At 63.0% G+C, this 56425-nt stretch carries 61 protein-coding genes (2 of these 61 running past the window's edge); 60 read left to right on the top strand and 1 reads right to left on the bottom strand.

Features of this window, described 5'->3' with window-relative positions; translation table 11 throughout:
- From smc to NYE40_RS13610, 14 genes are all read left to right on the top strand, one after another.
- Positions 1-1150, top strand: partial view of a chromosome segregation protein SMC gene (gene smc, locus NYE40_RS13675; RefSeq protein ID WP_101809243.1) — the final stretch only. 2435 nt of this gene lie to the left of the window's left edge; only the last 1150 of its 3585 coding nucleotides appear in the window; its start codon lies off the left edge, out of view; the stop codon is at positions 1148-1150.
- Positions 1151-1190: 40 nt separating this feature from the next.
- Entirely contained in the window at positions 1191-2198 is a 1008-nt protein-coding gene (gene ftsY, locus NYE40_RS13670; protein WP_028597459.1) for a signal recognition particle-docking protein FtsY, read from the top strand.
- 84 nt (positions 2199-2282) lie between these two features.
- Positions 2283-2663, top strand: coding sequence for a YlxM family DNA-binding protein (gene ylxM, locus NYE40_RS13665; RefSeq protein ID WP_028597458.1), 381 nt, complete (start codon positions 2283-2285; stop codon positions 2661-2663).
- Between the two features lie 25 nt (positions 2664-2688).
- Complete coding sequence (gene ffh / locus NYE40_RS13660) at positions 2689-4101, top strand: signal recognition particle protein (protein ID WP_028597457.1); 1413 nt, start codon at positions 2689-2691, stop codon at positions 4099-4101.
- 44 nt (positions 4102-4145) lie between these two features.
- Positions 4146-4418, top strand: a complete 273-nt coding sequence (rpsP, locus tag NYE40_RS13655; protein WP_028597456.1) for a 30S ribosomal protein S16 — start codon at positions 4146-4148, stop codon at positions 4416-4418.
- Between the two features lie 93 nt (positions 4419-4511).
- Entirely contained in the window at positions 4512-5030 is a 519-nt protein-coding gene (gene rimM, locus NYE40_RS13650; protein WP_028597455.1) for a ribosome maturation factor RimM, read from the top strand.
- A gap of 4 nt (positions 5031-5034) precedes the next feature.
- The gene (gene trmD, locus NYE40_RS13645; RefSeq protein ID WP_028597454.1) at positions 5035-5805 is read left to right on the top strand and encodes a tRNA (guanosine(37)-N1)-methyltransferase TrmD; all 771 of its coding nucleotides are present in this window, start codon (positions 5035-5037) and stop codon (positions 5803-5805) included.
- A gap of 157 nt (positions 5806-5962) precedes the next feature.
- On the top strand, positions 5963-6307 hold the full coding sequence (gene rplS, locus NYE40_RS13640) for a 50S ribosomal protein L19 (RefSeq protein ID WP_028597453.1): 345 nt from the start codon (positions 5963-5965) through the stop codon (positions 6305-6307).
- A 148-nt stretch (positions 6308-6455) separates the two neighbouring features.
- Positions 6456-7070 carry a signal peptidase I gene (gene lepB, locus NYE40_RS13635; protein WP_043110854.1) on the top strand — a complete coding sequence of 205 codons (615 nt, stop codon included), beginning with the start codon at positions 6456-6458 and terminating at the stop codon, positions 7068-7070.
- A 41-nt stretch (positions 7071-7111) separates the two neighbouring features.
- Positions 7112-7990, top strand: a complete 879-nt coding sequence (ylqF, locus tag NYE40_RS13630; protein ID WP_028597452.1) for a ribosome biogenesis GTPase YlqF — start codon at positions 7112-7114, stop codon at positions 7988-7990.
- On the top strand, positions 7987-8742 hold the full coding sequence (locus NYE40_RS13625; RefSeq protein ID WP_240478922.1) for a ribonuclease HII: 756 nt from the start codon (positions 7987-7989) through the stop codon (positions 8740-8742). The genes ylqF and NYE40_RS13625 overlap by 4 nt, the downstream gene beginning before the upstream one ends.
- A 180-nt stretch (positions 8743-8922) precedes the next feature.
- A complete protein-coding gene (locus tag NYE40_RS13620) occupies positions 8923-11058 on the top strand; it encodes a flagellar hook-length control protein FliK (RefSeq protein ID WP_028597450.1) in 2136 nt (711 codons plus the stop codon).
- A gap of 47 nt (positions 11059-11105) precedes the next feature.
- A complete protein-coding gene (locus NYE40_RS13615; protein WP_052332926.1) occupies positions 11106-11459 on the top strand; it encodes an EscU/YscU/HrcU family type III secretion system export apparatus switch protein in 354 nt (117 codons plus the stop codon).
- The gene (locus NYE40_RS13610; protein WP_240478921.1) at positions 11456-11908 is read left to right on the top strand and encodes a YraN family protein; all 453 of its coding nucleotides are present in this window, start codon (positions 11456-11458) and stop codon (positions 11906-11908) included. Before NYE40_RS13615 ends, NYE40_RS13610 begins: the two co-directional genes overlap by 4 nt.
- Before the next feature lie 52 nt (positions 11909-11960).
- Here the strand turns inward: NYE40_RS13610 and NYE40_RS13605 are convergent, their stop codons facing one another.
- Positions 11961-13517 (bottom strand): YifB family Mg chelatase-like AAA ATPase, encoded by a 1557-nt coding sequence (locus tag NYE40_RS13605; protein ID WP_043110887.1) that lies wholly within the window; start codon positions 13515-13517, stop codon positions 11961-11963.
- Between the two features lie 266 nt (positions 13518-13783).
- On the opposite strand from NYE40_RS13605, the gene sucC reads away from it, so the two are divergent.
- The 46 genes from sucC to tsf form a co-directional block, all read left to right on the top strand.
- Entirely contained in the window at positions 13784-14944 is a 1161-nt protein-coding gene (gene sucC, locus NYE40_RS13600) for an ADP-forming succinate--CoA ligase subunit beta (RefSeq protein ID WP_028597447.1), read from the top strand.
- Between the two features lie 49 nt (positions 14945-14993).
- Positions 14994-15923, top strand: coding sequence for a succinate--CoA ligase subunit alpha (gene sucD / locus NYE40_RS13595; protein WP_028597446.1), 930 nt, complete (start codon positions 14994-14996; stop codon positions 15921-15923).
- 197 nt (positions 15924-16120) lie between these two features.
- Complete coding sequence (gene dprA / locus NYE40_RS13590; protein ID WP_228551533.1) at positions 16121-17248, top strand: DNA-processing protein DprA; 1128 nt, start codon at positions 16121-16123, stop codon at positions 17246-17248.
- A gap of 26 nt (positions 17249-17274) precedes the next feature.
- Positions 17275-19371, top strand: coding sequence for a type I DNA topoisomerase (gene topA, locus NYE40_RS13585; RefSeq protein ID WP_028597444.1), 2097 nt, complete (start codon positions 17275-17277; stop codon positions 19369-19371).
- 93 nt (positions 19372-19464) lie between these two features.
- The gene (gene trmFO / locus NYE40_RS13580; RefSeq protein WP_028597443.1) at positions 19465-20793 is read left to right on the top strand and encodes an FADH(2)-oxidizing methylenetetrahydrofolate--tRNA-(uracil(54)-C(5))-methyltransferase TrmFO; all 1329 of its coding nucleotides are present in this window, start codon (positions 19465-19467) and stop codon (positions 20791-20793) included.
- Positions 20794-20819: 26 nt separating this feature from the next.
- Positions 20820-21362 carry an ATP-dependent protease subunit HslV gene (gene hslV / locus NYE40_RS13575; RefSeq protein WP_028597442.1) on the top strand — a complete coding sequence of 181 codons (543 nt, stop codon included), beginning with the start codon at positions 20820-20822 and terminating at the stop codon, positions 21360-21362.
- 67 nt (positions 21363-21429) lie between these two features.
- Positions 21430-22809 carry an ATP-dependent protease ATPase subunit HslU gene (hslU, locus tag NYE40_RS13570; RefSeq protein WP_101809484.1) on the top strand — a complete coding sequence of 460 codons (1380 nt, stop codon included), beginning with the start codon at positions 21430-21432 and terminating at the stop codon, positions 22807-22809.
- Between the two features lie 33 nt (positions 22810-22842).
- The gene (gene codY / locus NYE40_RS13565) at positions 22843-23613 is read left to right on the top strand and encodes a GTP-sensing pleiotropic transcriptional regulator CodY (RefSeq protein WP_028597440.1); all 771 of its coding nucleotides are present in this window, start codon (positions 22843-22845) and stop codon (positions 23611-23613) included.
- A gap of 262 nt (positions 23614-23875) precedes the next feature.
- Positions 23876-24244 (top strand): flagellar basal body rod protein FlgB, encoded by a 369-nt coding sequence (flgB, locus tag NYE40_RS13560; protein WP_339280054.1) that lies wholly within the window; start codon positions 23876-23878, stop codon positions 24242-24244.
- Between the two features lie 3 nt (positions 24245-24247).
- Positions 24248-24694: a flagellar basal body rod protein FlgC gene (flgC, locus tag NYE40_RS13555; protein ID WP_028597439.1), complete on the top strand. Its 447-nt coding sequence runs from the start codon at positions 24248-24250 to the stop codon at positions 24692-24694.
- Positions 24695-24730: 36 nt separating this feature from the next.
- Complete coding sequence (gene fliE / locus NYE40_RS13550; RefSeq protein ID WP_228551531.1) at positions 24731-25042, top strand: flagellar hook-basal body complex protein FliE; 312 nt, start codon at positions 24731-24733, stop codon at positions 25040-25042.
- Positions 25043-25081: 39 nt separating this feature from the next.
- Positions 25082-26647 carry a flagellar basal-body MS-ring/collar protein FliF gene (fliF, locus tag NYE40_RS13545; RefSeq protein ID WP_101809241.1) on the top strand — a complete coding sequence of 522 codons (1566 nt, stop codon included), beginning with the start codon at positions 25082-25084 and terminating at the stop codon, positions 26645-26647.
- A gap of 13 nt (positions 26648-26660) precedes the next feature.
- Positions 26661-27674, top strand: a complete 1014-nt coding sequence (gene fliG, locus NYE40_RS13540; RefSeq protein ID WP_028597436.1) for a flagellar motor switch protein FliG — start codon at positions 26661-26663, stop codon at positions 27672-27674.
- Positions 27667-28509: a FliH/SctL family protein gene (locus NYE40_RS13535; protein ID WP_339278562.1), complete on the top strand. Its 843-nt coding sequence runs from the start codon at positions 27667-27669 to the stop codon at positions 28507-28509. Before fliG ends, NYE40_RS13535 begins: the two co-directional genes overlap by 8 nt.
- Entirely contained in the window at positions 28506-29822 is a 1317-nt protein-coding gene (gene fliI / locus NYE40_RS13530) for a flagellar protein export ATPase FliI (protein ID WP_339278561.1), read from the top strand. Before NYE40_RS13535 ends, fliI begins: the two co-directional genes overlap by 4 nt.
- A 15-nt stretch (positions 29823-29837) precedes the next feature.
- A complete protein-coding gene (fliJ, locus tag NYE40_RS13525) occupies positions 29838-30287 on the top strand; it encodes a flagellar export protein FliJ (protein WP_101809238.1) in 450 nt (149 codons plus the stop codon).
- A 65-nt stretch (positions 30288-30352) separates the two neighbouring features.
- Entirely contained in the window at positions 30353-31246 is an 894-nt protein-coding gene (locus NYE40_RS13520) for a hypothetical protein (protein WP_028597432.1), read from the top strand.
- A 17-nt stretch (positions 31247-31263) separates the two neighbouring features.
- On the top strand, positions 31264-32733 hold the full coding sequence (locus NYE40_RS13515) for a flagellar hook-length control protein FliK (RefSeq protein ID WP_339278560.1): 1470 nt from the start codon (positions 31264-31266) through the stop codon (positions 32731-32733).
- Positions 32734-32754: 21 nt separating this feature from the next.
- Entirely contained in the window at positions 32755-33234 is a 480-nt protein-coding gene (locus tag NYE40_RS13510) for a flagellar hook capping FlgD N-terminal domain-containing protein (RefSeq protein ID WP_339278559.1), read from the top strand.
- Positions 33235-33309: 75 nt separating this feature from the next.
- Positions 33310-34125: a flagellar hook-basal body complex protein gene (locus tag NYE40_RS13505; RefSeq protein ID WP_028597430.1), complete on the top strand. Its 816-nt coding sequence runs from the start codon at positions 33310-33312 to the stop codon at positions 34123-34125.
- A gap of 93 nt (positions 34126-34218) precedes the next feature.
- The gene (locus NYE40_RS13500) at positions 34219-34437 is read left to right on the top strand and encodes a flagellar FlbD family protein (RefSeq protein ID WP_028597429.1); all 219 of its coding nucleotides are present in this window, start codon (positions 34219-34221) and stop codon (positions 34435-34437) included.
- 5 nt (positions 34438-34442) lie between these two features.
- On the top strand, positions 34443-34916 hold the full coding sequence (locus NYE40_RS13495) for a flagellar basal body-associated FliL family protein (protein ID WP_028597428.1): 474 nt from the start codon (positions 34443-34445) through the stop codon (positions 34914-34916).
- A 30-nt stretch (positions 34917-34946) separates the two neighbouring features.
- On the top strand, positions 34947-35948 hold the full coding sequence (fliM, locus tag NYE40_RS13490; protein WP_028597427.1) for a flagellar motor switch protein FliM: 1002 nt from the start codon (positions 34947-34949) through the stop codon (positions 35946-35948).
- Positions 35938-37164, top strand: coding sequence for a flagellar motor switch phosphatase FliY (gene fliY / locus NYE40_RS13485; RefSeq protein ID WP_028597426.1), 1227 nt, complete (start codon positions 35938-35940; stop codon positions 37162-37164). The genes fliM and fliY overlap by 11 nt, the downstream gene beginning before the upstream one ends.
- A 24-nt stretch (positions 37165-37188) precedes the next feature.
- Entirely contained in the window at positions 37189-37551 is a 363-nt protein-coding gene (locus NYE40_RS13480) for a response regulator (RefSeq protein ID WP_028597425.1), read from the top strand.
- A gap of 2 nt (positions 37552-37553) precedes the next feature.
- Positions 37554-38186, top strand: coding sequence for a flagellar biosynthetic protein FliO (locus tag NYE40_RS13475; RefSeq protein WP_339278558.1), 633 nt, complete (start codon positions 37554-37556; stop codon positions 38184-38186).
- The gene (gene fliP, locus NYE40_RS13470) at positions 38183-38935 is read left to right on the top strand and encodes a flagellar type III secretion system pore protein FliP (RefSeq protein WP_028597423.1); all 753 of its coding nucleotides are present in this window, start codon (positions 38183-38185) and stop codon (positions 38933-38935) included. Before NYE40_RS13475 ends, fliP begins: the two co-directional genes overlap by 4 nt.
- A 22-nt stretch (positions 38936-38957) precedes the next feature.
- Positions 38958-39227: a flagellar biosynthesis protein FliQ gene (gene fliQ / locus NYE40_RS13465; protein WP_028597422.1), complete on the top strand. Its 270-nt coding sequence runs from the start codon at positions 38958-38960 to the stop codon at positions 39225-39227.
- 7 nt (positions 39228-39234) lie between these two features.
- The gene (gene fliR, locus NYE40_RS13460) at positions 39235-40023 is read left to right on the top strand and encodes a flagellar biosynthetic protein FliR (RefSeq protein WP_028597421.1); all 789 of its coding nucleotides are present in this window, start codon (positions 39235-39237) and stop codon (positions 40021-40023) included.
- Between the two features lie 20 nt (positions 40024-40043).
- A complete protein-coding gene (gene flhB / locus NYE40_RS13455; RefSeq protein ID WP_028597420.1) occupies positions 40044-41144 on the top strand; it encodes a flagellar biosynthesis protein FlhB in 1101 nt (366 codons plus the stop codon).
- Positions 41145-41169: 25 nt separating this feature from the next.
- On the top strand, positions 41170-43203 hold the full coding sequence (gene flhA, locus NYE40_RS13450; protein ID WP_028597419.1) for a flagellar biosynthesis protein FlhA: 2034 nt from the start codon (positions 41170-41172) through the stop codon (positions 43201-43203).
- Positions 43200-44504: a flagellar biosynthesis protein FlhF gene (flhF, locus tag NYE40_RS13445; protein ID WP_028597418.1), complete on the top strand. Its 1305-nt coding sequence runs from the start codon at positions 43200-43202 to the stop codon at positions 44502-44504. The genes flhA and flhF overlap by 4 nt, the downstream gene beginning before the upstream one ends.
- Entirely contained in the window at positions 44497-45378 is an 882-nt protein-coding gene (locus NYE40_RS13440; RefSeq protein WP_028597417.1) for a MinD/ParA family protein, read from the top strand. Before flhF ends, NYE40_RS13440 begins: the two co-directional genes overlap by 8 nt.
- Positions 45379-45403: 25 nt before the next feature.
- Positions 45404-46726 (top strand): chemotaxis response regulator protein-glutamate methylesterase, encoded by a 1323-nt coding sequence (locus NYE40_RS13435; RefSeq protein WP_101809236.1) that lies wholly within the window; start codon positions 45404-45406, stop codon positions 46724-46726.
- A gap of 36 nt (positions 46727-46762) precedes the next feature.
- Positions 46763-48805 carry a chemotaxis protein CheA gene (locus tag NYE40_RS13430; RefSeq protein WP_101809235.1) on the top strand — a complete coding sequence of 681 codons (2043 nt, stop codon included), beginning with the start codon at positions 46763-46765 and terminating at the stop codon, positions 48803-48805.
- Between the two features lie 19 nt (positions 48806-48824).
- Positions 48825-49286 carry a chemotaxis protein CheW gene (locus tag NYE40_RS13425; RefSeq protein WP_028597414.1) on the top strand — a complete coding sequence of 154 codons (462 nt, stop codon included), beginning with the start codon at positions 48825-48827 and terminating at the stop codon, positions 49284-49286.
- A complete protein-coding gene (locus NYE40_RS13420) occupies positions 49286-49912 on the top strand; it encodes a chemotaxis protein CheC (protein ID WP_043110885.1) in 627 nt (208 codons plus the stop codon). The genes NYE40_RS13425 and NYE40_RS13420 overlap by 1 nt, the downstream gene beginning before the upstream one ends.
- A complete protein-coding gene (locus NYE40_RS13415) occupies positions 49909-50403 on the top strand; it encodes a chemotaxis protein CheD (RefSeq protein WP_028597412.1) in 495 nt (164 codons plus the stop codon). The genes NYE40_RS13420 and NYE40_RS13415 overlap by 4 nt, the downstream gene beginning before the upstream one ends.
- 5 nt (positions 50404-50408) lie before the next feature.
- On the top strand, positions 50409-50867 hold the full coding sequence (locus tag NYE40_RS13410; protein ID WP_028597411.1) for a hypothetical protein: 459 nt from the start codon (positions 50409-50411) through the stop codon (positions 50865-50867).
- A gap of 93 nt (positions 50868-50960) precedes the next feature.
- Positions 50961-51749, top strand: a complete 789-nt coding sequence (locus NYE40_RS13405; protein WP_028597410.1) for a FliA/WhiG family RNA polymerase sigma factor — start codon at positions 50961-50963, stop codon at positions 51747-51749.
- A gap of 15 nt (positions 51750-51764) precedes the next feature.
- Positions 51765-53168: a FapA family protein gene (locus tag NYE40_RS13400; RefSeq protein ID WP_101809234.1), complete on the top strand. Its 1404-nt coding sequence runs from the start codon at positions 51765-51767 to the stop codon at positions 53166-53168.
- A gap of 60 nt (positions 53169-53228) precedes the next feature.
- On the top strand, positions 53229-53549 hold the full coding sequence (locus NYE40_RS13395) for a hypothetical protein (RefSeq protein ID WP_028597408.1): 321 nt from the start codon (positions 53229-53231) through the stop codon (positions 53547-53549).
- 43 nt (positions 53550-53592) lie between these two features.
- Complete coding sequence (locus NYE40_RS13390; RefSeq protein WP_101809233.1) at positions 53593-54201, top strand: hypothetical protein; 609 nt, start codon at positions 53593-53595, stop codon at positions 54199-54201.
- Positions 54188-54832, top strand: coding sequence for a hypothetical protein (locus tag NYE40_RS13385; protein WP_101809232.1), 645 nt, complete (start codon positions 54188-54190; stop codon positions 54830-54832). The genes NYE40_RS13390 and NYE40_RS13385 overlap by 14 nt, the downstream gene beginning before the upstream one ends.
- 206 nt (positions 54833-55038) lie before the next feature.
- A complete protein-coding gene (gene rpsB / locus NYE40_RS13380; RefSeq protein WP_028597406.1) occupies positions 55039-55737 on the top strand; it encodes a 30S ribosomal protein S2 in 699 nt (232 codons plus the stop codon).
- A 155-nt stretch (positions 55738-55892) separates the two neighbouring features.
- A protein-coding gene (gene tsf / locus NYE40_RS13375; protein WP_339278557.1) for a translation elongation factor Ts crosses the window boundary here: on the top strand, positions 55893-56425 show its 5' portion. 118 nt of this gene lie beyond the right edge of the window; the window shows 533 of its 651 coding nt (coding positions 1-533); it begins with the start codon at positions 55893-55895; the stop codon falls past the right edge of the window.

Genomic DNA, 56425 nt, shown 5'->3' with positions numbered 1-56425 from the left:
GCTGCAGGTGCAGCTCACCGACCTTAAGATCCACGTCGCCAAGGCGGACCAGGAGCGGCTCGCGCTGCAGGATACGCTGTCGCGACTCCGCTCGGAGAGCGCCCGCGCCCGTACCGAGGCGGCGTCGCTGGAGGCGCAGCAGCGGCAGCGCAGCGCCGAGCAGGAGGAGCTGGAGGCGGCGTCGGTCGCGCAGATCGAGGAGCTCAACCGGCTGCGCCTGCGCAAGCAGGAGACGGCCGAGCAGACCGAGCTCGCCCGCTCCGCGCGCGCGGACAAGAGCCGCGAGCTCGAGCAGATGGAAAGCGAGACGCGCGAGCAGCGCAGCGGCCTGAAGCGGGTGGAGGAGCAGCTACGGCAGACGGAGATCGCCGTAAACCGGCTCGACGTCGAGCTCGACAACCTGCTGCGCAAGCTGAGCGAGGAATACGGACTCAGCTACGAGCTGGCCAAAGCCCGCTACGCGCTCGAAGGCGATCCCGCCGAGGCGCAAGGCGCGGTGCGCGAGCTGAAGCGCCGCGTCGCCGGCCTCGGCGAGGTCAATCTCGGCGCGATCGAGGAGTATCAGCGGGTGCGCGAGCGCTTCGAGTTCCTCGACAGCCAGCGCCAGGATCTGATGGAGGCCAAGGCGACGCTGTACGAGGTCATCCGCGAGATGGAGGACGAGATGTCGAAGCGCTTCCGGCAGACGTTCGAGGAGATCCGCAGGCATTTTGTCGTCGTCTTCGCCAAGCTGTTCGGCGGCGGCCGCGCCGATCTGACGCTGGCCGATCCCGAGCGGATCCTCGATACGGGCATCGACATCCTCGCCCAGCCGCCGGGCAAGAAGCTGCAGAACCTGCAGCTGCTCTCGGGCGGCGAGCGGGCGCTGACGGCGATCGCGCTGCTGTTCGCGATCCTGCAGGTCAAGCCGGTGCCGTTCTGCGTGCTCGACGAGGTCGAGGCGGCGCTCGACGAGGCCAACGTCTCCCGCTTCGCACAGTATTTGCGCGAGTTTTCGGAGCTGACGCAGTTCATCGTCGTCACTCACCGCAAAGGAACGATGGAAGAAGCCGACGTGCTGTACGGCGTCACGATGGAGGAAGGCGGCGTGTCCAAGCTCGTCTCCGTCCGCCTCGAGGACGAGTTCGGCGGCGAGTCGGCGTCGGCTTGATAGAGGAATGAAGGGATAAGCTAGCTTCGGAGGGATAGCCATGGGCTTTTTCAAAAAGCTGAAGGAAAGCATCGCGAGCAAGACGGAATCGGTGACGAACGTCTTCAAGGAAGGACTCGCCAAGACGCGCACCGCGCTCGTCGAGCGCGTCGAGGAGCTGATCACGCGGCGCAAGAAGATCGACGAGGAGTTCTATGAGGAGCTCGAGGAGATCCTCATCAGCGCCGATGTCGGCGTCAATACGGTCATGGACCTGATCGACGACCTGCGCGCCGAGGTGAAGAAGCGGAAGATCGAGGACGCAGGGCAGCTGCAGCCGGTGCTGTCGGAGAAGCTCGTCGGGCTGCTCGGCGGCGATCAGGACAACGGACTGCGCATGGCGGAGGAGGGCATCACGGTCATCCTGTTCGTCGGCGTCAACGGCGTCGGCAAGACGACGACGATCGGCAAGCTGGCCCACCGCTTCAAGAGCGAGGGCAAGACGGTGTTGATGGCGGCGGGGGATACGTTCCGCGCAGGCGCGATCGAGCAGCTCGAGGTATGGGGGCAGCGCGTCGGCGTCGACGTCATCCGCCAGCAGTCCGGCTCCGATCCGGCGGCCGTCATGTTCGACGCGGTGCAGGCGGCCAAGCAGCGCAAGGTCGACGTGCTGCTGTGCGATACGGCGGGCCGGCTGCAGAACAAGAACAATCTGATGGAGGAGCTGAACAAGATCTTCCGCGTCATCCAGCGGGAGATTCCGGGCGCGCCGCATGAGGTGCTGCTCGTGCTCGACGCCAATACCGGCCAGAACGCGCTCAGCCAGGCGAAGCTGTTCGGCGAGAAGAGCGGCGTGACCGGGCTCGTGCTGACGAAGCTCGACAGCACGGCCAAGGGCGGCATCGTCATCGCGATCCGCCACGAGCTGAGCCTGCCGGTCAAGTTCGTCGGCCTCGGCGAGAAGATGGAAGATCTGCAGCAGTTCGACAGCGAGCAGTTCGTGCATGCTCTGTTCGCCGGCTTGATCCGCGATCAGGATGCGCAGGACGGATCCGATTCGTCCAGGTGACAAGGTTCATCCCTTGACACCTGCCGCGCCCCTGGGTTATGATAGGTCTCGCGAAGAAAAGCCTCGGATGAAGGAGCTGCTCGGATGGCGACGGAAAGCCGCGACGCGCTGGAGAAGACGACGCGGATCAACCTGCTGTTCGACCTGTACGGAGCGCTGCTCACGGACAAGCAGGTCGAGATCCTGACGTTTTACTTTCGGGAGGACTTTTCGCTCGGAGAGATCGCGGCGGAGCTCGGCGTCAGCCGGCAGGCCGTGTACGAGCATGTGAAGCGCGGCGGCCTGCTGCTGGAGGATTACGAGAGCAAGCTCGGCCTGCTCGCCCGGCTGGCGTCCGCGGGACGCCTTCTGGATGAGCTGGACGCCGCAGCGTCCGGCCTGGACGATCCGTCCGGACCCGGGGAGCGCATCCGCTCTCTGGGGCGGGAGCTGCGGGAGACGCTGCTGGACATAGACAAGCGATAGACATGAGGACGGGAGGTGGCGGCATATGGCATTTGAAGGATTGTCGAGCCGGCTGCAGAACGTGTTCGGCAAGCTGCGCGGCAAAGGCAAGGTGACCGAGGACGATCTGAACGACGCCATGCGCGAGGTCAGGCTGGCCCTGCTCGAAGCGGACGTCAACTTCAAGGTCGTCAAGGAGTTCATCGCCAAGGTCAAGGAAAAGGCGCTCGGCCAGGAGCTGCAGAAGAGCTTCACGCCGGGCATGGTCATCATCGACATCGTCAACAAAGAGCTGACGGAGCTGATGGGCGGGACGCAGAGCAAGCTGGCCAAGGCCGGCAAGCCTCCGACCGTCATCATGATGGCCGGCCTGCAAGGCGCGGGCAAGACGACGACGTCGGGCAAGCTCGCCCTCATGCTCAAGAAGTCGAGCCACAAGCCGCTGCTCGTCGCGGGCGACATCTATCGTCCTGCCGCGATCAAGCAGCTGCAGGTCGTCGGCAGCGGCATCGACGTGCCGGTATTCACGCTGGGCGACCAGACGTCGCCGGTCGAGATCGCCCGCCAAGGCGTGCAGCATGCCAAGGACAACGGCCTCGACTACGTCATCATCGATACGGCCGGACGGCTGCATATCGACGAGGCGCTCATGGAGGAGCTCAAGCAGATCCATGAAGTGACGCGGCCGGACGAGGTGCTGCTCGTCGTCGATGCGATGACCGGCCAGGAAGCGGTCAACGTCGCCCAGAGCTTCCACGACCAGCTGGCGCTGACCGGCGTCGTGCTCACCAAGCTCGACGGCGATACGCGCGGCGGCGCGGCGCTGTCCGTCAAGGCGGTCACCGGCTGTCCGATCAAGTTCGCCGCGACCGGCGAGAAGATCGAGCCGCTCGAGCCGTTCCATCCGGAGCGGATGGCATCGCGGATTCTCGGCATGGGCGACATGCTGTCGCTCATCGAAAAGGCGCAGGCCGGCATCGACGCCGACAAAGCGGCCGAGATGGAGCGCAAGATGCGCAACGCTGAGTTCACGTTCGAGGATTTCCTGGAGCAGATGGAGCAGGTCCGGAACATGGGGCCGCTCGATCAGATCCTGGAGATGATGCCCGGCATGAACAAGATGAAGGGCTTGAAGGACATGAAGGTCGACGACAAGCAGGTCGGCCGGATCGAGGCGATCGTGAAGTCGATGACGACCGAGGAGAAGCGCAAGCCGGAGCTGCTCAACCACAGCCGCCGGAGGCGCATCGCGGCCGGCAGCGGCACGTCGGTCGCAGAGGTCAACCGTCTGGTCAAGCAGTTCGACGACATGCGCAAGATGATGAAGCAGTTCAGCTCGATGATGGGCGGTCCCGGCGGCAAAGGGCCGAAGATGCCCAAGGGCGGCCTCAACATGAACAGCCTGAAGGGCATGTTCGGCGGAGGCGGCGGCAAGAAAGGCAAGTTCCCGTTCGGCTGAGCGCCGCGGGCACGGCCCTGATTCTTTCAAGGAGGTGAAGTATAATGGCAGTACGTATCCGTCTGAAACGCATCGGTGCGCACAAGGCTCCGTTCTACCGCGTCGTAGTATCGGATTCCCGTTCCCCGCGCGATGGCCGTTTCATCGAAGAAATCGGTACTTATAACCCGGTTGCTCAACCGGCTCAAGTGAATATCGACGAAGAAAAAGCCCTCAAGTGGCTGCAAACGGGAGCGCAAGCTTCCGACACCGTCCGCAACCTGCTTTCCAAAGCAGGCGTGCTCACGAAGTTCCACGAGCAAAAGCACCAGAAGTAAGGTTCTCCCGTTCGGGACGACCCGAATATAAGCATCGCAAAAGGGTTAGGATGATATCCTAGCCCCTTTTGCATCCAAGGCGAGGTGAGATGGATGGCGGATCAATGGTTCACGGTCGGCGAGATCGCCAACACGCACGGCATTCGCGGCGAGCTGAAGATCGTGCCGCATACGGACTTCGCGGAGCGCCGGTTCGCTCCCGGCAGCAAGCTCTCGATCCAAAAGGACGGGCAGCAAGGCGCCGTGCTGGTCGAGGTGCAGAATGCGCGATCCCATAAAAACGTGTATATCGTCAAGCTGAAGGGCTACGAGAACATCAATGACGTCGAGAAGTTCAAGGGCAGCCTGCTCAAGATCTCGGCGGAGCAGCGCGACGCGCTGGACGAGGGCGAGTTCTACTACTCGGACATCATCGGCAGCGAGGTCGTCACCGAGGACGGCGAGCGGCTCGGCGTCGTGACCGAGATTTTGCGTCCCGGAGCGAACGACGTCTGGGTCGTCGAGCTCGAGAGCGGCAAGGAGCTGCTGCTGCCGTATATCGACGATGTCGTGCGCAAGGTGAACGTCCGCGCCAAGCAGATTACGGTACGGCTGCTGGAAGGGTTGTTGTAGCGCCATGCGGATCGACGTGCTGACGCTGTTTCCCGAGATGTTCGACGGCGTCTTCGGCGCGAGCATCCTCGGCAAGGCGAGGGACAAGGGCATCGTCTCGCTGCAGGCGGTGAACTTCCGGGCCTACTCGGGCAACAAGCATAATACGGTGGACGACTATCCGTACGGCGGCGGGGGCGGCATGGTGCTCAAGGCCGAGCCGGTGTTCGCGGCGGTCGAGGACCTGCTTGGGAGCGGCGAGGAAGCCGGTTCCCCCCGCGTCATCCTGATGTGCCCGCAGGGACAGCCCTTCACCCAGGCCAAGGCGGAGGAGCTGTCGCAGGAAAAGCGCCTCGTCTTCATCTGCGGCCATTACGAAGGCTATGACGAGCGCATCCGCGAGCATCTCGTCACGGACGAGCTGTCGATCGGCGATTATGTCCTGACCGGCGGAGAGCTGCCTGCGATGGTCATGATCGACAGCATCGTCCGCCTGCTGCCGGGCGTGCTCGGCAACGAGTCGTCGGCGGTGACGGACTCCTACAGCACCGGGCTGCTGGAGCATCCGCACTACACGCGTCCGGCCAGCTTCCGGGGCTGGGAAGTGCCGGAGGTGCTGCTGTCCGGCCATCACAGCCGGATCGAGCAGTGGCGCCGCGAGCAGTCGATGCTGCGCACGCTGCAGCGGCGTCCGGATCTGCTGGAGGAGGCGCCGCTGAGCGACAAGGAGCGCCGCTGGCTGGAGCAGCGGCGGCTTGAGGAGCAGGCAAGCGCCGAGGATGCCGGAAAAAAATAGCCGATCTGCGCCGAGGCGCTTGTCAATCGGCCTAGAGTATGGTACGATTTGAAATGTTGTTTGCAGACTCGGACGGTCCTCTATCGGCGACGATCCGGCTCATAAGGCGAGCCCGGGTAGCTTATATGAACGTCTATGGTGGAAGGAGGCACTACTCATGAACATTGTACAAGCGATTACGCAAGAGCAGCTGCGCAAGGACATCCCGAGCTTCCGTCCAGGCGACACGCTTAAAGTGTACGTAAAGGTTATCGAGGGATCCCGCGAGCGGGTTCAGCTGTTCGAAGGCGTTGTCATCAAACGTCGCGGCGGCGGAATCAGCGAGACGTTCACCGTCCGCAAGATTTCTTACGGTGTTGGCGTGGAGCGTACGTTCCCGATCAACTCGCCGAAGATCGATCGCATCGAGGTTACCCGCCGCGGTAAAGTGCGCCGCGCGAAACTGTACTACCTGCGTGAACTGCGCGGCAAGGCAGCACGGATCAAAGAGATCCGCCGCTAGTCCGCCACATGATGAAATGCAAAGAGGGGCTTGCCGCAAACAAGCCCCTTTTCGTGTACAGATGAAGCCCGCTCTGCTTGCGGCGGGAGCCGAGAGCGCAGATAGAGAACGCACCCCTCGCGGGTCCGAGAAAGAAGGCGGAGCACAGATGGTGGACGAGCAGCTCCAGGAGCAGCAGCCGGAATCCGGCGGCAACAAAGCTCGGAAAGAGATATTTGAGTGGGTCAAGGCGCTTGCGATCGCGGCCCTGCTCGTGTGGATCATCCGCTGGTTCCTGTTCGCGCCGTTCGCGGTGGACGGTCCGTCCATGCAGCCGAACTTCCACACGGGAGAAAGGCTTATCGTCAACAAGATCCTGTACGAAATTCGCGAGCCGAAGCGCGGCGAGGTGGTCGTGTTCCACGTCCCGCAGGAGAATCGCGACTTCATCAAGCGTGTCATCGCGCTGCCGGGCGACACGGTCAGGGTCGAAGGCGACGAGGTGTACGTCAATGACGAGAAGCAGGACGAGCCCTATCTGAAGCAAGCGATCGCCGAGGCGCAAGCTAGAGGCGAGCTATGGAACCAGACCGGACCGAACTTCCCGAACGAGCTCGTCACGGAAGGCACGGTGCCGGCCGACTCGTTCCTGGCGATGGGCGACAACCGCAGCAATAGCGAGGACAGCCGCCGGATCGGCTACATTCCGTACGATCAGCTGATCGGACGGGCCGACGTCATTTTCTGGCCGCTGACCGATATCCAGATCATCAAGCATGGGTAGGCGAAAGCCTGCCCTACATTATTTTATAAAGAGGTGTCTGTATGACGATTCAGTGGTTCCCGGGACATATGACAAGAGCGCGCAGGCAGATCGAGGACAAGCTCAAGCTGATCGACATCGCGATCGAGCTGCTGGACGCGCGCGTGCCGATGTCCAGCCGCAACCCGATGGTCGACGACATCCTGAAAGGAAAGCCGCGGCTCATCCTGCTGAACAAGGCGGATCTGGCGGATCCGAAGGAGACCGAGCGCTGGATGGCCTACTTCGCCTCGCGCGGTTTTGCCAGCATCGCCGTCGATTCGTCCACGGGCTCGAGGGTGAACGAGATCCCTCATCGGGTGAGGGAGATCCTGCACGAAAAGATCCAGCGCATGCTTGACCGCGGCATGAATCCGCGCGCCATGAGGGCGCTCATCGTCGGCATCCCGAACGTCGGCAAGTCGACGCTGACGAACCGGCTCGCCGGGCGGTACATCGCCGCGACGGGCGACCGTCCGGGCGTGACCAAGGGCCAGCAATGGATCAAGGTCGGCAGCGAGATGGAGTTGCTCGATACGCCGGGCATCCTTTGGCCCAAGTTCGAGGATCAGCTCGTCGGCTACAAGCTGGCGATGACCGGAGCGATCAAGGAGCAGGTGCTCAACATCGAGGATGTCGCTTACTTCGCCGTTCGGGTGCTCGCGGAACGCTATTGGCCGGAGATGCGCGAGCGGTTCGGCCTCGATGAGCCGCCGACCGATCTCGACGACAACATGCAGATCGTGGCGGTCATGGAGCAGATCGGACGCAGCCGCGGCTGTCTCGTCAGCGGCGGGCGCGTCGATCTCGAAAAGGCGTCGGGCATCATCCTGCGCGAGCTGCGCGCCGGCAAGCTCGGCCGGCTCACGCTGGAGGCGGCTCCGCCGGCCGGCCGCGCATGAGCCGCCGCAAGCCTCGCGGCGGAGAGGCGCGAGAAGCGCAGCTGCCGTTTGAGCCGATGGCGAATGCCAGGCCGGAGGCCGTTCTCGACGGGCAAGCGGATCGGCTGCCGCAGCAGCAGCTCGCGGAGGCGGACGATCGGCTCGCTTTTGAAAAGGCGCTATGGGGGCAAGGGGCCGGACTCGTCTGCGGCGTCGATGAGGTCGGCCGCGGCTGCTTGTTCGGCGATGTGGTCGCCGCTGCAGTCGTGCTGCCGGCCGGCCTTGTGCTGGACGGCGTCCACGACTCCAAAAAGCTGAGCGAGAAAAAGCGCGAGCAGCTGTACGACGTCATCGCGGAGTCGGCCGTCGCCTGGGCGGTCGCCCGCATCGACGCGGCGGAGATCGACCGGATCAACATTCGCCAGGCCTCGCGCCTCGCGATGAAAAAAGCGGTCGAAGCGCTGGGAGTCACGCCGGACCATCTGCTCGTCGATGCGGAGACGGTTGAGATCGATCTGCCGCAGACGCGGATCATCCACGGCGATGCGCTCAGCCAGTCGATCGGGGCCGCCTCGATCATGGCCAAGGTGACGCGGGACCGGCTTTGCAAGGAGATCTGGGACCTGCACTACCCCGAGTACGGCATCGCGGTACATAAAGGCTACGCCACAGCCCGCCATCGCGAAGCGCTGGCGCGTTACGGACCGACAACGCTGCATCGCCGCTCCTTTCTCGGCAAGATATTGCCGGAAGAGCAGCTGCAGCTTTTCTAAAAAAAGCTTCGAAGTCCCGCCCGCATCCCATGCAGGCGGGACTTTTTTTGGACGGCAAAAGGGCAGCGGCTCACAAACGGGAGCGGCGCGGTCGATATAACGGGATAGAGTTAGCCGCCTCATCGGCGCAGGCAAGCGGACGAGGCGGCAGTGAAGCTTAGAGCAGCGAGGAGGCAGCGGATGAATATCGGATCGTTTCTGAAAGCGATCGGCGACCTCCAGCCTGCCGCAAGCCGGGCGCTGGAGCTGCGGCCGGGACAGACCGTGCGGGCGACGGTGCTGGAAGCGCATGGGAAGGACGGAGCGCTGCTGCAGATCGGCGACAGCCAGCTGCTCGCCAAGCTGGAGACGCCGCTCGAGACGGGACAGACGGCCGTGCTTCAAGTGAAGGGCGAGACGGACGAGGGCGTGATCGTGCTGCAGCTGGCGGCGAGAGGGGCGAAGCCGGCGGCGGAGGCGGAAGCGCCAAAATGGAAGGAGCTCGCGGGCCAGCTCGGATTCGGCGCAGGCGACAAAGGCGCGGCCGAGCTCGTCAAGGCGATCCGCGCGGCCGGCCTGCCGCTCTCCGCAGAGACGGCAGAGGGATTGCGGACGGCTGCGGCGCTGAAGCCGGCCGGCGTCGATGCCGGGGAGTGGCTGCGAGCGGCGGCGAGCGCCATGCAGCGAGGCATGCCGCTGACGAGCGAGACGCTGCTCGGGCTGCGGCAAGCGCTGTCCGGTCCGCCGGTGCATGAGCTGCTGGCGCGGCTCGAGCAGGAGCTGGCGGCGATGGGCTCGGCTCGGCCCAGCGATGCCGCCGAAGGAGACGGCTCTTTGGCGAAGCGGGCTGCGGGGGTCGGCGAAGCGGCGGCTCCGGCCGCTCCGGCCGCGGCGGTCGGACAAGACGCGAAGCAGCGGCCGGCTGGGCCGACCGCCTCGCTCGGAGCGGGGGCCGGCGAAGCGGCTCCGCTGGACGGGGCGGCAGAGGCGGCGAAGGCCGGTCCTGCGCCGCTGAAGGCGGCCGATGCTGCGGCGAGGCTGCTTTCGCTGCTGCAGGGCGGGCCATGGCTGGAGCCGGCAGCGGACGCGGCGGCGGAATCGCTGCCGGGGCGCGGCGTTCCGGCGGATGGCGGCGGCGCCTCCGGCAAAGGCGTCCTGGCCGGCGCCGACGGCAGGCATGCAGCCGGCGCAGCGAAGGGCGGCGCGGCGCTCAGCGCCGCTGCGGCGCAAGCTGCGGCCGCGGCCGTGCCTGCGCCGCAGGGGGGCGAGCCTCCGGCCGCGCGAGCAGCGGCAGAAGCCGCAGCGGCCGCCTCCGCGGCCGGAGCGGAGGGCGAGGGAGCGAAGCTGCCGCCGCAAGGGGCGGTCAAAGCATGGCTGCAATGGCTGGGAGCCGGCCACGAGCATCAATTGGCCCGTGCCGCCTCCACGGTTCCTTCCGCAGCCGTCGTCGCAGCGCCGCAGCAGGAGGCCGGCCCCCATGATGCGGCGGCCGGAGGCGCTCGCCCAGGCGGCATGTCGTCGGCCGAGCCGGGAGCGGCGGCGGGATCGGGGGAAGCGGGGCGAACCGCTGCGGCTGGACGCGGCGACGCCTCGGCGGCCATGAACGCGCCTGCCGCTGCCGCTCGGAGCGGTCCGGAAGCGGCAGCGGCGGCCCAGGCGGCGCCGCCTCGCTCGGAGGAAATGGATGGCGCCGCCTCGCGCGGCCTCCGACCGGAGGCGCCTGCGTCCGCGACGATACGGTCCGGCTTGCCGCTGCCGGCGTTCGCGGCGCCGGATCAGGCGGATGCGGCGGCGCTCAAGCCGGCGCTGCTGCAGCTGCTTGCGGCGACGGACGTGCCGCCGAGCGCGCGCGACGCGGCGACCCAGCTGCTGCAGCAGATCACCGGCCAGCAGCTGCTGCTGACGCCGGAGCGCAGCGGCGCGTTCTTTTCCCAGCTGACGCTGCAGCTGCCGGTGCGCACGCCGGACGGCACGACGACCGCCTCCGTCCATGTGCAGACGCGTCGCGGAGCGCGGGGCGAAGTGGACGCGTCGAACTGCCGCCTGTTGTTCGACCTCGAGCTCGACAAGCTCGGCACGACGCTCATTGACGCGGCGATTGTCGACAAGGTCGTCTCGTTGACGGTATTCGCCGATCATCCCGCCGTGCCGGCGCTGCTGGAAGCGGGACGTCAAAGCCTGGCCGACCAGGTTCGTCAAGCGGGCTACCGGCTGCTCGGGCTGCGGGCGGCGGATAGCCGTCCGTCGTCCGAGGGCGGGGGAGCAGACTCGGGAGCCGCAGCGGCCAAGCCGGAATTCGGGCAGGAGCGCTATCGGGGAGTGGATATCAAAGTATGAGCGGGAATGCAGAGCCGGGGACAGAAGCAGCGTCCGAGACGGGGCGCATGCGGCAGGAAGGCGAAGGCAAGGGGCGACGCAGCGCCGAAGAAGCGCCGCGCGCGGCAGTCGCGCTCCGCTACGACCCGGCAGAAGGAGCGCCTTCGGTCGTCGCCAAGGGAAAGGGGCAGCTCGCCGACGAGATCGTCCAGCGGGCACGAGAGAACGGAGTGCCTGTCCAGGAGGACCGCTCGCTGGTCGAGGTGCTTTCAAAGCTTGATTTGAACCAGCAGATTCCGGCCGAGCTGTACGAGCTCGTCGCGGAGCTGCTGAGCTTCATCTATCAGACGGACCGCAAGGCCGGCGCTCTTTCGGGAGCGCTGGACGCTCCTGGCGGGCAAGAAGGAGGCGGGCGCGGGTGAAAAAGCGGCCGATCGGCAAGGAAAGCCGAGGCGCAGCGCATGCAGCCGGCTCCGGCGCGGGCCAGCCGGTGCGGTCGCCCCGAAGCGACCGCCGCAAAGAGTCCGGACGGATCGGCGAGGACGCGGCCGCCGCTTGGCTGGAACGAGGCGGCTTGCGGCTGTTGGAGCGGAACTGGCGCTGCCGGCTGGGCGAGCTCGACTTGATCGCGGAGGACGGCGGCACGCTCGTATTTATCGAGGTCCGCTCCGCCAGGACCGGAAGCCGGTTCGGTTCCGCCGCCGAAGCGCTGCATGGACGCAAGCAGCTCAAGGTGCGTCAAGTCGCCGGCGTCTACCTGCAGCAGAAGGGATGGGACGGCAGGCCGATCCGCTTCGATGCGGCGGCCGTGACGCTGGATGCGTCCGGCCTTCGGGCGCTGGAGGTGCTGCATGTCAAAAACGCCTTTTGAAGAAGCGGTCGCCGCTTCTCCAAAAGGCGTTTTTTCGAAAATCCGGCCCGCTTCAGCTCCAGCCGGGCAGGCGGCGGTATTGGATCGCCTCGGCGACATGAGCGGCCTCGATCCGCTCGAAGCCTTCCATGTCGGCGATCGTCCGCGCCAGCTTGAGGATCCGGTCGTGAGCGCGGACGCTGATGCCGAGCTGGTCGAACGCCTGCTGCAGCAGGCGGGCGGCCTCGGGCCGAAGCGATGCGGCCCGGCGCAAGGCCGATCCGGCCAGCTCGCCGTTCCAGGCGGTGCCGGCGGAGGACGAGCGGGCTTCCTGCGCCGCGACCGCGCGTGCGACGAGCTCTCTCATCTGCGCGCTGTCCATGCCGGTCTGGCTGCTGTCCAAAGCCGGCGGCCGCTGCACTTCGACGAGCAGGTCAAGACGATCGAGCAAAGGACCGGAGATGCGGGAGCGGTATCGGTCGATCGCCGTCTCCGAGCAGCTGCACTCCGGCTGGCCGGGAGCAGCGGCCGTAGCGCCGAGGTAGCCGCATGGACATGGATTCATCGAGGCCGCGAGCTGGAAAGAGGCCGGAAAGCGAAAGACGGCTCTGGCTCTGGCCAGCGTCACCTCGCGATCCTCGAGCGGCTGGCGCAGCGCCTCCAGCGCGCTGCGCGGGAATTCCGGCAGCTCGTCGAGAAAAAGCACGCCGCGATGCGCGAGCGTCGCCTCGCCGGGACGCGGAATCGAGCCGCCGCCGATCAGGCCGGCGGCCGAAATCGTATGATGCGGCGCGCGGAACGGACGCTCCTCGATCAGCGACCCTTGCCGAGGCAGCTTGCCGGCGACGCTGCATATTTTCGTCACCTCGAGCGCTTCCTCGCGGCTCATCGCCGGCAGGATGCCGGGCAGCCGGCGGATGAGCATCGTCTTGCCCGTGCCGGGCGGTCCCGACAGCAGCAAATTATGCCTGCCGGCGGCCGCGATCGCCAGCGCGCGCTTGGCGCCGTGCTGGCCGATCACATCCGCGTAATCGAGCCCGGCGCTCGGGCCGCCCGCCGCGCAGGAAGGCGCCGCCGCATCCGCGCCTGCCTCCCACAGCAGCGAGCGCCACTCCTCTCCGCTGCGGCAGGCGGCGGCAAGCTCAGTCAGGCTGCGTGCCGAATAGACGTCGAGATCGCCGACCAGCGCCGCCTCGGCTGCGTTGGCGGCGGGGACGAGCACGCGCCGCAGGCCGAGCCGCCGCGCCTCCGCCGCCATCGGCAGCACGCCGGGCACGGAGCGCAGCTCGCCGCTGAGCGCGAGCTCGCCGATGACGAGGGTATGCTCGAACATCCGCCCCTCCAGCTGGCCGCTTGCCGACAGGATCGCGGCCGCGATCGCCAGATCGTAGGCGGTGCCTTCCTTGCGCATGTCGGCAGGCGCGAGATTGACGGTGATGCGCTGCATCGGAAATTGAAAGCCGCAGTTGCGCAGGGCGGCGCGGACGCGCTCGACCGACTCGCGCACGGCCGGATCGGGCAGGCCGACGACGGCGATTTGCGGCAAGCCGCTGGCGAGATCGACCTCGACGGCGACGAGCCGTCCGTCGACGCCCTGCACGCTGGCGCTGGAGAACGAACTGTAGGACATGACAAAAAGCACCCTCCCCGAATAACGGGCGAAGGTGCTTCCTTACTTCCCTGAAAAGTATATGGATACGTTAAGATTAGACCAGCCCAGCCGCGGTGTCAACCGCGCTTCCATTCCGTTCCACTTTTACCGAAACGCAAAAAAATTTTTACGGTCGGAGCGTGATTTTGCGCGAAGCGAGTCGCGGGTTGTGATATAATGACAGATGTTTGTTTGATTTGATCTAGCTGTTTCCACCCGAGTCAGAGGATTGGAGGATGTCGTGAATGAACATTCATGAGTATCAAGGCAAAGAAGTCTTGAAACAATACGGGGTCGCAGTCCCGGAAGGCAAGGTCGCCTTCACGGTGGACGAGGCTGTTGAGGCAGCCAAGGAACTGGGAACTTCCGTCGTTGTGGTCAAGGCGCAGATCCATGCGGGCGGCCGCGGCAAGGCCGGCGGCGTCAAGGTAGCGAAGAGCCTGGACGAGGTGCGCCAGTACGCATCCGAAATTCTGGGCAAGACGCTCGTCACGCATCAGACGGGTCCGGAGGGCAAGGAAGTCAAGCGCCTGCTGATCGAGCAAGGCTGCGACATCAAGAAGGAATACTATGTCGGCGTCGTCGTCGACCGCGCGACCGGCCGCGTCGTCATGATGGCGTCCGAAGAGGGCGGCACGGAGATTGAAGAAGTCGCGGAGCATTCCCCGGAGAAGATCATCAAGGAAGTCATCGATCCGGCGGTCGGCCTGCTGCCGTTCCAAGCCCAGCGTCTTGCATACGCTATCAATATCCCGAAAGAGCTCGTCCGCAAGGCGGTCCAGTTCATGACGGCCCTTTATGCGGCGTTCGTGGACAAGGACTGCTCGATCGCCGAGATCAACCCGCTCGTCGTCACCGGCGACGGCAATGTCATGGCGCTCGACGCCAAGCTGAACTTCGACTCCAACGCCCTGTTCCGCCACAAGGACATCCTGGCGCTGCGCGACCTCGAGGAAGAGGACGCCAAGGAAATCGAAGCCTCCAAGTATGACCTCAGCTACATCGCGCTCGACGGCAACATCGGCTGCATGGTCAACGGCGCCGGCCTCGCGATGGCGACGATGGACATCATCAAGCATTACGGCGGCGACCCGGCCAACTTCCTCGACGTAGGGGGCGGCGCGACGAAGGAGAAGGTGACGGAAGCCTTCAAGATCCTGCTGTCGGACGCCAACGTCAAGGGCATCTTCGTCAACATCTTCGGCGGCATCATGCGCTGCGACGTCATCGCGGAAGGCGTTGTCGCGGCTGCTCGCGAGCTTGGCCTGGAGCGTCCGCTCGTCGTGCGCCTCGAAGGCACGAACGTCGAGCTTGGCAAGAAGATCCTGAATGAATCGGGCCTGAACCTGGTCGCGGCGGACAGCATGTCCGACGGCGCTCAAAAAATCGTTGCGCTCGTAAAATAACGCCCTTGGGGCTGCAGAGACGAATTCTGTTAGGGGATGTGAATGTGCGATGAGCATTTTGATCAACAAAGATACCAAAGTGATCACCCAGGGCATTACCGGCCAGACCGGCCTCTTCCATACGAAGGGCGCCCTTGAGTACGGAACCCAGATGGTCGGCGGCGTGACGCCGGGCAAAGGCGGCACGACGGTCGACATCGAGCTGGAGAACGGCGAGACGAAGTCGCTGCCGGTATTCAACTCCGTGCGCGAAGCGGTCGCCGAAACCGGCGCGACCGTATCCGTCATCTACGTTCCGCCGGCCTTCGCGGCCGACTCCATCCTGGAAGCGGTGGAAGCGGAGCTGGAGCTGGTCATCTGCATTACGGAAGGCATTCCGGTGCTCGACATGGTGCGCGTGAAGCGCTACATGGAAGGCAAGAAGACCCGCCTGATCGGACCGAACTGCCCGGGCGTCATTACGCCGGACGAGATCAAGATCGGCATCATGCCGGGCTACATCCATCGCAAAGGCCATGTCGGCGTCGTTTCCCGCTCGGGAACGCTCACGTACGAGGCGGTCCACCAGCTGACGACTCGCGGCATCGGCCAATCGACTGCGGTCGGCATCGGCGGCGACCCGGTCAAAGGCTCCGAGTTCATCGATATCCTGAATCTCTTCAACGAGGATCCGGATACGTACGCGGTCATCATGATCGGCGAGATCGGCGGCACGGCTGAGGAAGAAGCGGCCGAGTGGGTCAAGGCGAACATGAAGAAGCCGGTTGTCGGCTTCATCGGCGGCGCTACGGCTCCTCCAGGAAAGCGCATGGGCCATGCCGGCGCCATCATTTCCGGAGGCAAAGGCACGGCGAAGGAAAAAATCTCTACGCTTGAGGCTTGCGGCATCAAGGTCGCTCCGACTCCATCCGACATGGGCTCCACGCTCGTGAGCGTGCTGGAAGAGCAGGGCCTGCTCGAGAAATGCAAGACTCACTGATTTCAATCGCTTGATCTTGGAAGGCAGGCAGCCTTCTTCTCCCGTTTCGGGGAAGAAGGCTGCCTTTTTTTATTGCCGCTCGTCAAGCTCCTGCGGCATTGGCGGCGCCTGCGCGCTTGCAATCTGGATTCTTGTGCCCCACAATAGGGATTGGCGCAGGTGCCGTCCTTTATAATAGAAGAAAAGGACGGTAGCCGATGATGGATGAATGGTTGGAACAGCAATGGACTGCGCCGGAGCGTGCACGCGTGCGCGAATTTATAATCGCCATGCATGAAACGCCGGGAATCGGATGGCAATCGCTGTATCGCGCGATGAAGGCGGAGCTGTGGCGGGATCCGGAGCTGGACGCCGCCCGGCTGGAAAGGCTGGGCATCCGGCAGGCGCCGGCCGTGGAAGCGGCGCGGCGCTGGAGGGAGCGTCAGGAACCCGCTTGGGAAGGGGCATTTCTGGCGCTGGCCGGGCGCAGGCTGGCGATCTTCGATGACGGGTATCCCGAGCTGCTCCGGCGGATTCCGCAGCCGCCCTGGCTGCTGTACGCGGTCGGGCGTCTGGAGCTGCTGGAGCGGCCATGCCTGGCGATCGTAGGGACGCGAGGGCCGACCGCCTATGGCAAGCAGGCGGCATCCAGGCTGAGCAAGGAGCTGGCAGCAGCGGGCTTCGGCATCGTCAGCGGCATGGCCCGCGGGATCGACGGCTTGTCTCATGAAGCCGCGCTCGAAGCGGGAGGGGCGACGATCGCCGTGCTCGGCACTCCGGTCGACACCGCTTACCCGCCCGACAACCGGGCGTTGTACCGACGGCTGTGCCGAGAGGGGCTCGTGCTGTCCGAGTTTCCGATCGGCACTCCCGTCAAGCCGGGCATGTTCCCGCAGCGCAACCGGATCATCGCCGGCTTGTCTCACGGGACGATCGTGATCGAGGCTGCCGCGGCGAGCGGCTCGCTCATTACGGCCGACCAGGCGCTGGACATGAACCGCGAGGTGTATGCGGTGCCGGGGCCGATCCATTCGCCCAAGAGCGTCGGCTGCAACGCTTTGATCCGAGACGGCAGGGCGAAGCTGGCGGACGGCTCGGAGACGATCATCCGCGATTTTCACTTTTTGCGGCCGTCGCAGCCGAGCGCGCCTTCTCTTTTGGAGGAGCCTCGGCTCGACGAGAACGAGCGGCTTGTGTACGGGCTGCTGCAGAACGAGCCGCGCTCGGCGGACGAGCTGTTTGAGGCTTCGGGGCTCGCTTTTGGACTTTTGCAAACAGTTCTGATAAATTTATGTTTAAAACGTAAGATTGAACTGCATAACGGTTCCATATATATGGCATTGTAAGCAGCTTGCGAAAGGAGGACGCCAACATGGCCGATTCACTTGTCATTGTCGAATCACCGGCAAAAGCGAAGACGATTGGCAAATATCTGGGAAGCAAATTTATCGTGAAAGCCTCGATGGGCCATATCCGCGATTTGCCGAAAAGCCAGATCGGCGTCGAAGTCGAGAACGATTTCAATCCCAAATACATTACGATCCGCGGCAAAGGCTCCGTCCTCAAGGAATTGAAGGACGCCAGCAAAAAGGTCAAGCGCGTTTATCTCGCGGCTGACCCGGATCGCGAAGGCGAGGCGATCGCCTGGCATTTGGCGCATTATCTGGACTTGGACGAGACCGACGATTGCCGCGTCGTCTTCAACGAAATTACGAAGCAGGCCGTCAAGGACGCGTTCAAGACGCCGCGCAAGATCGACATGGATCTTGTCAACGCGCAGCAGGCGCGGCGCATCCTGGATCGCCTCGTCGGCTACAAGATCAGCCCGCTGTTATGGAAGAAGGTCAAGAAGGGCCTGTCTGCAGGCCGCGTCCAGTCGGTCGCGGTCAAGCTGATCAGCGACCGCGAGAACGAGATCGAGGCGTTCGAGCCGGTGGAATACTGGTCCATCACCGCTGGGCTGCATAAGGGCAAGTCGGCGTTCGAAGCCAAGTTCCACTCCTATCAAGGCGACAAGTCGGAGCTCGGCAGCCAGGCGGAGGTCGACGTCGTGCTCGCAGCGATCAAGGGCCGCGACTTCACGGTCGCCGAGGTGAAGGAAAAGGAGCGGCTGCGCAATCCCGCTCCGCCGTTCATCACGAGCTCGCTGCAGCAGGAAGCGGCGCGCAAGCTGAGCTTCCGCGCTTCCAAGACGATGTCCGTCGCCCAGCAGCTGTATGAGGGCGTCGACCTCGGCAAGCAGGGCACGGCCGGCCTCATCACCTACATGCGTACGGATTCGACGCGGATCTCGCCGGTCGCTCAAGAAGAAGCGAAGGGCTACATCGTCGAGAAGTACGGACCGGAGTTCTATCCGGAGCAGCCGCGCGTCTACCTGAAGAAAAACGCCAACGCCCAGGACGCGCATGAGGCGATCCGCCCGACGTCGATGGAATGGGAGCCGGATGCGGTCAAGGAATACCTGAGCCGCGATCAGTACCGTCTGTATAAGCTCGTCTGGGAGCGCTTCGTCGCCAGCCAGATGAGCTCGGCGGTGCTCGATACGATGACGGTCGATCTGAACGCAGGCGAGGCGGTGTTCCGCGCGTCCGGCTCCAAGGTCAAGTTTGCCGGCTTCATGAAGGTTTATGTCGAAGGCAATGACGACGGCACCGCCGCGGACGAGGACAAATTCCTGCCCGCATTGGCCGAGGGGGAGAGCCTCAAGGCCGAGTCGATCGAGCCGAAGCAGCACTTCACCCAGCCGCCGCCCCGCTTCACCGAAGCGCGGCTCGTGCGCACGCTCGAGGAACTCGGCATCGGCCGTCCGAGCACGTATGCGCCGACGCTGGAAACGATCCAGAAACGCGGCTATGTCGCGATCGAGGAGAAGAAGTTTTTCCCGACCGAGCTCGGCGAGCTGGTCATCCAGCTGATGGAGGAGTTTTTCCCCGAGATTCTCGATGCGGAATTCACCGCCCATATGGAAGGCGATCTCGACCATGTCGAGGAGGGCAAGGAGGACTGGGTCCGGGTGCTTGCCCAGTTCTACGAGTCGTTCGAAAAGCGGCTTGAGGTTGCCGAGGAAGAAATGAAGGAAGTCGAGCTTCAGGACGAGGTATCGGACGAGGTATGCGAGAAATGCGGCAGTCCGATGGTGTACAAGATGGGCCGCTTCGGCAAATTCCTCGCCTGCTCCGGATTCCCGGACTGCCGCAATACGAAGCCGATCGTCAAGAACATCGGCGTGGCCTGCCCGAAATGCGCGGAAGGCCAGATCATCGAGCGCCGCAGCAAGAAGGGCCGCATCTTCTACGGCTGCGACCAGTATCCGGGCTGCGACTACGTTTCCTGGGACCGTCCGGCCGGCAAGCCGTGCCCGGAATGCGGCAGCATGCTCGTCATCAAGCGCAATAAGAGCGGAGCCAGGTATCAGTGTCCTTCCTGCGACTTCAACGAGGAGCTGCCGGAGGATCAGGAGCTCGGATAACCCATCAGCGGGAAGCGGAAAGCGGACACCCGCCTTCCGCTTCCCTGCGGTTGTTCGGGCCGTTTTGGACTTAAAGAAAGAGAGGAATCGCACTTGTCATCCATTCCCCCAGTAACCGTCATCGGAGCCGGGCTCGCAGGCAGCGAGGCCGCCTGGCAGATCGCTTCCCAAGGCGTCGAGGTCAAGCTCTACGAAATGCGGCCGGTGAAGCAGACGCCGGCCCATCATACCGATAAATTCGCCGAGCTCGTCTGCAGCAACAGCTTGCGGGCGAACGGCCTAGCTAACGCCGTCGGCGTCCTCAAAGAAGAAATGCGCCGCATGGACTCGCTCGTCCTGGCGGCGGCCGACCGCAATGCCGTGCCGGCCGGCGGCGCGCTCGCAGTCGACCGCGACGGATTTTCCGGCGACATCACCGGCACGCTGCGCGAGCATCCGCTCGTCACGGTCCACAATGAAGAGATCGCCGAGATTCCGCAGGACGGCATTACCGTCATCGCGACGGGCCCGCTGACCGCGCCGAGCCTTTCGGCCGAGATCAAGGAGCTCATGGGCGAAGAATATTTTTATTTTTATGACGCTGCCGCTCCTATCGTCGAGAAGGATTCCATAGATATGGAGAAGGTGTTCCTCGCTTCCCGCTACGACAAGGGCGAAGCGGCCTACCTGAACTGCCCGATGAACGAAGAGGAATTCGAACGCTTCCACGAAGCGCTCGTCACGGCGGAGACGGCCGCGCTCAAGGACTTCGAGAAGGAAGTGTACTTCGAAGGCTGCATGCCGATCGAGGTGATGGCCCAGCGCGGCAAGCAGACCGTGCTGTTCGGTCCGATGAAGCCGGTCGGGCTCGTCGATCCCCGTACGGGCAAGCAGCCGCATGCGGTCATCCAGCTGCGCCAGGACAACGCCGCCGGCACGCTCTACAATCTGGTCGGCTTCCAGACGCATCTCAAATGGGGCGAGCAGAAGCGGGTGTTCTCGCTCATCCCGGGCCTGGAAAACGCCGAGTTCGTGCGCTATGGCGTCATGCACCGCAATACGTTCATCAACTCGCCCAAGCTGCTCGAGGCGACCTATCAGTTCAAGGGACGGGATAACCTGTTCTTCGCCGGCCAGATGACCGGAGTCGAAGGATACGTCGAATCGGCCGCTTCGGGCATGCTGGCCGGCCTCAACGCCGGCCGCCTCGCGCGCGGCCTCGAGCCGCTCGTGCTGCCGAAGGAGACGGCGCTCGGCAGCATGGCCCATTACATCACGACGGCGGACTTCCGCCATTTTCAGCCGATGAATGCGAACTTCGGGCTGTTCCCGCCGCCGGAGCAGCGCATCCGCAATAAAAAGGAAAAGAACGAGCATATCGCGAACCGGGCTTTGTCCTCGCTGGAGCAATTCAAGCTGGAGCGGCTCGGCGGGGGCCGCTAGACCGCAAGGCCAAAGGAGGAATGGACGTGGAAATGCAATTTCATGCAACGACGATCTGCGCGGTGCGGCATGACGGCAAAGGCGCGATCGCGGGCGACGGACAGGTCACTTTCGGCAACAGCATGATCATGAAGGGCTCGGCCAAAAAAGTAAGGCGCCTGTACCGGGGCAAGGTGGCGGCTGGCTTCGCCGGATCGGTCGCGGACGCGATCACGCTGTTCGAGAAGTTCGAAGGCAAGCTGGAGGAGCATCACGGGAATTTGCAGCGGGCGGCGGTCGAGCTGGCCAAGGAATGGCGTTCGGACCGCGTGCTGCGTCGCCTGGAGGCGATGCTGCTCGTCATGGACGAGACCGGCCTGCTGCTCATCTCCGGCAACGGCGAGGTCATCGAGCCGGATGACGGCATCCTGGCGATCGGCTCGGGCGGCAGCTTCGCCTTGGCCGCGGCCAGAGCCCTCAAGAAGCATGCGCCGAACCTGAGCGCGCGCGAGATGGCGCAAGCGGCGCTCGAGACCGCCGCGGAAATTTGCGTTTTCACGAACCATAGCATTATCGTCGAGGAAGTATAAGGTTGATCGGTCGTGCCGGAGCAGCCGTCCCCTACACGAAAAGGAGTGATTTCGGGTGAAGGAAGCCATGACCCCGCGTCAGATCGTCGCCGAGCTGGACAAATATATCGTCGGACAGAAGCAGGCCAAGCGCTCCGTCGCCGTAGCGCTACGCAACCGCTATCGCCGCAGCCGCCTCGAGGAAAGCCTGAGGGACGAGATCGTGCCGAAGAACATTCTCATGATCGGGCCGACCGGCGTCGGCAAGACGGAGATCGCGCGTCGGCTGGCCAAGCTGGTCGGAGCCCCGTTCGTAAAGGTCGAAGCGACGAAGTTTACGGAAGTCGGCTATGTCGGCCGCGACGTCGAGGCGATGATCCGCGATCTGGTCGAGGTCGCCATCCGCATGGTGAAGGCGGAGCGGATGGAAAAGGTCAAGGACAAGGCGGAGGAGCTGGCGAACGAGCGGCTCGTGGAGCTGCTCGAGCCGTCACGCTCCAAGCCGAAGGGCGGCAAGAACCCGCTCGAGATGCTGTTCGGCGGCGCTCGCGAGCCTGAGCCGGAGGACCGCTCGTCCGAGCCGGAGCTGGCGGCGAAGCGGCAGGCGGTCCGCGTCAAGCTGCTGGCCGGCGAGCTCGAGAAGGAAATGCTGGAGCTGGACGTGGAGGACACGTCGCCGAACATGCTGGATATGCTGGGCGGCCAAGGCAACGAGATGATGGGCATGAACATGCAGGAGATCATGGGGCAGTTCATGCCGAAGCGGACGAAGCGCCGCAAGCTGTCCGTGAAGGACGCGCGCAAGGTGCTGACGCAAGAGGAAGCGGCGAAGCTGATCGACATGGACGATGTGATCGCCGAATCGGTGAGCCGCGCGGAGCAGTCCGGCATCGTGTTCCTGGACGAGATCGACAAGATCGCCAGTCCGTCCAAAGGCTCCGGTCCGGACGTATCGAGAGAAGGCGTACAGCGGGACATCCTGCCGATCGTCGAGGGCTCGACGATCATGACCAAGTACGGCGCCGTCAAGACGGACTATATGCTGTTTATCGCGGCCGGAGCGTTCCATGTGTCCAAGCCGGCGGATCTCATCCCGGAGCTCCAAGGCCGCTTTCCGATCCGCGTGGAGCTGACCTCGCTCAGCCTCGAGGACTTCATCCAGATTCTCAAGGAGCCGAAAAACGCGCTGACGAAGCAATATGCGGCGCTGCTGTCGACGGAGGGCATCGAGATCACGTTCTCCGACGAGGCGATCGCGGAGCTGGCGTCCATCGCCGCGGAAGTGAACCGCAACACGGAGAACATCGGAGCTCGCCGTCTCCATACGATTCTGGAGAAGCTGCTGGAGGATCTGAGCTTCGAAGCGCCTGATTTGACGCTCGAGAGCTTGAACATCACGCCGGAGTACGTTAGGGAGAAGCTCGGCTCGATCGCCCAGAACCGCGATCTGAGCCAATATATTCTGTAGAGAAGCAGAGGGGTTCGGGGGGCAACCATACCAATGACTTTATTGACCAAGACAAGGACGCTCAATCGCCTGCTGCAGCGAGCGGCAGGCAAGGCGTTGAATTTCAGGGAAATGGCCGAGGTGCTCAGCACGGTCATCCAGGCGAACGTATTCGTCGTCAGCCGCAGAGGCAAGATTCTCGGCTGCGCGGCGGTCGACCGATTCGATCATGAGCAGTTCCGCAGCATGGCCGCCGACGAGCCGCGCTTTCCGGCGGACAGCAACAGCCGGTTTCTGGTCATGAGCGAGCCGGCGACCAATGTCGAGCCTGATCCCGGCATCGCGGCCGTCTTTCCGTTCATGGGCACGCAGGAGATCATGAGCGTCGTTCCGGTAACGGGCGGCGGGGACCGGCTGGGCACCGTCGTCCTGTCCCGGCCGAGCGGCGCGTTCGATGACGATGACCTTATCCTTGCCGAATACGGCTCGACGATCGTCGGGATGGAGATTTTGCGCGAACGCGCGGAAGAGCTCGCCCTCGAGGCGAGGAGCCGCGCGGTCGTCGCCGTGGCGATGGGCTCGCTGTCGTTCAGCGAGCTGGAGGCGGTCGAGCATATCTTCGACGAGCTCGAGGCGAAGGAAGGGCTGCTCGTCGCGTCGAAGATCGCGGACCGGGTCGGAATTACTAGGTCTGTTATCGTAAACGCGCTACGCAAACTTGAAAGTGCGGGAGTTATCGAAACGCGATCCTTAGGGATGAAAGGGACCTATATCCGCATCCTGAATCATCAACTTCTGGAAGAATTGAGCAAAATGAAGAACTGAATATGAGACTAAAGTCCCGAAAAGGCCCTATCTTCATATAAAGATAGGGCTTATTTCTCATTGTAATAAATATGGAAATTTAGGAAGATAAGCGTGTCGGCAAATCTCGACATTGAATTCTCATTTTTTTAATTTTCGATGTCGAAGAAAGAAGGATTGTCGAAAGAAATGTGGAATATCATGTTATAGATAACGTCGGGAAAGTGGTGAAGAGGCGTTGAATGTCTTGGGAGGCGCGGATTTCGGAAGACTCGTCGGCGCGATGAGGGCTGCTGAATCCAGACAGCAGATTATTTCAGACAACATCTCCAATGCGGAAACTCCGTTTTTCAAACGCTCGGAGCTCGTGTTCGAAGAGTTGCTGGCGGAGCAGCTTGGGACGTCAGGTAGTAGGACATTGGAACTAATAAGAACCAATGAAAGACATCTTCCAATAGGTCCAGGGACCTCAGTTCCAGCGCCAAAACTCGTGACGGACGAGACTTCCGTCATGAACAACAACGGCAGCAATGTCGATGTGGAGCGGGAAATGGCGCTGCTGGCCAAAAACCAGCTGAAATACAATTCCTACGTTCAGCAGATCAACCATGAAATTACGATGCTGCGGATTGCGATCGACGGGAGAGGGTAACGGATGAAGCTGAGCAACGGTTTCGATATCAGCGCTTCGGCGCTGACGGCCCAACGGCTGAGGATGGACGTCGTCTCGTCCAATATCGCCAACGCGGAGACGACGCGCGGTTCGTTTGTCGATGGGCAGTTCCAGCCCTACAAGCGGAAGATGGTCGTGCTGGAGCCGATGAAGGCGGGAAGCTTCGACTCGATGCTGCGGAGCGAGATGGGAGAGGCGAGCAAGGGCGTGAAGGCGACCCGGATCGTTGAGGACCAGTCTCCGGAAAAGCTCGTCTACAATCCAAACCACCCGGATGCGGACGCTAGCGGTTATGTAAGGATGCCGAACGTCGATGTGGCCAAAGAGATGGTCGACATGATCTCGGCTTCGCGAGCCTATGAAGCGAACGTGACGGCGCTGAACGCGACGAAGGCCATGTTCGTCAAGGCGCTTGAAATCGGCAAATAAGCCGTAGATAAAATCAATGGAACGTGGAGGAGATGAATGATGATTCAGCCGATCGCCCTCTCGCAGCTGCAGCAGCCGGCTTCGATCGCTCAAAAGGCCGCGCCTGCGGCCGGGAGCCCGAGCGAGCTCAGCGAAAGCTTCGCCAACGTGCTGAAAAACGCGATTGACAGCGCAAGCGCGCAGGAACAAGCCGTACATAAAGTAAACAACGAGTATTTGATCGGCCAGGCGGACATCTCGCAGGTCATGATCGTCTCGCAGCAAGCGCAGCTGACCCTGCAGCTCGTGACGCAGGTCCGGAACAAAGCGGTCGAGGCTTATCAGGACATCATGCGCATGCAAATCTAGGATCTTGCCTGAGGGAACAGCAATCTGCGGGGTGAAAACGTGAATGAAACGATAGCCCGATATAGCGCGTCGGTGAAAAATTATTGGGGCGCGATGGGGAAAAGGCAGAAAATCTGGCTGGGAGCCACGCTGGGCGTGCTGCTGCTCACCATCATCCTGCTGACGTCGATCTTGAGCAAGACGCAGTATGAAACGGTATTCAACGAGCTGGATACGACCGACGCTCAGGCCATCATCAACTATCTGGACAGCAGCAAGGTCGCCTACAAGCTCGAAAACGGCGGCAGCTCGATCGCGGTGCCAAGCAGCGAGGCGGACCGGATCCGCGTAGGAGCGGGGTCCCAAGGCCTCGTGCAGAACGGCTCGATCGGCTTTGAGGCGTTCAGCGCGAGCTCGTCGCAGTTCGGCATGACGGACAATGAATTCAACGTCCGCTACAAAAACGCGCTGAATGGAGAAATCCAGCAGCTGCTCAATGCGATGCAAGGCGTAGCCTCGACGAAGGTCGTCGTCAATCTGCCGAAGGAGAGCGTATTCGCCCAGACGCAAGAAGAGTCCGGCGCGAGCGCGTCCGTTGTGATGAAGTTCAAGCCGGGCTTCCGTCCGAGCCAGGACGAGATCGACGGCTACTTCAATCTGGTGAAGACCTCGGTGCCGAATCTGAGAGTGGAGGACATCACCATCACGAGCCCGCAAGGCGAGCTCAATCCTTCCGAGAAGGCGGGCGGCGCGCCAGGCAGCACGGGCAGCGCGGATTCGCTCTTCCAGATCAAGAAGAAATACGAGGCGGAGCTGAAGCGGAACATCGAGCAGTTCCTCGGGCCGATGCTAGGGAGCGAGAATCTCGTCGTCAGCGTCACCAGCAGCCTGAACTTCGATCAGACGAACCGGGTCGAGGATCTCGTCAGGCCGCTGGACGACAATGGAAACAACGGCATCATCATCAGCCAGCAGGAGTCGACCGAAAGCACCGAGGGGTCCTCGGGAGATCCGGGCGGCGTTGCGGGCACGGGAGAGACGGACGTGCCGAACTACTCTTCCTCCGCGACGGGGTCCAGCACTTCCGAAAAAAGCGACCGTACGACCAACTACGACGTGAACCGGATCAAAAATACGATCGTCGGGGGGCCGTACGCGGTGAAGGACCTCAGCATCAGCGTAGGACTTCCTATCAATCTATTAAACCAGGAAACGCAAGATCAAATCACCCAATATCTGACTTCCTTCGTCCGGTCGCAACTGATCGATTCCGGCCAGGATGTAACCAATGACGAGCTGATCGCCAAAAAAGTTTCGGTCATCGGGCAGAACTTCGCCCAGGCGGCTTCGGCATCCGGCACGGCAGGGCTGTCCGGCATCTGGTGGGCGGCGATCGGAGTCGCGGCTGCGGCGCTCGTGGCGGGCATCATCTTCGCCATCCGCAGAAGACGGCAGAATGCGGTCGAAGAGACGATCGAAGAGCTGTCTCCGCGGGTCGAATATCCTTCCATCAATCTCGACAGCGTCAGCAACGACAGCCAGGTACGCAAAAATCTCGAAACTCTCGCCAAGCGCAAGCCGGATGAGTTCGTCAATCTGCTCCGCACCTGGCTTGTAGAAGAATAGGAGGGCTCTCGCCATGTCCAAAGCGATGCAAGCCCTGACAGGGCGACAGAAGGCAGCGATTCTCCTCATTACGCTCGGCCCGGAAGTATCCGCCCAGATCTTCAAAAACCTGAGGGAGGAAGAGATCGAGCAGCTGACGCTCGAGATCGCGAACGTCCGCAAGGTCGACAGCTCGGAGCGGGACCTGATCATGAGCGAGTTCTATCAGATCTGCCTGGCGCAGGAATACATCTCGCAAGGCGGCATCGCCTACGCGAAGGACATTCTCGAAAAAGCGCTCGGCGCGCAGAAGGCCCAGGAAGTGCTGAGCCGCCTGACGGCGACGCTGCAGGTGCGGCCGTTCGACTTCGCCCGCAAGGCGGAGCCGACGCAGATCCTCAACTTCATCCAAAACGAGAATCCGCAGACGATCGCGCTCGTGCTGTCCTATCTGCAGCCGGAGCAAGCGTCCCATATCCTTTCCTCGCTGCCCCAGGAGAAGCAGGCGGATGTCGCGCGCAGGGTGGCCCTTATGGACAGCACCTCCCCGGATGTCATCTCGCAGGTCGAGCGCGTGCTCGAGCAGAAGCTCTCGGCGACCGTCACCCAGGATTATACGAATGCAGGCGGCATCGATTCGATCGTCCAGATTTTGAACGGCGTCGACCGCGGCACCGAGCGGACGATCCTCGACTCGCTCGAGATTCAGGATCCGGAGCTTGCCGAAGAGATCAAGAAGCGGATGTTCGTCTTCGAAGACATCGTCAGCATCGACAACCGCTCGATCCAGCGCATCATCCGCGACATCGAGAACGCGGACCTGCAGCTGGCGCTCAAGGTCGCGAGCGAGGAGGTCAGGGAAGCGATCTTCCGCAACATGTCCAAACGGATGGCCGAGACGTTCAAGGAAGAGATGGAATTCATGGGGCCGGTGCGGCTGCGTGACGTGGAGGAAGCTCAGACCCGCATCGTAGCGACGATCCGCAGGCTCGAGGAAGCGGGAGACATCATCATCGCCCGCGGCGGAGGAGATGACATCATTGTCTAATCTCATCAAATCTTCCTATGTACGGCCCAAGAGCGGCTCTCAGCCGCTCGAACGCTTTTATGCCCGGGCCGGAGGCGGCATGCAGGCGCCGATCACGATGGGTGACGGCGAGGCGCTGCCGCCGCAGCCGACTCTCGACGAAGCGACGGACCGGCTGCGGCGGCAAGTGCTCGATGACGCTCGGAGCGTCGCGGACGACATGCTCGCCGATGCGGCTCGAAGATCGGACGAGATGCTCGAGCAGGCGCAGCGCGAGATGGACGAGTGGTGGCATGCGCGGCGCGCCGATGACGACCGCCTCGTCGAGGAGGTCCGGTCTGCGGCCTATGAAGCCGGATTCCAGTCCGGCCGCGACGATGCGGAGGCTCGGCTCCGGGAGGAGTGGGAGCAGCGCATCCAGGAAGCGTCGGGCATCCTGGCCTCGTCCTACGCGATGCGGGAGCAGATCATCCAGGAAGCAGAGCCGTTCCTTATCGAGCTGAGCTGCGCGATCGCAGAAAAGCTCGTCGGCAGGCAGCTGACGCTGGAGCCTGATTGGGCGGCCGAGCTGGTCAAAAAGGCGCTGTCCCGGCGAAAGGAGCATGGCGTCATCGTGCTTTGCGTCGCGCCGGCGCAGCTGGCTGCCGTCCAGGCGGCGCGGGACGAGCTTGAGCTGTCGATCGACTCGCAGGCCGAGCTGCAGATTTTGCCTGACGCCACCGTGAAGGATCACGGCTGCGTCATCCGATCCGCCTTCGGCAGCATCGATGCCCGGATCGATACGCAGCTGGCCGAGATCAAGCGCGAGCTCGTGCAGCTCGCGCAGCAGCGGGAAGGCCAGGAGGCGGCTTCATGAATGAGCTCTCGGCAGCACGCTACATCGAGCATCTGGGCGGAATCGACCCGGTGCGCGTAAACGGAAAGGTGACGCAAGTCATCGGGCTGACGATCGAGAGCGAAGGACCGGACGCGAGCATCGGAGACGTCTGCCAGATCTATCCCGGCAAAGGCGCTCCTCCGCTGCTGGCCGAGGTCGTCGGCTTCCGCGACAACCGCCTCGTGCTCATGCCGCTCGGCGAGCTGAACTCGATCGGCCCCGGCTGCGACGTCGTCGGGACGGGCAAGCCGCTCACCGTGCAAGTCGGCTCGGAGCTGCTCGGCAAGGTGCTCGACGGCTTGGGGCGGCCGCTGGACGGCAGCTTCATCCCGAGCCGGATGGTGCGCTATCCGACGACAGCTCCTCCGAGCAATCCGCTGTTCCGTCCGCGCGTCACCGAGCCGCTCGGCATCGGCATCCGGGCGATCGACGGACTGCTCACCGTCGGACAAGGCCAGCGGGTCGGCATCTTCGCCGGCTCCGGTGTCGGCAAGAGCACGCTGCTCGGCATGATCGCCCGCAATACGGCCGCCGACGTGAATGTCATCGCCCTCATCGGCGAGCGCGGACGCGAGGTGCTCGAGTTCATCGAGAAGGATCTCGGTCCGGAAGGACTGGCCCGCTCGGTCGTCATCGTCGCGACGTCGGATCAGCCGGCGCTCATCCGGATTAAAGGAGCGGTCATCGCAACGACGATCGCCGAATATTTCCGGGACCGGGGTTTGAACGTCATGCTCATGATGGATTCCGTGACGCGCTATGCGATGGCGCAGCGGGAAGTCGGCCTGGCTATCGGCGAGCCGCCGGCGACGCGAGGCTACACGCCTTCCGTCTTTGCCGGCCTGCCGAAGCTGCTGGAGCGAGCCGGCACGGGACCGAGCGGGTCGATCACCGCCTTCTACACGGTGCTCGTGGACGGGGACGACATGAACGAGCCGGTCGCGGATGCGGTTCGAGGCATTTTGGACGGGCATATCGTGTTGAGCCGGGACCTTGCCCATAAGGGACATTTTCCGGCGATCGACGTGCTGAGCTCGGTGAGCCGCGTCATGAACGAGATCGCGGATGAGGACCACCGGCAGGCGGCCACGGCGCTCAAGCGCTTGCTCGCCGTTTATAGGGATTCGGAGGACCTCATCCATATCGGGGCGTATCAAAGCGGCTCCAACGCCGATATCGACGAGGCAGTCGCGCAGATGGACTTCATCCAGAGCTTCACCCGACAGCGGACGAGCGAGAAGGACGAGTTCGACGAAACCGTCCGGCAGCTGACCGATCACTTCAATAAGTAGGAGCTGAACGAACCTATGGCGTCATTCCGGTATGCCTATCAAAGCATCGTCAACCTCAAGCAAAGCGAGACGACTCAAGCCGAATGGGGACTCAGCGCCGCTCTCGGCCTGCTGAAGGCGGAGGAAATGTCGCTGGAGGAGCTGAGAAGCGAGCGCAGGCGCTGGGAAGAGAAGCTGATCCGGCAGGGCGAGCGAGGCAGCACGCTGGACGAGCTTCAGCAGATCCAGCATTTCATCCGGCATCTGGACAAGACGATCTGCCTCAAGGAAAAAAAGGTCCAGGAGGCGGAGCAGGAAGTGAGTCAGTCCCGCTCGATCCTGTCGGAGCGGAAGGTTCAGGAGAAGATCTGGATGAAGTCCAAGGAAAAGGCATGGCAGAAGTTCAGAAGCGCCCTGCTGGCCGGGGAGCAGGCCGAGCTGGACGAGATCGCGGTCCAGCGGCATGCCCGCATGGCTCAGTCCTGACAGGGCCAGGGCGCGCTCGGGCGCAGGAAGACGGGGAAGCGCAGCGCCCCCGGGGGGGATGACAAGTGGCAAAAGAAGAAATGGAAAAGCAAGGCTACAGCGGAATCGAACGAATGCTGTTTTTCGTGACGCCGCTGCTGTTCACGGTAGTGCTCGTAATGGTGCTGTTCGTCGTCTTCAACCCGTCGCTGAGGGAAAGGCTGATCGATGCCGGTAGAGGCGTGCCGGTCGTCGGAGCGTTGCTGCCCGGCGACGCCTCCGAGCCGGAAGGCTCTGCCGTGCTGAAGGAGCAGGACGACAAGAGGCTGGCGAGCCTGCAGGCGGAGCTGTCCGCAGCCAAGGCGAAGCTCGAAGCGGCGGATTCCGAAAAATCCGGGCTTGAAGCTCAGGTGAAGTCGCTGCAGGAGCAGATCGACGGCTTGATCAAAACGAGCGATGCGGAAAAGCTGAGCGCCGAGCAGTATCAAGGCAAGATTGCCGAGCTCGCCGGCATGTTCGCCTCGATGACGGCGAGCAAGGCGGCTCCGATTCTGGAGAACATGACGCTGGAGGAATCGATTCTCGTGCTCGGCTCGATGGACAGCCGGGCTCAGGGAGCGATCCTGGCCAAAATGGATCCGAAGCGGGCGGCTCAGACGGCGGCCCGCATGAAGGACAGCGAGCCGGTCAAGGATCAGCAGATCGCCGCGCTGCAATCGCGGCTGCGGCTCGAGGCGACCTCGACGGAGACGGCTTCGGCCATCCTGAACCAGGAGCAGCTCACCAAGACGTTCGAGAGCATGAACGCCGCCCAGGCTGCGCCGCTGCTGCTCCAGATGGCCGATATGAGCGCCAGCAAGGTGCTGCGCATCCTCAGCTCGGTAAGCGACGCGACCCGCTCCTCGCTCGTGGCGGAGATGTCCAAGACAGACAAAAAAATGACCTCCCAGCTGGTCTCCAAGCTGATGGCCGGGAAATGATCGAGGAGGGATGACGGATGGAAATGGCGATCACGCAATCGACGGTTCCGACGGCCGGCTCATCGCCGGTAGGAACGGCGGCAGCGAAGATCAGCGCAAGCTCGTCCGCCGGAACGGCGTTCCAGCAGCTGATCGGCTCGATGAACGCCGCTGGAGGATCGACCTTCGCAGTGGGACAAGCAGGCGCAGCCGGCTCGGCGGCAGCTTCTCCGCAAGGGGAAGCGGCAACGCTGCTGCAGGCGGCGATCGCGCAGCTGGCGGGCCTCGCTCCCGGCACGCCGGCAAGCGCGGCGGATGCGGTCTCCGGCGCAGAAAAGGAAGACGGAGCCGAAGCGGCGGAGGCCGAAAAGGCGGGTGCATCCGGCGAATCGGCGGAAGGAACGCTGCTCGGCCAGCTGGACGAGCTGCTCGACCTGCTGACGGATCTGCAGGACGCGGACGCCGCGCTGTCCGACGAGGCGATGGACGCAGCCGCTTCCGAGCTCGGAGCGCTGCTGGCGCTGCTCGGACTGCCGGCTCCGCAAGCTCAACCGGCCACCGTCGGCGCAGATCAGGCCGCTTCGCCGGACTCGCTGCAAGGAGCGGCGGCAGGCAAGCCGCTCGTGCTGGAATCGCTGCTCGTCCTGCATCAAGCGCTGCAGGACGGCAAGCCGCTCAAGCTTGGCGCGTCCGACGCCTCCGCGCTCGTGAGCCGGCAGCTCGCCAAGCTCGGCGAGCTGCTCGCCGGCACGGAGCGCTCCACCGCCGGAGGCCGCGCAGGCGGTGCCGCGGACGGGCAGGCGGCGATCGCCGTCAAAGCGGCTCCCGCCGCCTTCTTGGAGCGGCTGAACGCCGCGTCCGCCCAAGTGAGGGCGGCTCTCGAGGCGAAGCCGTCCGCGGCTCGAGCGGCGGAAGCGGCACCGGCCGCGGCAATCGACGCGGCGCCGGGAGCGCTGCCGGGCTCCGCTTCGTCGGAGGCGGCACCGCAGCTGTCGGCACCGGCCGCTCCGGCTCCGCAGCCGGGAGCTGCGCAGACGGCCGCGCTGCCGGTCGTGGCGATGCGGCGCTTCGCCGAGGAGATGGCGGGCATCATGCTGCAAAAGCTCGATATCACGGCAAGCGGACAGTCGAGCGAAGCGCGGATTTTGCTCAACCCCGAGCATTTGGGCCAAGTCGACATCAAGCTTCATCTGCACAACGGCCAGCTGACCGCTCTCTTCCTCGCCGACTCGCCGGCGGCTCGCGAGGCGATCGAGAACCAGCTCGCCCAGCTCCGCCAGTCGCTGCAGCTCCAAGGAATCCAGGTCGATCGGATGGAGGTCGGAAGCGGCGAGCTGCAGACGAGCCTCTCCTTCGGCCAGCAGCAAGGCGGCGGCGGACGGGGACAGAGCTTCACCGGCGGCGGGCGCGCGACGGAGGAAACGGCGGCGCTGCGCGAAGCCGACGCGGCCACTCAGACGGCGATCCGCGAGCTCGGATTCGGGCGCTCGGTCAATGAGACGGCTTAAGCCGAACGAAGGAGGGACGGCATGGCTCAAGTAAACGCGATCTATCCCTATATCAGCCAAAAGAATGCTTCCGCCTCGGCGACGAGCATGGACAACTCGACGATGGGCAAGGACGCCTTCCTGCAGCTGCTCGTCGCGCAGCTGAAATATCAGGATCCGCTCAAGCCGGCGGACAATACGACCTACATCGCCCAGCTCGCCCAGTTCTCGTCGGTCGAGCAGCTGTCCAACATCTCCGGCCAGCTCAACCTGCAGGGACAGAACCTCGGCCTGACGTCGGATCTCATCGGACGAACGGTCCAATGGGATGTCTATGACGCGGCCGGCAGGCTGACGACGGAGAGCGGCATCGTGGAGTCGATCATCTTGAAGGACGGCATGCAATATGTCATCTCCGCCGGCCTGAGCATTCCGCTGGACGCCGTCAAGCAGGTCGACGGCGGGGCGGCCGAGCCGGACGAATCCGGAACGGCTCCGGAGGCGGGTACGGCCGACGCTTGATCGGACAGTCCAAAGGGAACATGCGGAACGAATGCAACGAGGTCCAGAACATCACCTATTCAGGAGGTTATTCAAATGCTTAGATCCATGTACTCCGGCGTATCCGGCATGCGCGGCTTCCAGACGAAGCTTGATGTCATCGGCAACAATATCGCCAACGTCAATACGGTCGGGTTCAAAGCCGGGCGCGTCATGTTCCAGGACATCCTCAGCCAGACCGTATCCGGGGCCAGCCAAGCGGAAGACGGCGTGCGCGGGGGCAAGAACGCGCAGCAGATCGGTCTCGGCGTCACGGTCGCTTCGGTCGACACGCTCCATACGGCGGGCAGCGCGATGACGACGAACGTTCCGACCGACCTGCGCATCGACGGCGACGGATTTTTCGCCGTTCGTCCGGCCGGCATGGAAGACGGCTTCTACCTGACGCGCGCGGGCAACTTCTCCGTCGACGCGGCGGGCCAGCTCGTGACGGCGGACGGCGGGCTCGTGCTCAGCTCTGACGGCGAGCCGATCTCCCTGGCGGGAGTGAACGCGTATTCGATCGGCAAGAACGGCACGATCGTCGGCATCAACGCCGACGGCACGACCGGCGACGAGATCGCGACGATCGGCGTCGTGCAGGTGCAGAACCCGAACGGACTCGAGAAGATGGGCGCCAACCTGTACCGCTCCAGCGTGAACTCCAACGTCGAGGAGCTGGCGATCGGCGTACCCGGCGACGCCGAGACCGGCACCGGCACGATCGTGGCCGGGCAGCTGGAGATGTCCAACGTGGACCTGACGAGCGAGTTTACGGAAATGATCGTCGCTCAGCGCGGCTTCCAGTCGAACTCCCGCATCATTACGACTTCCGATGAGATTCTGCAGGAGCTGGTCAATCTCAAGCGCTAACCGATGACGCTCCGGGCCTTGCTCCCGCGGCGCCGGCCTCTCCGCCGGCGCCGCAGGCGATGCCGCGGGGCCGCTCGTCGAGAAGGGAGTCCCATGGTCCAAGTAACGAGGCTGAACGGCAGCCGCCTCATGATCAACGCGCTGCTGATCGAGCTGATCGAAGAAACGCCGGATACGCTCCTTACGCTGACCACCGGCAAAAAAATGGTCATTCAGGAATCGGCCGAAGTGCTGACAGGCCGGATCGTCGAGTATCAACGGTCCATCGGCTTGCTGGCCGCTTCCGTGAAGGGCGCAGTGACGGAGGAATAACCGCGATGAAAAAAATGCTTCCCTGGTTGATCACGACCTTGCTGGCCATATCCTTGATCGCCGTCGTGGCCGTGTTCCTCTGGAATTCGGTCCTCGGCGACCCGAAGACGGCTGAAGGCGAGGGCAAGCCTGCCGTCGCAGCGGCGGCGAAGCCGATGTCCGCGGAAGAGCGGCTCGGCGTCACGCTCGAACTGAAGGACATCAAGCGGAACCTGAAGGACGAGGACAAGCTCGTCATCATCAGCTTCGCTTTCCAGCTGGACAAAAAAGCGGCGAAAGAGGAGCTCGACCAGATCAAGGACATCGCGGTCAAGCCGATCATCAACCGCATCCTCGCGGATACGGCGGCAGCCGACCTGCAAGGCTCCGCCGGACAAGATGCGCTCGAAGCGAAGCTGCTCAACGAAGTAAACAAGATTTTGCCGGAGGGCAAGCTGGTCAAGGTTTCGATAACCGACTATCTTCTCACGGATATTTGAGGCCGGAGCATCAGGCAAGGAGGTGAGAGAGTGGTAGATGTTCTGTCCCAAAATGAAATTGACGCGCTGCTGGCGGCCCTTTCATCCGGCGAGATGGATGCGGAAGAGCTCAAGAAGGAAGAGAGCCAGCGCAAGATCCGCTCTTACGACTTCAAGCGCGCGGTGCGGTTTTCCAAGGACCATATCCGCAGCCTGACGCGAATCCATGAAAACTTCGCGCGATTCCTGACGACGTACTTCTCCGCGCAGCTCCGCACGTTCGTGCAGATCAACGTCGTGCAGGTCGAGCAGCTGCCGTACGACGAGTTCATCCGGTCGATCCCGAAAATGACGATCCTGAACATATTCGAAGCGGAGCCTCTCGAGGGCCGGATGGTGCTCGAGGTCCATCCGAACGTCGCGTTCGCGATGGTGGACCGGCTGCTGGGCGGGGCCGGGACCGCTCCGTCCAAAATCGGAGCGCTCACCGAGATCGAGACGATGATCATGGAGAAAATTTTCAGCCGCGCGTTCGAAAGCCTCCAGGAGGCGTGGAAAACGGTCATCGATATTTCGCCTCGCCTGGACTCGCTCGAGACGAATCCGCAGTTCATGCAGATCGTCTCGCCCAACGAGACGATCGCTCTCATCTCGCTCAGCACGAAAATCGGCGATACGACCGGCATGATCAACCTGTGCATCCCGCATGTCGTCATCGAGCCGATCATGCCGAGACTGTCCGTGCACCACTGGTTCGTCTCGCAGAAGAAATCCAGAGCTCCGGAAGAAGTCGAAATGCTGGAGCAGAGGGTACATAAAGCAAAGCTTCCGATCATCGCGGAGCTGGGCGAGTCCTCGATCACGGTCAGCGAGTTCATGAGCCTGGCTGTCGGAGACGTGATCTCCCTCAACAAAACGGCCGGCGAAGGGCTGCATATCAAAGTTGGAGAGAAGCTGAAGTTCATCGGCAGCCCGGGGTCGGTCCGCGACCGGCTCGCGGTCCAGGTCGAGGAGATCGTACGTGAAGGAGCGGAAGAAGATTATGACGAGTAAGGATTACCTGTCCCAGGAAGAAATCGACGCGCTGCTCCGGCAGAGCTCCGGCGAAGCCGAAGCGGCGCCGTCCAGCGGCAGCGACCGGATCGAGGATTACCTGAGCGGCATCGAGCAGGACGCGCTCGGCGAGATCGGCAACATCACCTTCGGAAGCGCCGCTACGGCGCTGTCTACGCTGCTCGGCCGCAAGGTCGACATTACGACTCCGCAAGTCGCGCTGATCCGCCGCTCGGAGCTCGGCGACGCGTTTCCCAAGCCGCATGTCGCCGTGTCGGTCAGCTATGTGGAAGGCTTCGAGGGCATCAACTCCCTCGTCATCAAGACGAAGGACGCCGGCGTCATCGCCGATCTGATGCTCGGAGGCGAAGGCATCGTCGGGCAGCAGGAGCTGAACGACATCCACATCAGCGCCGTGCAGGAAGCGATGAACCAGATGATGGGCTCGTCCGCGACCTCGATGTCGACGATCTTCAACCGCATGGTGAACATCTCGCCGCCAGGCATCGACATCCTGGACGTGGAGCAGGGCGGGGGAATGCAGCAGCTACCTCCGGACGACGTGTTCATCAAGATCAGCTTCCGCCTCATGATCGGCGATCTCATCGACTCGACGATCATGCAGCTGCTGCCGGTCAATTTCGCCAAGCAGATGGTCGACTCGCTGATGGGCGGATCCAGCTCTCAGGAAGCGGCGCCAGCCGCAGCGCCGGCTCCTGCGCCGGCCCCGACGCCAGCGCCTTCGCCGGCCGCGGAGCCGCAGCAGCAGGCTGCGCCAGCCGCGCCGCCACAGGCGGCGGTCCCGCAGCAGGCGTACTCGGCTCCGTACCCCGATCCGATGATGCCGGCCGCAGCGGCAGCTCCGCAGACGCTCGGCACGCCAGCCGGACGGAACGTGAGCGTGCAGCCGGTCCAGTTCGGCGGCTTCCAGCCTGGAGGCTTCGCCAATCCGGACGAGACGAACCTCGGCCTGCTGCTCGACATCCCGCTCAAGGTGACGGTCGAGCTCGGACGCACCCAAAAGCAGATCAAGGACATCCTTGAGCTGTCCCAAGGCTCGATCATCGAGCTGGACAAGCTCGCCGGCGAGCCGGTCGACATCCTGGTCAACAACAAGCTGATCGCAAAAGGCGAAGTCGTTGTCATCGACGAGAATTTCGGCGTCCGCGTGACGGATATCGTCAGCCAGTGGGACCGCATCGCGAAAATACAGTAACTTACATCCTGGGAGGAAATGACAATGGCAAACCGTATTCTTATCGTGGATGATGCAGCCTTCATGCGAATGATGATTCGCGATATCCTGACCAAAAACGGCTACGAGGTCGTAGGAGAGGCGCAGGACGGCTCGCAGGCGATCGAAAAGTACAAGGAGCTCAAGCCGGATCTCATCACGATGGACATCACGATGCCCGAGATGGACGGCATTGCCGCGCTTAAGGAAATCAAAAAGATGGATGCCAACGTCAAGGTCATCATGTGCTCGGCGATGGGACAGCAGGCGATGGTCATCGATGCGATCCAGGCCGGCGCCAAAGACTTCATCGTGAAGCCTTTCCAAGCCGATCGGGTCATCGAGGCGATCAAGAAAACGCTGGGCTGATCGTGAGCGTCGGAATCATCGCCTTTCTGCAGGCCGCTCCTGCTGCAGCCGGGGCGGCAAGCGCTTCGCCCGACCCGGGAAGCCTGCTATTCCCTTCTCCCGCCGCCGAGCTCGACGGCGCGCCTCAGTTCACGGCCGGAAGCATGACGGGCAGCCTGATCTGGATGATCGTCGCGCTGGCGCTCGTCATCGGCCTGATCATGCTGCTCATCCGTTTCCTGTCCAGACGCAATCAGCTCTGGAACGGCGCTCGCACGCTGCAGTCGCTCGGCGGTCTGACGCTCGCCCCGAACAAGTCGATGCAGCTGGTCGAGGCCGGGGGCAAGATCTACGTGCTCGGCGTCGGGGACGACGTGGCGGTTCTGGATGTCATTGCCGATCCGGAGCAGGTGGCGGAGCTGAAAGGGAAGCTCGTCGAGCAAGGAATGGGGAAAAGCCCGATCGGGGATTGGCTTAAGGCCGTGCAGGAGCGCAAGGCCGTCCGGAAGGACGGGCAAATGCCGGATCGAGCCGACGAGGCAAAACGGTTTGAACGGATGCTTCAACAAAAGCTGGAGCAGCAGTCCAAGAAGCAGGAGCAAATGGAGCGGCTGCTGCAGGAAACCACGGACAGGGAACGGTTGAGAGAAGAATGAAAAGGAAATGGATGCTGGCGCTGCCCGCCATGCTTGCCCTATCGGCCTCTGCGGCGGCGGCCGCTTATGCGGAGCCTTTGCCGGGCATCGATATCAGCATCGGCGGAGGGGAATCGGGAGGATCGAGCGCGATCTCGCTGCTGCTGATGATCACGGTCCTGACGCTGGCCCCGTCGTTCCTGATTCTGATGACGAGCTTCACGCGCATCGTCATCGTGCTCGGGTTCGTGCGTACCTCGCTCGGAACGCAGCAGATGCCGCCCAACCAGGTGCTGATCGGACTGGCGTTGTTCCTGACGCTGTTCATCATGTCGCCGACGCTGTCGCAGGTGAACGAAACGGCGCTGCAGCCCTACCTGAAAGGCGAGCTGACGCAGACCGAAGCGCTGCAAGAGGCGTCGGTCCCGATGAAGAAGTTCATGTTCCAGCATACGAGAGAAAAGGATCTGCTGCTGTTCCTGGACTACTCCCAAGCGGAGAAGCCGGAAACGTACGAGGACATCCCGATCACGGTGCTTGTGCCGGCCTACGCGATCAGCGAGCTGAAGACGGCGTTCCAGATGGGCTTCATGATCTTCATCCCGTTTCTGATCATCGATATGGTCGTCTCCAGCACGCTGATGGCGATGGGCATGATGATGCTGCCTCCCGTCATGATCTCGCTTCCGTTCAAGATCCTCTTGTTCGTGCTCGTCGACGGCTGGTATCTGATCGTGAAGTCGCTGCTGCTCAGTTTCGGGACTTCATGAGTCCAGCGGGAGGGGATCAGGCATGAATTCGGACTTTATCATCGGCTTGGCCGGACAAGCCGTGCTCGTCGTCTTGAAGGCCAGCGCGCCGATGCTCATCCTCGGCCTCGTCGTCGGCCTCGTCATCAGCATCTTCCAGGCGACGACGCAGATCCAGGAGCAGACGCTGGCCTTCGTGCCGAAGATCGTGGCGGTGTTCGCAGCGCTGCTGCTGTTCGGACCTTGGATTCTCAGCACGCTGGTCGACTTCACGTACAATCTGCTGAACAACTTGCACCATTACATCGGGTAGGCGAGAGATGGACGCATTCATCCAGGGGTTTCCCGTCTTTCTGTTGATTTTTTGTCGAATCACTTCTTTTTTTGTCGTCGCACCCGTCTTCGCCTCCCGCACCGTGCCGGCGAGAATCAAGATCGGGCTCGGCGGCTTTGTCTCCTACCTGGTCTACCTGACGTACGGCACGGGACAGCAAGCGGTGCCGAATGCCGTCTACGTGCTGACCGTCCTGCAGGAAATTCTCGTCGGACTTCTGCTCGGCTTCATCGTCTACCTATTCTTCACGCTCGTCCAGACAGCGGGAGCGTTCATCGACCTGCAGGTCGGATTCGCGATGGCGAACGTCGTCGATCCGCTGACGGGCATCTCGGCTCCGATTACCGGCAACTTCAAGTACATGGTGCTGCTGCTGCTGTTCCTGACGATGAACGGCCATCTGCATTTGCTGCAGGCGCTGATGAACAGCTATCGCTGGATGCCGCTCGACCTGCATCTGTACGCGTTCATCGCGGACGGGACGATCAGCGAGTTTCTGATCAAAGGATTCTCCCAATCGTTCCTGCTGGCGCTGCAGATCGCCGCTCCGATCATCGTCGCGATGTTCCTGACCGACGTCGGGCTCGGATTTCTGGCGAAGACGGCTCCTCAGTACAATGTGTTCGTCATCGGAGCGCCGCTCAAGATCCTGCTCGGCGTGCTGCTGCTCGTGCTGCTCATGCCTTCGCTCGGCGTGCTGTTCGGCCACATCTTCTCCATCGTCTTCGATTTTCTCGGCGAGCTGTTCGGAGACATCCAGGGCGGAACGCCATGATCGCCGGAAGGAGGGAGCTTATGGACCGCAGGCTGCGCTTCCGGGTCGATCTCCAGCTGTTCAACGGGGAGAAGACGGAAGACGCCACGCCGAAGAAAAAGCAGGAGGCTCGGAACAAAGGGCAGGTAGCCAAGACGCAGGAGCTTGGCGGAGCCTTCATCATCCTGTTCGTTTTCGGAAGCTTCTATATGCTGGGCGGCTTCTATAAAGAAAGGATCTACCGGCTGTTCGGCAGCCTGTTCAACGACTGGCTGCAGATGACGCTGTCCGACGGCAACACGATGTCGCTGTTCTATGACGTCATGGTCCAGATCCTTATCCTGATCGCGCCGATCCTGCTGCTCGTGTTCATCGCCGGCCTGATCGTCAACTACGCGCAGATCGGATTCCTGTTCACGGGCGAGCCGCTCAAGCCGGACTTCAAGAAGCTCGATCCGATCAAAGGGCTCAAGAACATCTTCTCAGCCCGATCGCTGGTCGAGTTTCTCAAGAGCATCCTCAAGCTTACGGTCGTCGGCTTCCTCGTCTTCTCGGCGATCTGGGGAGAATGGGACCGGATCCTGCTGCTCGCGCATGTGCCGGTGGAGCAGATCTTCCGTTTCACCGCGGGGCTCGTGCTCAAGCTGGGCCTGCAGTTCGGCGCGCTGCTCATCGTCATCGGCGTGCTCGATTATTTTTATCAGCGCTACGAGCATGAGAAGAGCTTGCGGATGTCCAAGCAGGACATCAAGGACGAATATGTCAAGACGGAAGGCAATCCGCTCATCAAAGGCAAGATCAAGGAACGCCAGCGCCGGATGGCGCTGCAGCGGATGATGCAGGAAGTGCCGAAAGCCGATGTCGTCATCACCAACCCGACGCACTTCGCGATCGCGATCAAGTACGAGGGCGGGAAGATGGAGGCTCCGGTCATTCTCGCGAAGGGAATGGATTACGTCGCTCTGAGGATCAAGGAAATCGCCAAGGAGAACGGGGTCATGACCATGGAGAACCGGCCGCTGGCGAGAGCGCTGTACGACCGGGCCGAGATCGGGGATACGATCCCCGCGGACCTGTTCCAAGCGGTCGCCGAAGTTCTGGCCTATGTATACAAGCTGAAGGGCCGCAGCAAATCATCTTAACTTGAGTGAACCGGAGGCATTCGTCATGAAACTGAGGGACCTGGCAGTTTTGGTGGGGGTTATCGGCATCGTCATGATGATGGTCATCCCTGTGCCTACTTTCCTGATGGACGTCCTGCTCGTAATCAACATATCGGTCGCGCTCATCATTCTCTTAATAGCGATGAACACGAAAGAGGCGCTGGACTTCTCGATCTTTCCGGCGCTGCTGCTGATTACGACGCTGTTCAGGCTTGCCCTGAACGTATCGACCACGCGCAACATTCTCGTGCATGCCCATGCGGGCGAAGTGGTCATGACCTTCGGGAACTGGGTCGCCGGCGGTCAGGTCGCCATCGGCTTCGTCGTCTTCCTCATCCTCGTCGTCGTCCAGTTCATCGTCATCACGAAAGGCTCCGAACGCGTCGCCGAGGTCGCCGCAAGGTTCACTCTCGACGCGATGCCCGGCAAGCAGATGAGCATCGACGCCGATCTGAACGCCGGTCTGATCAACGAGCAGCAAGCGCGCGCGCGGCGCTCCAAGATCGAGCGGGAAGCGGACTTCTACGGATCGATGGACGGCGCGAGCAAGTTCGTCAAGGGCGATGCGATTGCCTCGATCATCATCCTCATCATCAATCTGCTCGGCGGCTTCATCATCGGCATGACCGTCAAGGGCATGGGCTTCGGCGAAGCGCTGCAGACCTATTCGATCCTGACGATCGGCGACGGTCTCGTCAGCCAGATCCCGGCGCTGCTCATCTCCACGGCCGCAGGCCTGATCGTGACGAGAGCGGCATCCGAGGGCAACCTGGCCCACGATCTCAGCTTGCAGATGATGCGCTATCCGCATCTGCTGTACGTCGTCGCCGGCACGATCGCGCTGCTCGGACTGTTTACGCCGATCGGCGTCGTCCGCACGTTCCCGATCGCCATCCTGATCGCCTTCCTCGGCTGGAAGATGCAGGGGGCGCAGAGCAAGCAGCTGCAGGAGCAGGAGCAGCTCGTCGAGGAACAGCAGATCGAGGAGGTGCGGAGTCCGGAAAGCGTCGTCAGCCTGCTGCAGGTCGATCCGATCGAATTCGAGTTCGGCTACGGGCTCATCCCGCTCGCCGACACGCAGCAAGGCGGCGACCTGCTGGACCGGATCATCATGATCCGCAGGCAATGCGCGCTTGAGCTCGGGCTCGTCGTGCCGGTCATCCGGATCCGCGACAACATCCAGCTGCGCCCGAACGAATACGTCATCAAGCTCAAGGGCAATCAGGTCGCTCGCGGCGATCTGCTGCTGAACCACTATCTGGCGATGAGCCCGGGCTTCGAGGACGAGTCGATCATCGGCATCGAGACGACGGAGCCGGCGTTCGGACTTCCAGCGCTGTGGATCGACGAAGCGACGAAGGAGCGGGCGGAGATGTCCGGCTATACGGTTGTCGATCCGCCGTCGGTCGTCGCCACGCATCTGACCGAGATCATCAAGCGGCATGCGCATGAGCTGCTCGGCAGGCAGGAGGCCAAGGCGCTCGTCGACAATGTGCGCGAGGCGTATCCGGCGCTCGTCGACGAGCTCATCCCGTCGATCATGACGGTCGGAGACGTCCAGAAGGTGCTGGCCAAGCTGCTGAAGGAAAAGATCTCGATCCGCGATCTGGTGACGATCTTCGAGACGCTGGCCGATCACGGCCTGTACACCAAGGACCCCGACATCCTGACCGAATACGCGAGACAGGCGCTTTCGCGCCAGATCACGCAGCAGTTCAGCGCGGGCGGCGGTTCGATGAAGGTCATCACGGTCAGCCCGGCGCTCGAGAAGCGCATCGCCGAATCGGTGCAGCAGACGGAGCAGGGCAGCTATCTGGCGATGGATCCGGTCGCTTCCCAGCAGATCTGCAGCCGCATCAGCGAGCAGGTTTCCCGCCAGATCCAGTCCGGCCATCAGCCGGTCGTGCTGGCGTCGCCTACGATCCGCATGTATTTGCGGCAATTGATCGAGCGGGTGATGGGCGACGTGCCGGTGCTGTCCTACAGCGAGCTTGAGCCGTCGGTTGAAGTCCAGAGCGTAGGGACGGTGAGCTTGTGAAGGTAAAGCGATATGTCGTCGCATCCGTGCCGGAGGCGCTGCCGCTCATCCGCGGCGATCTCGGCAGCGATGCGGTCATTCTCAGCACCAAGGAAATCAAGACCGGAGGCGTGCTCGGCCTGTTCGGCAAGCGCCGCATGGAAGTCATCGCGGCAGCGGAGACGAAGCCCGTTCCGAAGCCTGCTCCGGCGCGCCAGCCGGCGGCGAGGCCGGCTGCAGCCCTTGCGGCTTCGCCGAGCGGGCTGGGGATGGCGGAAGAAGCCCAGGCAGAGCCCGCGACAACGCTTGGACGTCCGGCGGAGCCTCCTGCGGAGAGCTGGCGTCGTCCGGAGCCGCCGCCGGAACCTCTGCCGGAGGCGCCATCGCCTCCGCCTCGGCGGGATCGGATGCCGACGGACGGTCGTCCGTCGGCGGACGCATTGCAGGACGAGCTGCTGCAGGAGGTTCGCGGCCTCAAGACGTGGATCCGCCAGCTCGGCCTCCAGCAGGAAGCGGACGGCCGCAGCGAGCCGCTGCGCCAGCTCATGGAGCGGCTGGAGCGGCAGGAGGTCGCTGCCGAATGGCGCGACAGGCTTCTCGAGGAGCTGCGGACGGAGCCGGACTTCGAGTCGTTGTCCCTGCAGCCCGAGGCGCTGCGGGAAGCGGCTCGAGCTGTAATCGAGCGATGGCTGTCGCCGTTCGAAGTCGGGGGAGACATCCTCGACCAGGCGAGGACGATCCATTTCGTCGGACCGACCGGCGTCGGCAAAACGACGACGATCGCCAAGCTGGCCGCATGCGAGACGCTGCAGCGCCAGCGGTCGGTCGGCCTGATCACGGCCGACACGTACCGGATCGCGGCGGTCGACCAGCTGCGCACGTACGCCGACATCCTCGGCGTTCCGCTCGAGGTCGTCTTTTCGCCGGCCGAGGCGGCGCGGGCGTTCCAGCAGCTGGCGGACAAGGATATCGTGCTGATGGACACGGCGGGACGCAATTACCGCAGCGAGCTGCAGATCAACGAGGTGAGCAGCATGCTGCGGACGGGATCGGCGAGCGAGACTTGCCTCGTGCTCAGCCTTACGGCAAGGACAGCGGATATGGAATCGGTGGCGCTTCCGTTCATCGAGCACGGCGTAACGAAAGCGATCTTCACGAAGCTTGACGAGACGCGAGTGTACGGAGCTTTGCTGAACCTGTCGCTGTCGCATCGGCTCCAGCCGCTCTACATCGCCTCGGGCCAGACGGTGCCGGACGATCTCGAGCGCTTCAGCAGCCGCCGCTACGCCGCCTTGCTGATCGGAGACGGGGCGGATGTCTGATCAGGCGCAGGCGCTTCGCGATCTGATCCGACGGCAGCACGCCTCCTCGGCGGCAGAGCCGCCGAGGTCGACGCGCATCTTGACGGTAGCAAGCGGGAAGGGAGGCGTCGGCAAGTCGAACTTCAGCCTGAACTTCGCGCTGTCGCTGCAGAAGCTCGGCCAAAAGGTGCTCGTGTTCGACGCCGACATCGGCATGGCCAATCTCGACGTGCTGATGGGGGTGTCGGCTCCGTATTCGCTCTATCATCTCTTCCGGGGCGAGCGGCCGATTCGGGACATCATCCAGCTCGGTCCGGGAGGGATCCACTTCATCGCCGGCGGCTCCGGATTCCGCGAGCTGCTCCATCTCAGCGAGGAGCAGCTGCAGCAGGCGGATCGGGAGATCGAGCGGCTGCAGGGAGAGTACGACTTCATCCTGTTCGATACCGGGGCGGGACTCAGCAAGGAAGCGGAGCGCTTCATCGGCGCCTCCCACGAGAGCATCGTCGTCACGACGCCGGAGCCGACCTCGATCACCGACGCCTATGCGCTCGTCAAGATGGTGTCGCACAGCCGGCCGGACGCAAGCTTCCGGCTGCTCGTGAACCGGGCGGCGGACGAACGGGAAGGACGCCAGACCGCCGAAAAGATGGATCTCGCGGCGCAGCGCTTCCTGGACATCCGCCTTCCATTCTTAGGCAGCGTCGCGGATGATCCGCATGTCGGCAAGGCGGTCCGGCGGCAGACGCCGTTCACGCTCGCGTACCCGGACTGCAAGGCGTCGCGCGACGTGCTGGCGGCGGCCAGAGGCTACCTGGATCTTCCTCGCGGAGATGCCTCCCGCACAGTCAAAGGCTTCTTTCATCAATGGTTCAATCGCAAACGCAACCTTTGACTTCATGACAAGGAGAGATCGGCGGATGTCCCCATATCGAGTGCTCGTCGTAGACGATTCGGCCTTCATGAGAGCCGTCATCAAGGATCTGATCGAGGAGGATCCGGCGTTCGAGGTGGCGGGCATGGCCCGCAACGGCGTCGAAGCGATCGAGGCGGCTTCCCGCCTCGACCCGGATGCCATGACGCTGGACTTGGAAATGCCGGAGATGAACGGAATCGACGCGCTGGAGGCGATCATGGCCTCGAATCCGCTGCCGGTCATCATGTTCTCCGGAATCAGCGAGGAGCACACCTCGCTGACGATCGCCGCGCTGCAGCAAGGCGCGTTCGACTTCATCCGCAAGCCGGCGGCAAGCTCTCCGCCGGGCGAGATCTCAACGATCGGCCGGCTGCTGAGGGAAAAGCTCCACACCGCCGTCCTCATCCGCGAGCGGATGAGGCGTCAGCACGAAGAGGCGGCGCTGGCGGCCGAGCGGGCGAAGACGGCGAAGCCTCGCCAGCCGGATCGCCGCTCTTCGGTTCCGCCGGCCGGTGCCGGCAAAAGCGGGACGGAGAGGCCGGACGCTGCGGCCAAGCCGGCCGGCCGAACGGCCGGATCGCCTTCGGCGGCGGCGCCGAAGCTGCCGGCCGCCAAGCCTGAAAAGCCGGCCGGCCCGCCCTCCGCTCGGCCGCGGCCGGAAGCGGCGGCCGAGCCGAAGGCTGGACGCCCCGCCGCTTCCAAGCCGCTCCGTCCCGCCGCCACGGCCGGAGCGGCGGCCGGCAGCCGCAATTTCGAGCATCTGATCGCCGTCGGCACGTCGACAGGCGGACCGCGCGCGCTGCAGGAGCTGATCGCCGGGTTGCCGGAGGACTTGCCGGCTCCGGTGCTGATCGTGCAGCATATGCCGCCGCGCTTCACCGCCTCGCTCGCAAAGCGGCTCGACGGAGCCGGGCCGCTGACCGTCCATGAAGCCGTGGACGGCCAGCCGGTCATGACGGGCCATGTGTATCTGGCTCCCGGAGGCAATCATATGCGTCTCGACCGGGATGAGCGAGGGTATTTCATCCGGCTGTCGCAGGACGAGCCGGTAAGCGGGCATCGCCCCTCGGTCGACGTGCTGTACCGCTCGCTCGTGCCGCATGGCGGCCTCAAGCGGCACGGCGTCATCCTGACCGGCATGGGGAGCGACGGGGCCAAGGGCATGCTGGAGCTGAAGGAAAGCGGGGCCGCCAGCACGATCGCCGAATCCGAGGAAAGCTGCGTCGTCTACGGCATGCCTCGCAGCTGCGTCGAGAATGGAAGCTGCGTCACGGTGCTTCCGCTCTCGTCGATCGCCAAGGAGCTTTCCGTCCGCTGCCTCGGCTAACCGAACGGTCAACTTACAGGAGGTGTGGACTCGATTATGGATATGAACGCTTATCTTTCCATGTTTATCGATGAATCCCAGGATCATCTGCAAGCCCTCAACGAGAATTTGCTGAAGCTCGAAGGCGATCCGAACGATCTGAGCATCGTCCAGGTCATTTTCCGCTCGGCGCATACGCTCAAGGGGATGTCCGCCACGATGGGATTCGAGGATCTCGCCTCGCTCACCCACGAGATGGAAAACGTGCTCGATCTGGTCCGCAATGGAAAGCTGGCGATGGACGCGTTCATCTTCGACGTGCTGTTCAAGGGACTGGACGCGCTGGAGAGCATGGTCGCCGACATTACGGCCGGAGGCCAGGGCAAGGCGGACGTCGGAAGCATCGTCGGCGCGCTGAAGTCGATCGTCGACGGCAGCTACTTAACCCGGACCGAGACGGCGGCGGCCGCGGTCGCAGCGCCGGCCGGTCCTGCGGCGGCGATCGACGAATTCCAGCTGTCCGTACTGAAGCAGTCGATGGACAGCGGCCTCAAGGCTCTGCGCATCGACGTCTCGCTCGAAGAGAGCTGCGTGCTCAAGGCGGCGAGAGCCTACATGGTGTTCAACCTGCTGGAGGAAAAAGGGGAGGTCGTCAAGTCGATTCCTTCCGTCACCGAGCTCGAGCAGGAGCAGTTCGACCGCTCGTTCACCGTCATCTTCGTCACGGAGCATGACGCCAAGGGACTGGAGGAAGCCGTCGGCGGCATCTCCGAGGTCGCGGCCGCTCGCGCCGAGGAGCTGGATGCCGGCACGCTCGAGCGCTTGGCGCGCCCGGAGCCTGCCGCCAAGCCGGCTGCCGGCGCAGCGGCGCCGAGCGCGCCTGCCGCCAAGCCGGCCGAGCCGCCCGCAGCCGGGGAAGCTCGCAAGCCGGCTGGCGGAGCTCCCGCCGCTTCCCGCACGATTCGCGTCGACATCGAGCGGCTGGACGCGCTGATGAACCTGTTCAGCGAGCTGCTCATCGACCGCTCGCGGCTTGAGCAGCTGTCGTCGGAGATCGGACGGGGAGAGCTGACGGAGACGGTCGAGCATCTGTCCCGCATCAGCGGCGACCTGCAGAACATCGTCCTCAAGCTGAGGATGGTACCGGTGGATACCGTGTTCAACCGCTTCCCGCGGATGATCCGCGACCTCGCCCGCTCGCTCGACAAGAAGGTCGAGCTGATCGTGACCGGAGCGGACACCGAGCTCGACCGCACCGTCATCGACGAGATCGGCGACCCGCTCGTGCATCTGCTCCGCAACTCTCTCGATCACGGCCTCGAGACGACGGAAGGCCGCCTGCAGGCCGGCAAGCCGGAGACGGGCACGATCTGGCTGCGCGCCTACCACAGCGGCAACCATGTGTTCATCGAGGTGGAGGAGGACGGCCGCGGCATCAACTCCGACAAGGTGAAGGCCAAAGCGGTGGAGAACGGAGTGCTCTCGCCCGAGGAGGCCGCCAGGCTGACCGTCGACGAGATGAACAACCTCATTTTCGCGCCGGGCTTCAGCACGGCCGACCAGATTTCGGACATTTCGGGACGCGGCGTCGGGCTCGACGTCGTCCGCTCGAAGATCCTTTCGCTCGGAGGCAACGTCTCGGTCGAGAGCAAGGCGGGCGTCGGCTCCAAATTCAGCATCCAGCTGCCGCTCACGCTGTCGATCATTACGGCGATGCTCGTCAAGCTCGGCTCCGAGAAGTACGCCGTGCCGCTCACGTCGATCGTCGAGACCGGCATCGTGAAGCGGGAAGCGATCCTGACCGTGCACGGCAATCGCATGCTTTCCTACCGCAATGCGGTCATTCCGGTCGTTTCCCTCAGCCGCGTGCTGGGCGCTCCCGACTATCGCGAGGATGACGAGGAGGAGAGCGAGTACATCGTCATCCGCAAGGGCGACAAGTGGGCCGCCGTCATCGTCGACGACTTCATCGGGCAGAGCGACATCGTGCTCAAGTCGATGGGAGCTTACCTTGGACAGACGCCTGCGGTATCCGGCGCGACGATATTGGGAGACGGCCAGGTTGCCCTGATCATCGACCCGAACGCGCTTTTCAAATAAGCGAAGGAGGATGGGAATTATGGCTGAAGACATCAAGGTGATCGTGTTTTCGCTCGGAGAAGAGGAGTACGGCATCGAGGTCGACAAGGTGAAGACGGTCGAGCGGCTCATGCCGATTACGCGCGTGCCGAAAACGCCGGCGTTCGTCAAGGGCGTCGTCAATCTGCGCGGCGTCGTCGTGCCGGTCATCGACCTGCGCGGCCGATTCGGACTGGCGGAGACGGAGCAGACGGAAGCGACCCGGATCATCGTCGTGAGCTCCGGCGAGATGGAGGTCGGCTTCATCGTCGACCGAGCGAACGATGTGACGGATATCAGCAGCGACCAGATCGAGCTGCCGCCGGAAGTCGTCGGCGGCATCCAGGCCAAGTATTTGCGCGGAGTCGCCAAGACCGACGGCGGACGGCTGCTCGTCATGCTCAACCTGTCCGAGGTGCTCAATAAATCGGAGCTTGTGCAGCTGGAACAGATGGAGGCTTGATCGGCGTGAGGTCATACGGCAAGCTTGCCGAATTCGAGCTCGACGTGCTGAAGGAAGTCGGCAATATCGGCTCCGGCCATGCGGCGACCGCGCTGTCCACGCTGCTGAATCGTCCGGTCGACATGGCGGTGCCCAAGGTGAGCCTCGTGCCGTTCGAGGAAGTCGCCGAACGCGCGGGCGGAGCCGAACAGCTTGTCGTGGCCGTGTTCCTGAGGGTGGACGGCGATGCTCCGGGCAATCTGTTCTACATCATGAACCCGGTCGCCGCCAAGCGCTTGCTGCGAAGGCTGGCGGCGATGGAAGTCGAGGAGGATCTGGAGTACTCGGAAATGGAGCTGTCCGCCTTGAGCGAGATCGGCAACATCCTGGCCGGCTCCTACTTGTCCTCTCTCGCCGATCTGACGCGCCTCGCCTTATCGCCGAGCGTGCCAGCCGTGGCCCTCGACATGGCTGGCGCCGTGCTCGCTTACGGGCTCATGCAATACGGAGAGATGGGCGATGCGGCGCTGCTGGTCGAGACGCGCTTCCAGGGCGACGGGGAGGAGATCGAGGGCCAGTTTTTCCTGATTCCGGACCCCGATTCGTTCCCGACGCTGTTCCGTTCGCTCGGAGTGGACGTGCCATGATCCAGCAGCCGATCGTCAAGGTCGCCATGGCCGATCTGGGCGTCGCTGTGCGCGGGGAATGCATCCGGACGACCGGTCTCGGCTCCTGCGTCGGACTGACGCTGTACGATGCCGTACGGAAGATCGGTGGCATGGCCCATGTCATGCTGCCGGACTCCTCCATCGCCCGCGAGTTTCCGTTCAACCGCGCCAAGTATGCCGACACGGCTGTTCCTCTGCTGATCGAGGAGCTGGAAAAGGCGGGGGCGAGAGTGGAGCGGATGAACGCAAAGATGGCGGGCGGAGCCCAGATGTTCGCCTCTCTCGCGCAGAGCGACTCGCTGCGCATCGGCCCGAGAAACGTGGAAAGCTGCGCGCTGCTGCTCTCGCGCATCGGCATTCCGGTCGTGGCCGAGGATACCGGCGGAAATTACGGACGCACCATCGAGCTGGATTCGGAAACGGGCATCCTTACGATCCGTTCCGCCCAGAATGGCACAAAGGAGCTGTAGCGAAGATGGTAGGTTCATGGCGCATCAACGGCTGGATCGCCGCAGGAGGCGCGCTGCTGACGCTTCTGCTCAATGCCGGCCGCAATCCTTGGGAAGTCGGCGGGACGCGCGCTCTCGCCGCGGCGGCGGCATTCTGGCTGCTCGCTTACGCGCTGCGGTTCCTGCTCACGTTCACGCTGCCGGACCCGGCGTCCGCTGCGGCCGCGGAAGCGGGGACGCCAGCGGCCGGGTCGGCGTTGGACCTCGAGGCTGCGGGCAGCGAGGATTTGGAAGAGCTGCTGCGCGAGGGGTGGAGGGCGCCTGAGGGAGAGCGGGCCCGCGAGGATCGCGGAGCGCCCGCCCCAGCCCGGGACGCGGCGGCCTTCCAGCCGCTGTCCCCTCCCCAGCTGCGCGCGACGCGGGAGGAGCCGAGCGAGCAGGAGCTGCTGCAGGCGGTGCGGCAGTGGAATTCGGAAGACAAATGAAGCTCGGCTGCAACCCGGGCCGACGAAGCCAGGCAAGGTCCGGTCGGACCGACGAGGAACTGGATGGCGAAAGCTTAAGGAGGCTTGAGGACGATGACTGAGCCCAAGGCGCCTCATTTATCCAACATGCCAATGTGGGAAAAGTGGAAAGAGGAGCAGGATCTGGACGCGAAAAAGGCGCTGATCGAGCAATATTTGCCGCTTGTGGACTATGTCACGAACCGGATGGCGATCGGCCTTCCCAAAAACGTATCGAAGGATGATTTGGCGAGCAACGGAGTCATGGGTCTCATCGACGCGATCGATAAATTCGATTACAAGCGCGGCCTGCAGTTCGAGACCTACGCATCCTGGAGAATTCGCGGAGCGATCATCGACGGCCTGCGGCAGGGAGACTGGGTGCCGAGATCGGTGCGCGAGAAAGCGAAGCGGATCGAGGAAGCCTACCAGCACTTGGAGCAGCAATATCTGCGTTCGGTGAGCGACTTCGAGATCAGCTCTTATTTGCAGGTGTCGGAAAAGGAATTCACGGTCATGCTGCAGGAAATCGCCGTCACGACCGTCTGCTCGCTCGAGGATCCGATCCGCGAGGAAGAGAGCGAGACTCGCATGTCGCTGCTCGTCGACGAAAAGGCCAAAAATCCGGACCATAAGGTCCATGAGTTCTACTTGAAGGAATCGCTGGTGAAAGGCATCGAGAAGCTGACGGAGAAGGAGCGGATCGTCGTCTCCCTCTTCTATTACGAAGAATTGTCGCTGAGCGAGATCGCCGAGGTCATGTCGCTCTCGCCCTCCCGAATCTCGCAGCTGCACTCCAAGGCGATCCTTCGGCTGAGAGGCGCGTTGTCCAAGCAAAAGGAACAATTGATGCAGAACTCCTAGAAGGAGGTCGGAACGATGAAGGAACAGCTAGGCTTGCAGCAGCGGCTAAGCGTAAACGTGGCTCCCGATCAGATGACGGCGCTGCTGCAGTTCATCCGCTGCGACGACGATTTTGCCTGCACGGCCGCCGAGCTCGAGCAATTCCTGAGGGCTAGCGGCATTACATATGGAATTCAGTACGATCTGCTCCATGCGATCTCGAACGATCCGGCCTCCTATTCCTTGCAGCAGACTCCGATCGCCCATGGCCTCCCGCCAAAAACGGGCAAGGACGGGAGGATCGCTTACGTCGTCGAGATGAATGCCGACCAGCGGCCGGAGGAGTCGGAGGACGGCAAGGTCGACTTCAAGGAAACGTCAAAGATTCTGAACGTCCAGAAAGGCCAGCTTATCGCCCGCAAGCTGCCCGCGACGGAAGGCGAACCGGGAAAAACGGTGACCGGAATCGCGGTCCCGGGCCGCAAAGGCAAGGAAGCGCGCCTGAAAGCGGGCAAAAACGTCGTCTGCAATGCCGATCGGACGCTGGTCTATGCGGCGATAGACGGCTTGTTTACGATTACCGGCGGCGACTCGATCAATGTGTTCCCCGTTTATGAGGTCAACGGAGACGTGGACTATCATACCGGCCATATCGATTTCGTCGGAACCGTCGTCGTGCGCGGCAATGTGCTGACAGGCTTCCGCGTGAGGGCGGCCGGAGACATCCGCGTCGTCGGCGGCGTCGAGGGAGCCGAGCTGGAGACGGACGGATCGATCGAGATCACCGGCGGCATCATGGGCGGCGGCAAAGGCTCGGTGAAGGCGGGACACTCGGTCCGCTGCTCGTTCATCCAGGACGGCACGGTATTCGCCGGCGAGGATGTGCTCGTCAGCCAGAGCATCATGCATTCGCAGGTGCGCGCCGGCCGGAACGTCGTCTGCGGCGGCGCCAAGGGGCTGCTCGTCGGCGGCGTCGTGCAGGCCGGCGAGACGGTGCAGGTGCGCACCGCGGGCAATACGATGTCGACGGCCACGTCGATCGAGGTCGGCGTCAAGCCCGAGCTGCGCGAGGAGCTGAAGGAGCTGCGCATCGCCGTAAGGTCGAAAAGCGAAGCGCTCGACAAGACGGAAAAGGCGCTGGCCATTCTCGATCAGATGGCGGCGGCAGGCACGATCGCTTCCGACAAGCTGGCCCTTCGGATCAAGCTGTCGGCGACGAAAAAGCAGGCGGTGCAGGAGATCGAGGAGGCCCGGGACCGGATCCTGGACATCGAGCGCTCGCTCGAGGATTCGAGCACGGCCAAGGTCGAGGTGCGGGGCACCGTTTTCGGGGGAACGAAAATCGTCATCGGACGCTATACCCGGTTCATCAAGGAGCCGACGTCCCGCGTGCAGTTCCGCTTCATCGAAGGCGAGATCAACATGGGCCAGATCGTCTAGCGGCGCTGCCGAGCAAGCCTTTTGCGGCATGCGGCAGGCAGCTGCAAGGAGGAGGATGCGATGCCTTATCGACCGGTCGATCTGCAGGTGTCCGTGCCGAAGACTCAGGAAACCGGGATGCAGCAAAGCCAGCTGCAAAGCCGATTGGCCGCAGAGGCGCGGCAGCAGGCGGAGCAGGCGGCCAAAAAAACGGAGCAGGATCGAAGCCGCAGCACCGAGCTGGAAAGCCGGGCCGACGCCAAGATCGGCTACCGGCAAGAAGAAAGCGGGAGCGGCGGCGCGAAGGCCGGCGACAGGCGCGGCAAGGCGGAAAGCGGAGAGCTCCCGGAAGAGCGGACGGCGCATCCGTATAAAGGCCGCCGGATCGACATCCGCTTGTAAGCCGCTTGGGATCGCAGAGAATACAGGAGAAGGAGGACGGACGATGAACATGCAGCCCTGGCACTATATTGTCCTCGTCGGAGCGGTGGTGCTCGTCTGGTCCAATCTGCTGGCGCGGGGACGCGGCGCGAACAAGACGAAGAGCCAAGACTCTTCGGACGCCGGACTTCAGCAAATGGAGCTCGCGCTGGAACAGTTCATGGAAAACATGGAGCAGAGCCAGCGGGACCTGACCGGCCTGGTGCTGTCGTCAAAAGAACAGGAGAAGGAAGAGGCGCGGCGGCGCGAGGAACGGATCGCCGAGCTCGAGGAGCGCTGCACGCGGCTGCAGCGCGAGATGGAGCTGCAAGCCGCGTCGGTGGCGGCTGCTGCCGCTGCCGGCGGATCCGCCGGACAACGTCCCGTCGCTCCGGCTGCCGCTGCCTCGCAGCCGGTTGAAGCGCCGCAGGAAGGGCTTGCCGAGTCCGCCGCCGCCGCGCAGGCGCCAGCGTCCAAGCCGGGCATCAGGCAGCGGTTCACGATGCTTTTCGACCTGCATGAGCAAGGCCTCTCCGTGGAGCAGATCGCCAAGCGGCTCGGCATGAACAAAGGCGAGGTGCTGCTCATCCAGCAGCTGGCCAAGCAGGAGGGGGCTCGCCATGAAGCCTCCTAACCGCATGTTCTGGACCGGCCTCGGCGTCGGCATCATGGCCGGCGCCCTGCTGCTGCAGCTGCTGCTGGCCGGCCAGGGCGGAGCCGCGCTGCCGGATCCGCCGGACGGGGCGGCGGTCTATACGGCGGAAGAAGCGGAGCTGCTCGTCCAAGCGGCCGTCGAGCGGACGAGAGCGGAGATGGCCGAAGCCGAGGAGGCGGACGGCGACCCGAGTCCTGGAGCGCAGCCCGCGCCTTCCATCGAGCCGGCTGCCAGTCCGCAGCCTTCGGGCTCGCCGGCCGCTTCGCCGTCGGCGCGTCCGTCTCCAGCGGCGGCTCCCAAAGGCGGAACGAAATCGGAATCCGCCAAGCCGTCCGGCCAGCCGGCGGAGAGCCTCCCGGCCGTCGTCATCCGGATCGAGCCGGGGAGCAGCCTGACGGAGACCGCCTCTTTATTGAAGGAACGCAATCTCATCGCGAGCGAGAAAGGCTTTCTCGACTACATGGAGAAGCAGCGGCCGGTCCCGCTTGTCCGAGCCGGCTATTTCAAGATCGAGGGCAAGCCCGGCCTCGAAAACCTGAAGAAGATTCTAGCCAGCCAGCCGATGGACCCGGCAGAGGGCAAGGCGTGGCTGGACAAGCAAAAACGATGAGGGGACGCCCGTTCCAAGCGGATGGCGTCTCGTTTTTTTAGCTTGAGGGGACAGTTGCGCTGACAAGCCCGGTATGCTATAGTAATTGACGGTGTTAAAAACACACGCCGGTTAATTCTGTCAAGGGTGCTTCCGCGAGCGGAAGTCTTGCCGGAAGATGACATCGGCGGAGGACACAAATAAAAACCAACTAGGAGGTGTTGAAGATGGCAGTGATTTCCATGAAACAGCTGCTCGAGGCTGGTGTTCACTTCGGTCACCAAACTCGCCGCTGGAACCCTAAAATGGATCGCTATATCTTCACCGAACGTAACGGCATTTACATCATCGACCTGCAAAAGACGGTCAAAAAAGTAGAAGAGGCGTACAACTTCGTCCGCTCCATCGCGGAAGACGGCGGCTCCATCCTCTTCGTCGGCACGAAAAAGCAAGCTCAAGACTCCGTGAAGGAAGAAGCGGAGCGCTGCGGCAACTTCTACATCAACCAACGCTGGCTCGGCGGCACGCTGACCAACTTCTCCACGATCCAAAAGCGCATCGATCGTCTGCGCCAGCTGGAAAAATGGGAAGGGGACGGCACGTTCGATGTCCTGCCTAAAAAAGAAGTCATCATCCTCCGCAAGGAGAAGGATCGCCTCGAGAAATTCCTCGGCGGCATCAAAGGCATGCGCAAGCTGCCTAGCGCCCTCTTCATCATCGACCCGCGCAAAGAGCGCATCGCGGTCGCCGAAGCTCGCAAGCTGGGCATCCCGATCGTCGGCATCGTCGATACGAACTGCGATCCGGACGAGATCGATTATGTCATCCCGGGCAACGACGACGCGATCCGCGCCGTGAAGCTGCTGACGGGCAAGATGGCTGACGCCATCGTCGAAGCCAACCAAGGCGAGCAAACGACCGCCTAAGCTGGATTCGTCAGGAAATTCCTACAGCTGTGAACGATAAGGGTGGTCAGAAGGTGAAAGCCTCCTCGCCGCCCTTTTTTTGAGGGTGCATAGAGGAAACAATCCGCTCGAAGCGGAAAACTTGGCCTGAATGAAGGCATCGGGAGGAAAATCAGATGGCAGTCAATGCGAGTGCAGTCAAGGAATTGCGTGAAAAAACGGGAGCAGGCATGCTCGATTGCAAAAAAGCGCTGGAAGAAGCGAACGGCGATTTGACGAAAGCAGCCGTGCTGCTTCGCGAGAAAGGCCTTGCCGCTGCGGCGAACAAAGCTGACCGTATCGCGACGGAAGGCGTCGTAGAATCCTACATCCACGCTGGCGGACGCATCGGCGTGCTCGTGGAAATCAACTGCGAAACCGACTTCGTCGCCAAGACGGACCAGTTCCGCGAGTTCTGCAAGGACATCGCGATGCAGATCGCAGCCGTAGGTCCGAAATATGTCCGCCGCGAGGAAGTGGCAGCGGAAGAGCTGGAAAAAGAGCGCGAGTTCCTGAAGGCGCAAGCGCTCAACGAAGGCAAGCCGGCCCATATCGTCGAAAAAATGGTCGAAGGCCGCCTGAGCAAGTACTATGAAGAGTTCTGCCTGATGGAGCAGCCGTTCATCAAGGATCCGGACAAGACGATCTCGACGCTGCTGAACGAAAAGAT

This window comes from Paenibacillus sp. FSL W8-1187, assembly GCF_037965485.1.
GTDB lineage: Bacteria > Bacillota > Bacilli > Paenibacillales > Paenibacillaceae > Paenibacillus_O > Paenibacillus_O pasadenensis.
The sequence above is the reverse complement of the archived record's forward strand: the minus strand, read 5'-3'. Positions and strand labels throughout refer to the sequence as shown.

Bases quoted from the DNA above. Each gene is read 5' to 3' on its own strand.
- ftsY (WP_028597459.1), top strand. From the start codon at position 1,191: ATGGGCTTTTTCAAAAAGCTGAAGGAAAGCATCGCGAGCAAGACGGAA.
- ylxM (WP_028597458.1), top strand. From the start codon at position 2,283: ATGGCGACGGAAAGCCGCGACGCGCTGGAGAAGACGACGCGGATCAAC.
- ffh (WP_028597457.1), top strand. From the start codon at position 2,689: ATGGCATTTGAAGGATTGTCGAGCCGGCTGCAGAACGTGTTCGGCAAG.
- rpsP (WP_028597456.1), top strand. From the start codon at position 4,146: ATGGCAGTACGTATCCGTCTGAAACGCATCGGTGCGCACAAGGCTCCG.
- rimM (WP_028597455.1), top strand. From the start codon at position 4,512: ATGGCGGATCAATGGTTCACGGTCGGCGAGATCGCCAACACGCACGGC.
- trmD (WP_028597454.1), top strand. From the start codon at position 5,035: ATGCGGATCGACGTGCTGACGCTGTTTCCCGAGATGTTCGACGGCGTC.
- rplS (WP_028597453.1), top strand. From the start codon at position 5,963: ATGAACATTGTACAAGCGATTACGCAAGAGCAGCTGCGCAAGGACATC.
- lepB (WP_043110854.1), top strand. From the start codon at position 6,456: ATGGTGGACGAGCAGCTCCAGGAGCAGCAGCCGGAATCCGGCGGCAAC.
- ylqF (WP_028597452.1), top strand. From the start codon at position 7,112: ATGACGATTCAGTGGTTCCCGGGACATATGACAAGAGCGCGCAGGCAG.
- NYE40_RS13625 (WP_240478922.1), top strand. From the start codon at position 7,987: ATGAGCCGCCGCAAGCCTCGCGGCGGAGAGGCGCGAGAAGCGCAGCTG.
- NYE40_RS13620 (WP_028597450.1), top strand. From the start codon at position 8,923: ATGAATATCGGATCGTTTCTGAAAGCGATCGGCGACCTCCAGCCTGCC.
- NYE40_RS13615 (WP_052332926.1), top strand. From the start codon at position 11,106: ATGCGGCAGGAAGGCGAAGGCAAGGGGCGACGCAGCGCCGAAGAAGCG.
- NYE40_RS13605 (WP_043110887.1), bottom strand. From the start codon at position 13,517: ATGTCCTACAGTTCGTTCTCCAGCGCCAGCGTGCAGGGCGTCGACGGA.
- sucC (WP_028597447.1), top strand. From the start codon at position 13,784: ATGAACATTCATGAGTATCAAGGCAAAGAAGTCTTGAAACAATACGGG.
- sucD (WP_028597446.1), top strand. From the start codon at position 14,994: ATGAGCATTTTGATCAACAAAGATACCAAAGTGATCACCCAGGGCATT.
- dprA (WP_228551533.1), top strand. From the start codon at position 16,121: ATGATGGATGAATGGTTGGAACAGCAATGGACTGCGCCGGAGCGTGCA.
- topA (WP_028597444.1), top strand. From the start codon at position 17,275: ATGGCCGATTCACTTGTCATTGTCGAATCACCGGCAAAAGCGAAGACG.
- hslU (WP_101809484.1), top strand. From the start codon at position 21,430: ATGACCCCGCGTCAGATCGTCGCCGAGCTGGACAAATATATCGTCGGA.
- codY (WP_028597440.1), top strand. From the start codon at position 22,843: ATGACTTTATTGACCAAGACAAGGACGCTCAATCGCCTGCTGCAGCGA.
- flgB (WP_339280054.1), top strand. From the start codon at position 23,876: ATGAGGGCTGCTGAATCCAGACAGCAGATTATTTCAGACAACATCTCC.
- flgC (WP_028597439.1), top strand. From the start codon at position 24,248: ATGAAGCTGAGCAACGGTTTCGATATCAGCGCTTCGGCGCTGACGGCC.
- fliE (WP_228551531.1), top strand. From the start codon at position 24,731: ATGATGATTCAGCCGATCGCCCTCTCGCAGCTGCAGCAGCCGGCTTCG.
- fliG (WP_028597436.1), top strand. From the start codon at position 26,661: ATGTCCAAAGCGATGCAAGCCCTGACAGGGCGACAGAAGGCAGCGATT.
- fliI (WP_339278561.1), top strand. From the start codon at position 28,506: ATGAATGAGCTCTCGGCAGCACGCTACATCGAGCATCTGGGCGGAATC.
- fliJ (WP_101809238.1), top strand. From the start codon at position 29,838: ATGGCGTCATTCCGGTATGCCTATCAAAGCATCGTCAACCTCAAGCAA.
- NYE40_RS13515 (WP_339278560.1), top strand. From the start codon at position 31,264: ATGGAAATGGCGATCACGCAATCGACGGTTCCGACGGCCGGCTCATCG.
- NYE40_RS13510 (WP_339278559.1), top strand. From the start codon at position 32,755: ATGGCTCAAGTAAACGCGATCTATCCCTATATCAGCCAAAAGAATGCT.
- NYE40_RS13505 (WP_028597430.1), top strand. From the start codon at position 33,310: ATGCTTAGATCCATGTACTCCGGCGTATCCGGCATGCGCGGCTTCCAG.
- NYE40_RS13500 (WP_028597429.1), top strand. From the start codon at position 34,219: ATGGTCCAAGTAACGAGGCTGAACGGCAGCCGCCTCATGATCAACGCG.
- NYE40_RS13495 (WP_028597428.1), top strand. From the start codon at position 34,443: ATGAAAAAAATGCTTCCCTGGTTGATCACGACCTTGCTGGCCATATCC.
- fliY (WP_028597426.1), top strand. From the start codon at position 35,938: ATGACGAGTAAGGATTACCTGTCCCAGGAAGAAATCGACGCGCTGCTC.
- NYE40_RS13480 (WP_028597425.1), top strand. From the start codon at position 37,189: ATGGCAAACCGTATTCTTATCGTGGATGATGCAGCCTTCATGCGAATG.
- fliP (WP_028597423.1), top strand. From the start codon at position 38,183: ATGAAAAGGAAATGGATGCTGGCGCTGCCCGCCATGCTTGCCCTATCG.
- fliQ (WP_028597422.1), top strand. From the start codon at position 38,958: ATGAATTCGGACTTTATCATCGGCTTGGCCGGACAAGCCGTGCTCGTC.
- fliR (WP_028597421.1), top strand. From the start codon at position 39,235: ATGGACGCATTCATCCAGGGGTTTCCCGTCTTTCTGTTGATTTTTTGT.
- flhB (WP_028597420.1), top strand. From the start codon at position 40,044: ATGGACCGCAGGCTGCGCTTCCGGGTCGATCTCCAGCTGTTCAACGGG.
- flhA (WP_028597419.1), top strand. From the start codon at position 41,170: ATGAAACTGAGGGACCTGGCAGTTTTGGTGGGGGTTATCGGCATCGTC.
- NYE40_RS13440 (WP_028597417.1), top strand. From the start codon at position 44,497: ATGTCTGATCAGGCGCAGGCGCTTCGCGATCTGATCCGACGGCAGCAC.
- NYE40_RS13435 (WP_101809236.1), top strand. From the start codon at position 45,404: ATGTCCCCATATCGAGTGCTCGTCGTAGACGATTCGGCCTTCATGAGA.
- NYE40_RS13430 (WP_101809235.1), top strand. From the start codon at position 46,763: ATGGATATGAACGCTTATCTTTCCATGTTTATCGATGAATCCCAGGAT.
- NYE40_RS13425 (WP_028597414.1), top strand. From the start codon at position 48,825: ATGGCTGAAGACATCAAGGTGATCGTGTTTTCGCTCGGAGAAGAGGAG.
- NYE40_RS13415 (WP_028597412.1), top strand. From the start codon at position 49,909: ATGATCCAGCAGCCGATCGTCAAGGTCGCCATGGCCGATCTGGGCGTC.
- NYE40_RS13410 (WP_028597411.1), top strand. From the start codon at position 50,409: ATGGTAGGTTCATGGCGCATCAACGGCTGGATCGCCGCAGGAGGCGCG.
- NYE40_RS13405 (WP_028597410.1), top strand. From the start codon at position 50,961: ATGACTGAGCCCAAGGCGCCTCATTTATCCAACATGCCAATGTGGGAA.
- NYE40_RS13400 (WP_101809234.1), top strand. From the start codon at position 51,765: ATGAAGGAACAGCTAGGCTTGCAGCAGCGGCTAAGCGTAAACGTGGCT.
- NYE40_RS13395 (WP_028597408.1), top strand. From the start codon at position 53,229: ATGCCTTATCGACCGGTCGATCTGCAGGTGTCCGTGCCGAAGACTCAG.
- NYE40_RS13390 (WP_101809233.1), top strand. From the start codon at position 53,593: ATGAACATGCAGCCCTGGCACTATATTGTCCTCGTCGGAGCGGTGGTG.
- NYE40_RS13385 (WP_101809232.1), top strand. From the start codon at position 54,188: ATGAAGCCTCCTAACCGCATGTTCTGGACCGGCCTCGGCGTCGGCATC.
- rpsB (WP_028597406.1), top strand. From the start codon at position 55,039: ATGGCAGTGATTTCCATGAAACAGCTGCTCGAGGCTGGTGTTCACTTC.